Below are 57,671 nucleotides of genomic sequence, written 5' to 3'. Positions count from 1 at the left end.
CGAGCCAAGTATGTTGACGGACGCCCCCGCGATGCATGCGCGCCGCGGATCCGGAAGAGCGATCGGTCATGCGATCGTCTTTCGTCCTGTGCAGCGGATACAGCGGGGCGGCTACTCCCCAATGAGGGCCGGATTCTAGCATAGCTCGACCCTTTTGCAATGCGATTTCGGTGCGAGGAACGCCCCAAAATCGACGATGCGCTCCGCGGCATACACGGCAAAGCCGGAGCGTTCGATGAATACGGTATCCGAGCGTCGCGCGAATGCTACGTCGACGTTAACTACTGTTTTTAATGGCCAATTTTCAGTAATATTCCGCCCGAAGGATTCCGAGGCGTCTGAAATAGAATTGAAAAATAACTGAAAGGTTTCGCGTATTGCGCGGAGCCGTTCTTGTTATGCCCGGATAACGACAAAAAAGAACATTGACCAAACCGGGGTGTGGTACGCGGGGGTGCCGTAAGGGCTTTCGTCGTTCGCATCTTTGCACCGGGCAACCGGTGGTTTTGATTCGACAACGAACAACGAAATGCTCGACCTGCACTGGACCCTTCCAGTTGCCCGGTGGTCCTGTTGGCCGGCCGGTGCAACGGCCGCTCCCGATATCGGCTTCATCGACCCGCTCGTGCGGCGCCGGTTGAGTTCGTTGTCCAAGATGGCGCTGAAGGTGGCGAACGATTGCGCGGCCGGCCTCGGCCCGGTGCGTCTCGTATTCGCCTCGCGCCACGGCGAATTGCGCCGTACGACCGGCATCCTCGACGACATCGTCGCCGGGCAACTCATTTCCCCCACGGCTTTCAGTCTGTCCGTTCTCAATGCGATGACGGGCGTCTACAGCATTGCCCGGCGCGATCGATCGCCCGCCACGGCGGTTTCGGCCGGCGCGGAAACGCTCGGCTATGCATTGCTCGAAGCGCATGCGCTATATAGCGCCGATCCGCAAACCCCCGTCCTCGTGATTTACGCCGACGAACCGGTGGACGCGCGCTACGGTGCCGTCGATCACGACATGCCCGCCGGTGCGCTGGCCATCTTGCTCGAGCATGGCGCGATCGACCGGCTCGAATGCGCGGCGGGCTGCGCATCGGAGGAAGTCGAGGAAGTGGAGGGCGCGCTGCCGTCGGCGTTCCCGACGCAGGGTGAAGCGCTGATGCATGGATTGACCTCGCGCGCCGCCGTGCTTTGGCAAGGACTCGGCCGCCGCTGGCAGTGGTCGTTGCAGGCGGGCGGTGCCGTATGAGCGAGCGGGCGATGGCGCGGATCGGCAGAACATGGCGTCTCGTTGCCACCGGCGCGGCGTTTGCCGTCTTTGGTATTTGCGGGCTGCTGTTTTCCGTGCTCGTGTTTCCGTTCGCATGGCTCTGGCCGCATCGCGCGTCGAGCCAGCGCGTCGTCGCGACGGTCATTCACTTGTTCTTCCGCGCGCTCGTCGCGGCACTTCAGGCGATCGGCGTGATGCGGCTCGACGTGAGCGGGGCCGCGGCGCTGTATGCGCGCGGGCCGGCGATTATCGTCGCGAACCATCCCACCTACCTCGACGTGATGGTGCTGCTCGCACTCGTCCCGCGCGCCTGCTGCGTCGTCAAGAACGCGCACTGGGGCAATCCGTGCTTCTGGGGCATCGTGCGCGCCGCGCAATACGTCAGCAACGCCGATCCGTCCGAGCTGATCGAGTCCGGCGCGCGTCAGCTCGCCGCCGGCTACACGATGATCGTCTTTCCGGAAGGGACGCGCAGTCCCGGCGGCGATCGTCTCCATCCGTTTTCGCGCGGGTTCGCGCATATGGCGCTGCGTGCGGGCATTCCGATCCGGCCGGTCCTGATCGATTGCGATCCGCCCGCCTTCACGAAGCGCATGCGCTGGTATCACGTACCGTCACGGCCGTTCCGCATGCGCATCGCCGCGCTCGCGCCGCTCGCGCTCGACCGATTCATTGCTGTCGATACGCCGCAAGCCGCTGCTGCGCGCGCCGTCGCACAAGCCGTTCAAGCACACATTACTGAGCATTTGTTTGCGTATGGATTCTTTAAAACTCGAAATTAAGCGGTTTTTGATCGAGGCGCTCGACCTCGAAGATTTGCGCCCCGAGGATATCGACGACGATGCACCGCTCTTCGATACGGACGGCGTCGGCCTCGATTCGATCGACGCGCTCGAGGTCGGCATCATGTTGCACAAGCACTATGCATTGACGATTGCCGCCAACGACGAGCGCACGCGCGAGCACTTTCGCTCGATCAGCACGCTTGCCGCGTTCGTGCACAGCCAACGGACATCGGCGCATGCCGATCGCGATACTGCAACGGAAGGGGAGTGAACCGTGACCGATACCGAAATCCTCGAGCGCATCCGCGCCATCTTCAGCGAGAACTTCGCTATCGCGCCGGAGCGTGTCACGCCTGAAGCGCACCTGTTCGAAGAACTCGATCTCGACAGCATCGACGCCGTCGATCTGGCCATCAAGCTCCAGGAGATGACGGGGCGCCGCATCAAGCCCGAAGAGTTCAAAACGGTGCGCACGGTCGGCGACGTCATCGCCGCCGTCGAATCGCTGCTGGCGGCCTGATTCGATGCAGGCAGCCTCGACACGTGCGGCGCCGGAGGCGCGCGCGGCGTCATGCCGGCGCGCGCGTGCTTGCGCGAACGTCGCGCTCAAGATCGCGTATCCGGTAGTGATACTCGCGTTTTGGCGCTTCGGTTCGCCGCGCTTCATCGGGCTCGCGCTGCTCGTGCTGCTTTGGCTGCAACGCTGGGTCGGCGCCGGCAGCATGGCCGCGCTGCTGGCCAAATTGACCCGGCTGGAGTGGGCTGCCGCGCTGGCCATGAGCGGCCTGTCGGCGGCGATCGCCGTGACGGACAGCGAGGCCTTGCTGCGTGCCTACCCGATCGTCGTCAACATCGCGATGCTCGTCGCGTTCGGCGCGACGCTATGCAACGGCGGCCCGTCGATGATCGAGCGATTCGCGCGCATGCGCCGTCCTAATCTGGATGAGCGCACGGTGCGCTATACGCGCCGCGTCACGCAGGCGTGGTGCGCGTTCTTTTCGCTGAACGTGTGCGCGTCCACGGCGAGCATGATCTGGGGATCGCGCGCCTTCTGGGCACTTTATAACGGTGCGGTCACTTATCTATTGATCGGCGTGTTGATCGCGGCGGAAATCGCTTGGCGTCATGCGTTCGTTTTGCGGGAGAAAACGCGTTGAATGCCTCGTTCGTTGCGCTGCGCGAACTGCCGTGGGCATCGCGCGAGGATGCGACGCCGGTTTGCCTCGATGAGGATACCGTCCTCGGCTTCGATGCCTTCAAGGTTCGCGTGTCGACCTATGCGAGCTGGCTCGGGGGCAAACCGGGACTGCGCGTCGCCGTTTGTCTCGACGATCCGTTCGAGTTCGCCTGCGCGCTGTTTGCCGTCCTCGCTTGCGGCAAGGAGCCGATCGTTCCGTCGATGTCGGCGCCCGCGTATTTGGCGATGCTCGGCCCGTGCTACGACGTTTTGCTGACCGCCGCCGAGTTGCCGTTGGTCGACGCGTGCGAGATGCCCGTCATGCCTGGCGGCCGCATCGACGCGGACGCACCGCTCACGCTTTATACGTCCGGCAGCAGCGGTGTGCCTAAGGCCGTACGCAAGACGCTCGCGCAGTTCGACGCCGAGGTGCGCACGCTCGAGACGCAGTGGGGTGCGCTGCTCGGGCAGACGCCGATGCTCGCCAGCGTGCCGCATCGGCACATTTACGGTTTGCTGTTTCGCATCTTCTGGCCGCTGGCGGCGGGGCGTCCATTCGATCGCGCGAGCTGCATGGATCCACTGCAGCTGCAAGCCAGGCTCGAACGGGTCGGCCGCGCGGCTGTCGTATCGAGTCCGTCGCAATTGGATCGTTGGACCGAGCTGCCGGGCTTCGATACGCTCGCGCCCGCACCTTCCGTTTATTTTTCGTCGGGCGGGCCGCTCTCGGAGCAGACGGCCGACACTTACGCGCGCCGCTTCGGTGCCGCGCCCGTGGAAATCTACGGCAGCACCGAAACGGGCGGCATCGCTTGGCGCCGGCGCGACGTGTCGGACGCGTGGCAAGGCGTGCCCGGCGTCGAACTCAAATGCGACGAGGATGGCGCGCTCGTCGTGCGTTCGCCTCACCTCGGACACGACGATTGGTATCGGACCGACGATGCGGTCGCGTTCGACGAGGACGGCCGGTTCCGGCTCAAGGGCCGTCTCGATCGCATCGTGAAGCTCGACGGCAAGCGCGTATCGCTGCCCGAGATCGAAGCGCACCTCGCGCGCCACCCGTACGTGGCGCAGGCTGCCGCCGTCGTGCTGCCCGGCGCGGTGCGAGAGCGCCTCGGCGTGCTGATCGCGCTCACGCGCGAAGGCAGCGCGGCGTTGCTCGGCGAGGGGCGGGTCGCGCTGGCGAAGCGGCTGCGCAGGCACTTGGCCGACTATGTCGAAGCCGTCGTGCTGCCGCGCCGCTGGCGGTTTTGCGCCGCGCTGCCGTTCGACGCGCGCGGCAAATTGCCGTCCGCGGCCATCGCCGCGGCGTTCGATGTTCACCCGCAAGGGATGGAGGTGCTCGCGCAGTTCGCGCACGAAGACGCGCAGCACTACGAACTGCGGGTCCCGCCGTCGCTCGTGCACTTCGACGGGCATTTTCCGGGCTTGCCGATTTTGCCCGGGGTCGTTCAGATCGATTGGGCCGTGCAGCTCGGCGCCGAACATTGGCCCGAGGTGCGCTCGATGCTCGCGGTGGAGCGGCTCAAGTTCATGGCGCCCGTTCCGCCGGGCGCCATCCTGCACTTGACGCTGGCGCACGATGCGGTGCGCCGCAAAATGCGGTTCGCGTTCCGGTTCGGCGAGCGCGACAGCGCGTCGGGCATCGTTGCCTATCGGGGGGCGGCATGACCGTGCGAGCGGCGATCGTCATCCCGATCTACAACCACAAGGACGAAATCGGCACGACGCTCGAGCGCCTGATGCCGCACGGGTTGCCTATCTTCGTCGTCGACGACGGCAGCAACGATGCCACGAAAGCGGTGCTCGCCGAGCTGGCCGAACGCTGGTCGCCGAGCGTGTCGCTGCTCAGGCGTCCCGTCAACGGCGGCAAGGGTGCCGCCGTCATGGACGGGTTGAAGGCCGCGCACGAGGCCGGTTTCACGCACGCGCTGCAGATCGACGCGGATGGCCAGCACGATGCGGCCGACGTGCCTCGCTTTCTCGACGCGGCTCGCGCGGCACCGGATGCGCTCGTGCTCGGACGGCCCGTCTACGACGACAGCGTGCCGAAGGCGCGGTTGTACGGCCGCTATCTGACGCACATCTGGGTGTGGATCGAAACGCTGTCGTTCGCGATTCCCGATTCGATGTGCGGCTTTCGGCTCTATCCGCTCGACGCGGCGTGTGCCCTGATCGACTCTGTCGCACTGCCGACGCGGATGGACTTCGATATCGAAATCCTCGTGCGCTTGTCGTGGCGGGCCCTGCGCTTCGTGACGATCGCCACGCGCGTGACGTACGCGCCGGGCGGGCTTTCTCATTTCGACGTGGTGCGCGATAACGTGCGCATCAGCAAGAGCCACACGCGCCTCGTCGTGGGCATGCTCGCGCGTCTGCCGCTGCTCCTTGCGCGCAAAGTGCTGCCGCGCAAGGGGGAATCGAAACCGGCCCCGACACCGAAACCGAAAGGGGACGCGAAAGGGGAAGGGGATTCGCATTCGAACGAACGTCGCGGCTGGTGGCGCATTGCCGAGCGCGGCAGCCGGACCGGCATGCGCTTGCTCGCGCTCAGCTGCCGGTTGTTCGGCATGCGGGCGACTCGCCTTTGGCTCCATCCGATCGTTGCCTATTTCGTGCTCACCGGGCGCGCGGCACGGCTCGAATCGCTGCGCTATTTCGAGCGTTTGCGCGAGGCGTCGCCCGCGCAAACCACGCCGACGCCCGGCTGGCGCTCGGCCTACCGGCAGATGTTCGCTTTCGCCGACGCAGGCCTCGACAAGCTTGCCGCCTGGACGGGACGGATCGACCGTGCGCGGATCGCCTTCGACGATCCGTCCGCCTTCGAAGCGCTCGTCGCGAGTGGGAAGGGGGCGCTCGTCATCGGCGCGCACCTGGGCAATCTGGAAATGACGCGGGCGCTGGCGGTGCGCGGCTCGCGCGCCAAGGTGACGGCCGTCGTCTATACCGAGCACGCGCGGCGCTTCACCAGTGTGCTTTCAGGCGCTCATCGAGATTTCGCAAGCCGTATGGTCGAGGTCACCGATTTCGGCCCCGAGACGGCGGTGTTGATGCAGCAGCGCATCGACGCGGGCGAGATGCTCGTGATCGTCGGCGATCGCGTGCCGGCGCACGAAGCCGGGCGCGTCGTCGACGTGCCGTTTCTCGGCCGCGCCGCACCGTTCGCCCAAGGGCCGTACGTGCTCGCGCACGCGCTCGGCTGTCCTGTCTACTTGTTCTTTTGCTTGAAAGAGCGCGGCGTTCACCGGGTCTACTTCGAGCCGTTCGCCGAGCGCATCGCGCTGCCTCGGCGCGAGCGGGCCGTGCACCTTGCGGATCATGCCCGCCGCTACGCGGCGCGCCTCGAATACTACTGCCGGAAGGCACCGTACCAATGGTTCAACTTTTTCGATTTCTGGGCGCGCCAGAGTCAGAGTCAGCGTGGAGAGGGCAATGGCCGAAGATGATTTGATCGCGCGTCGCACCGCGTCCGAAATGTCCTGTGCGGGTGCAACGGTTCGGGTCGGCGGCCGCAAGCTCGCGATCGAGGACGTCGTCGCGATCGCCTGCGCGCGGGCCGGCGTCACCCTTAACGACGACACGGCTTGGCGCGACCACATCGAGCGCGGGGCGGCCTTTCTGCGCGCTCGGCTGGATGCGGGCGCGACGGTGTACGGCGTCAATACGGGCTACGGCGATGCCTGCGTGGTGAGCGTGCCGCCGGAACTCGTCGAAGCACTGCCGCTGCAATTGACCCGCTATCACGGCTGCGGCATGGGCCGCCTGCTCGATCCGGCCGAGACCCGCGCCGTCATCGCCGCGCGCCTGAACTCGCTCGCCTACGGATATTCGGGCGTGCGCGTGGTGCTGCTCGAACGGTTGGCCGATCTCATCAACTTCGATGTCTTGCCGCGCATTCCCGCCGAGGGATCGGTCGGGGCGAGCGGCGACCTGACGCCGCTATCGTATGTCGCCGCGGCACTCGTCGGTGAGCGCGAGGTCGCATTCGACGGCCGTGTGCTCGAGGCCGCCGCGGTCTGGAACGAGCTTGGCCGCGAACCGCTGCGGCTCGCGCCGAAAGAAGGCCTTGCATTGATGAACGGGACGGCCGTGATGACGGGCCTCGCCTGTCTCGCGTTCGTTCGCGCGGCGCAACTGACGCGGCTGGCCGCGCGTTTGACGGCGCTGTGCACGGTCGCGCTCGACGGCCGCGCCGCGCATTTCGATGCGACCATCTTCGAGGTCAAGCCGCATGCGGGTCAGGCGCAGGCCGCCGCCTGGATTCGCGACGATCTCGCCGGGCGCGAGGATACGGCCGGACAACGGTTGCAGGACCGCTACTCGATCCGCTGCGCGCCGCACGTCATCGGTGTCGCGCAAGATGCGCTCTCGTGGGTGCGCCGCGACATCGAGAACGAACTGAACAGCGCGAACGACAATCCGCTCGTCGACGTGGACGGCGAGCGCGTTTTGCACGGCGGCAACTTCTACGGAGGCCACATCGCTTTCGCGATGGATGCGCTGAAGACGGCGGTCGCCAATCTCGCGGATTTGATGGATCGCCAGTTCGCCCTCATCGTCGACGACAAATTCAACAACGGCCTGCCGCGCAACTTGTCGGGCGCGAGCGTGGCGCGCGCGCCGATTTGCCATGGATTCAAGGCGGTGCAGATCTCTTCGTCGGCTTGGACGGCCGAAGCGCTGAAGCTGACGATGCCGGCCAGCGTGTTTTCGCGTTCGACGGAAGCGCATAACCAAGACAAGGTCAGCATGGGCACGATCGCGGCTCGGGATTGTCTGCGCGTGCTCGAGCTGACGGAGCAGGTCGCGGCGGCGCATACGCTTGCCGCGGTGCAAGCCGCGCGGCTGCGATTGTCGGTCACGCCCGCGGCTTCGCTGACCACGCCGCTGGCGGCGTTCGTCGATCAAGTCGGCGCGCTCTCGCCGTTCGTCGGCGAAGACCGCCCGCTCGAACGGGACTTGCGCGCGCTCACGCAATGCATCGCGGACGGTGCGCTCGTCGGTGCCTGCGCGCCCGGCGCATACGACGAGACGGTGCGCTGAATGGATCGGGCACGCTTACCGCTGACGGCCAGGGCGCGCGTCGAAGTGCCGTTTCATGACGTCGACGCGATGAACGTCTGCTGGCATGGGCACTATCTGAAGTACTTCGAGATCGGCCGTGCGGCGCTGCTGCGCGCATTCGATTACGACTACCCTGCGATGCAGGCATCGGGCTACCTTTGGCCGATCGTCGAGGCGCATCTGAAGTATGTGCGGCCGGCTGTCTATGGGCAGACGCTCGATGTGCGCACCGAGCTGCTCGAATTCGAGAACCGCATCAAGATCGGGTACGAGATCGTCGATGTCGCCTCCGGCGAACGCTTGACGAAGGGCTTCACGGTGCAGGTCGCCGTTTGCGCGGCGACGCGCGAGCTGCAGTTCATCTCGCCCCCGATCGTCTCCGAAAAGCTGGAGCAGCGATGGCCGCGATGACGCAAACGCGTAGGCATGCCGCTATGCGCCTGGTGCTTGCTTCCGCGGCCGCTTGCGCGCTTTCTTGGGCGGCGGCCTGTCAGGCATCGGCATCGGCATCGGAGCCGGCATTGGCATCGGCTCCGAACGCGGTCGGTCGTGCGACTCCGGCTCGCGCAGCGGCGAGCAGCGGCGCGACGACGGGCGCCGGGCTCGTTGCACGCATCGCCGCGCAGTTGGCCGAGAAGGGCGGCGTGCGCGCGCAGTTTCGGCAGACGCAGACACTCGCGGCGCTGTCGGCGCCGCTCGTGAGCACGGGCTCGCTCGTCTTCGTGCGCGATCGCGGCGTGATTTGGCGCACCGAAACGCCGCGTCGTGTGACCTATGTCATCGGCGACGCAAGCGTCGCGACGATCGATGCGAACGGTAATCGGTCGACTCACGGCGCGCCTAGAGGCGGTATCGCGCAGGTGTCGCGCATGATGCGCGCCATGTTGGGCGGCGATTTGTCGGCGCTGTATTCGCAGTTCGACGTCGCGGCTGAGGGTACACCGGCGCGGTGGCGTCTGCTGCTCACGCCGAATCAGCCGCAGCTCGCGCAGGCCGTCAAATCGCTGAGCATGGAAGGCGGCGCGTTTCTGACCGCGCTCGAGATGACCGCCGCCAATGGCGACACGACGCGCATCGATTTCTCGGGCAGTGAACCGATCGACGCCTTGTCGCCCTCCGAACTCGCTTTGTTCGGAGCGCGCTGATGCAAGTCGTGCAGGGGACGTCGACGAGAAGACGATGGGGTGTGCTGGCCGCGTGGCTGGCCCTCGCGTGCGTGGCGCTCGTCTATTGCGCCTGGCGCTTTGCCGGGCCCGTGCTTGGCGACCCTACGTCCACGCCGCCGCTGCAAACGAATCTGCTGGCGCTGCTGCCGAAAACCGAGGCCGACCCCGTGGCCGAGCAGGCGCTCGACGCGCTCGCCGCGACGATGGGGGACCGCACGGTCTATCTCGTGACGAGCGACGATGCCGCGCATGCGAAGGCGGCGGCGCGCCGGCTCGGCCGGTCGCTGTCGCAAAGCGGCGCTTTCCGCAATGTCGTGGCGCAATTGCCGCCGTTCGACGTGACGCAGGTCGCGCGCTTTTACCTGCCGTATCGATTCGGTCTGCTAAGGGACTCCGACCGCGCCGCGCTGGCCGCGGGCTCGGCGTCCTTGCCGGATCTGGTGGCCGAACGCCTGTTCGACCCGTTGCGCGCGGGGCTCGCCGCGCCGCTCGCCGACGACCCGTTCGGGTGGTTGAGCCGATGGCTCGGCGCGCTGCCGCTCATGACGGGGAACCTGGGTGTCGAAGACGGCATGCTCGTCGCCCATCGTGGCGCGTCGACGAGTGTGCTCGTCGCGGCGACATTGCCCGGTTCGGCCTACGCGACGTCCGTTCAACATGCCGTGCGAGAGGCGACGGCAGGTGCGGAGCGCATGACGGCAGGCGCGTTTCCCGATGTCCGAATCGCTCACACGGGCGCGGTGTTCTATGCGGACGTGGCACGCCGGGCGTCGGAGGGCGACGTGCATCGCATCGGCATCTGGTCGGCGGGCGGGATCGCGCTGTTGATGCTGTGGATTTTTCGTTCGCCGAAGCTGATCGGACTGGGCTTTTTGTCGACGGCGATCGGCATCGGCTGTGCACTCGCGGCGACGATGGCCTTGTTCGGTCAACTGCATTTGCTCACGCTCGTATTCGGTGCAAGCTTGATCGGCGAGGCGGTCGACTACTCCATTCAATACTTTGTCCTTTATCTCAGCGCCGGCGGGCGGTGGGATGCGCGGCGGGGTTTGCGCGAAGTACGCCCGGCGCTGATCGTTGCGCTTGCAACGAGCTTGCTCGGCTACGCGATTCTGGCCTGGGCGCCGTTTCCGGCGCTCAAGCAGATTGCTTGCTTTGCGATGGTGGGCATCACGGTGGCGTTTCTGTCCGTGATCTCGCTGTTGCCCGCGTTGCTCGAACGTGCGCCGCGCCGGACGCCGACCTACCTGTTCGACGGCGCGGCTCGCCTTCTGCGTGCTTGGCAGTCGCTGCTCGACGGCCGCCGCGCATGGCTCTTGGCCGTGCTCGTGATTGCCGCGGCGCTGCCGGGATGGCTGCGCGTCAAGAGCGACGACGACATTCACCTGCTCATTCAACGCGATCCTTCTCTCGTGGCGCAAGAGCGTGCCGTGCGAGAGGCGATCGGCGTCGATGACGGTGCGAGTTTCTTCGTCGTGAAAGGGGCGACGCCCGAAGCCGTCCTCGAACGCTGCGAAGCGCTCGGCGAGCGACTGAACGCGCCGCTTGGCGGGCGGCGGCTGGCCGGCTGGCAGTCGGTTTCGCAGTTCGTGCCGTCGGCGCGCAAGCAGGCGGCCGACCGCGCGCTACTGGCGTCGACGGCACTGCGCTCGCCCGACTCGCTGCGTGCGACATTGGTTGCCGCCGGCTTTCGCAGCGAGGCGGCGGCTCGATACGTCGGCGCTTGGACGCAGCGCAACGCAAAGCCCTTGAGTTTGGACGCCTGGCTCGCGACGCCGTGGTCGCAGCCTTATCGCCATCTTTGGCTCGGCGCCGTGCGCGATGAAAGCGCCGTGCCCGGCTACGCGGCCATCGTGATGCCGCTCGGCGCGAGTTCGGCGCAATTGCCGGCGCTCGTCGCACTGGCGCATGCGTTGCCCGGCGTCGTCTTCGTCGACAAGGCCGCGAGCGTGTCGCGCCTGTTCGGCGCCTATCGCGTCGACAGCGCACTTTGGCTCGCGGGGGCGGCCGTCCTGGTGTCGGCGCTGCTGATCGCACGGTATGGAGCGCGAGGCGGGGTGCGTGTCGTCATGCCGGTCTTGTTGGCTGTGGCAGTCGCATTGGCCGCGTTCGGCTATGCCGGCGTGCCGCTGACGCTGTTCAACTGGCTCGCGCTGATGCTCGTACTCGGCGTCGGCGTCAATTACGCGGTGTTCCTGCGCGAAGGCTGCACGCGTCCGGATGCCGATCTCGGCGCGGTCTGGACAGGCGTCGCGCTGTCGGCCGCGACGACGCTGCTCTCGTTCGGGCTGCTCGCGATGAGCGCCATGCCCGTCTTGAAGAACTTCGGCGCCACTTTGGCCGTCGGCATCGCCGTGTCGGCGTTGCTGGCGCCGATCGGCATGCCGAAAGAAGAGGTTCGCGGATGAAACTGCCTCACGTTTATTTGCACGCCCTCGGCATGGTCAATGCGCTCGGCGCCGATACCGATGCGATTGCCGCGGCGCTCGCCGTGGGAGATTCGCCGGGGATGGGCCGCATCACGCTAGGCGGCGAGCGCGGCGCGTTCGCCGGCCGCGTGCAAGCGCCGCTCGAGTTGGCGCCGCCCGCCCACCTCGCCCATTACGACTGCCGCAACAACCGGCTCTTGCTGGCCGCGCTGGCCCAGATCGAACCCGCCGTGCGCGGCGCCTGTGCGCGTTACGGCGCGGCGCGCGTCGGCGTCGTCCTCGGCACGAGCACCTCGGGCATCGGCGCGGGAGAGCGTGCGCTCGGCGTGCCGCGCGAGCAAACCGACGGCGACGGGTCAACCGACGGCGCGGCGTTCGATTATGTCCAAATGGAGATCGGCACCAGCGCGCCGTTCGCGGCCGCGGCGCTGGGCCTGCAAGGGCCGGCGTTCACGATCTCGACGGCATGCACGTCGAGCGCGAAGGCCTTTGCCTCCGCGCGTCGTTTGTTGCAGCTCGGCCTGTGCGACGCACTGGTCGTGGGCGGCGTCGATTCGCTTTGCGATTTGACGGTGCGCGGCTTCGGCGCACTCGAATCGACGAGCCTCGAGCGTGCCAATCCAATGAGCTTGAATCGCTCGGGCATCAATATCGGCGAAGGCGCGGCGCTCTTTCTTCTGAGCCGCGAAGCGGGGCCTGCCGTCTTGGCCGGCATCGGAGAGTCGAGCGACGCCCATCATATTTCCGCCCCCGATCCGTCGGGCGAGGGCGGCGAGCAGGCGCTGCGCGCAGCGCTCGCCGACGCGGGGATGGCGGCCGAGGCGATCGGCTACGTGAACCTGCATGCCACGGCGACGCGCAAGAACGACGAAATGGAAGCGCGGCTCATGTCGCGCGTGTTCCCGCGCGGCGTCGCGGCCAGCGGCACCAAGCCGCTGACGGGGCATACGCTCGGCGCGGCCGGCGCGACCGAACTCGGCTTCGCTTGGCTCACGCTCGTGCGCGAGGGGATGACGTTGCCGCGCCACCTGTGGGACGGCGCGGCGGACCCGGCGCTGCCGGCGCTCGATCTGGTCGAGGACGAAAGGCGTCTTTCGCCCGGGCGGGCCGTCATGAGCAATTCGTTCGCCTTCGGCGGCAGCAACGTGAGCCTTGTGCTCGCGCATTGAACGACCCATGACCGTTTCGACGATGACGCCGACCTCGACCTCGACTCTCCCGGATTCCGCCGTCGCCTCTTGCGCAGGCACGTGCGGCACCGCCTTTCCACCGATCGACGAAGTGCTCCCGCATCGCGGCACGATGCGCCTCGTCGACGAAATCGCCGCCTGCTGCGACGATGCCGTTGCCGTGCTGGCCAGCGCCGATCGCCACGCCTGGTACGCCGACGCTCAGGGCGCGATGCCCGCGTGGCTCGGGATCGAGCTGATGGCGCAGGCGATCGCCGCGCATGTCGGCTTGATCGCGATGCGAGGGGGCGGCCGCGCGAAGCCGGGCGTGCTGCTCGGCGCGAGCCGCTACGAAGCGCATGTGCCTTCGTTCGAGCCCGGCGCGCGTTTGCGAATCGAGGCGAAGGAGGTGCTGAAGAGCGAGCAAGGCCACGGGGCCTACGAGTGCACGATCGCCGTCGACGATCGATGCCTCGCGCAGGCCGTCGTCAAGGTGTTCCAGCCAACCGATTTTCACGCATTCATCGAAGGGAGCTTCACGTCATGACCAGCCGGCGCGTACTCGTTACCGGCGCAAGCCGCGGCATCGGCCGCGCCATTGCGTATCGCCTCGCCGCGGACGGCTTCGCCGTCACCGTGCATTGCAGGAGCGGCGTGAACGAAGCTCAGGCCGTGGTCGATTCGATCGTCGCCCAAGGCGGGCGAGCCGGTCTCGTGCGGTTCGACGTGCGCGACCGCGCCGCTTGCCGTGCCGCACTCGAGGCTGAACTTGCGCGCGACGGTGCTTATTACGGCATCGTGCTGTGCGCGGGCCTCACGCGCGACGGCGCGTTTCCGGCACTGACGGACGAGGATTGGGACGCTGTCATCGAAACGGGCTTGGACGGGTTCTACAACGTGGTGCATCCGCTGACGATGCCGATGGTCCGAGCCAAACAAGGCGGCCGGATCGTGACGATCGCGTCGGTGTCGGGTGTGATGGGCAATCGCGGCCAAGTCAATTACAGCGCGGCCAAGGCCGGGTTGATCGGCGCGACCAAGGCGCTTGCGGTCGAACTCGCTTCGCGCCGGATCACGGTCAACTGCGTCGCGCCGGGGCTCGTCGATACGGAGATGCTCTCCGGCCTCGAGCATCTCGACCAGGCGTTGCAGACGGTGCCGATGGGCCGCGTGGGCCGTCCCGACGAAGTGGCCGCGACAGTCGGCTTTTTGATGTCGGACGGGGCGTCTTACATCACGCGTCAGGTCATCGGTGTCAACGGCGGGATGATCTGATGAAGCGCGTCGTCGTCACCGGAATGGGCGGCGTGACCGCCTTCGGCTCCCGCTGGGAAGAGATCGAAGCCGCGCTGCGGGCAGGGCGCAATGCCGTACGTTGCATGCCCGAGTGGGATTACTTCTCGTCGCTTCACACGCGCCTGGCGTGCCCGTTGCCGAGCTTCGAGGTGCCGCCCGAATACCCGCGCAAGAAGACGAGATCGATGGGGCCGGTATCGCTGTACGCCGTGCGGGCCAGCGAGTTCGCCTTGCACGATGCGGCCCTCGCGGACGATCCGTCGATCGCCGACGGGCGGATGGGCGTCGCCTATGGTTCTTCGTCGGGCTCGGTGCAGCCGATCCGCGCGTTCGGCACGATGCTCGAGACGGGCTCCATGCTGGACGTCACGTCGAACAGCTACGTCCAGATGATGCCGCACACGACCGCGGTCAACGTGGGGCTGTTCTGGGACCTCAAGGGCCGCGTCATTCCGACCTCGTGCGCGTGCGCATCGGGCAGCCAAGCGATCGGGTATGCCTACGAGGCGATCGCCACGGGCAAGCAGACCCTGATGCTCGCGGGCGGGGCCGAAGAGCTGTCGGGGCCCGCCGTCGCCGTGTTCGATACGCTCTATGCGACGAGCACGCGCAACGACACCCCGCATTTGACGCCGCGTCCGTTCGATGCGGCGCGCGACGGGCTCGTCGTGGGCGAGGGCGCGGCGACGCTCGTGCTCGAAGAGTACGAGCATGCCCGCGCGCGCGGCGCTGTGATCCACGCGGAAGTCACGGGCTTCGGCTGCAACTCCGACGGCGCGCATATGACGCAGCCGACCGCGGCGACGATGGCGCACGCGATGCAAATGGCGCTCGCCGATGCGCGGTTGCCGCCCGAGGCGATTGCCTATGTGAACGCGCACGGCACGTCGACGGATCGCGGCGACGTTGCCGAGAGCATCGCCACGGCGACGGTGTTCGGCAACGCGATGCCGATCAGCTCGCTCAAGAGCTATGTCGGCCACACGCTCGGCGCCTGCGGTGCGCTCGAGGCCTGGTGGACGATCGAGATGATGAAGCGCAACTGGTACGCGCCGACCCTGAATCTGTCGACGATCGATCCGGCCTGCGCGCCGCTCGATTACATCATGCACGAGGGGCGCTCGATCGATGCCGAGTACGTGATGAGCAACAACTTCGCGTTCGGCGGGATCAATACGTCGCTGATCTTCAAGCGCTGGCAATGAGCATGAGCCGCACGATGCGCCCCGATACCCAACGCGTGGTCGTGACCGGCATGGGCATCGTCTCGTGCCTCGGCAACACGCTCGCCGCGGTAGCCGACGCCTTGCGCACGGGCCGTTCCGGCGTCGTGCCCATCCCCGCCTGGGCCGAGCGCGGATTCGGAAGCCAGGTCGCGGGGGCCGCGTCGGTTGCGGGCGAGACGCCGTTCGACCGCAAGTTCGAGCGGTTCATGGGCGACACGGCCCGCTTTGCATGCCATGCCGCGCGCATGGCGATCGACGATGCGCGCCTCCCGCCTTCGGCATTGCGCTCGCCGGCCGCCGGCGCGGTGATCGGTTCCGGTGCCGGCGCGCTGTCGGCCTACGATGCCGCGATTGCGCTCGTGGCGGCGCGCGGTGTCGAGCGCGCGCCGCCGTTCGTCGTGCCGCAAGCTATGAGCAGCACGGTGTCGGCGAACGTCGCCCACGTCTTCGGCTTGCAAGGAGCTTGTTATACGCCGTCCTCGGCCTGTACGACGTCCGCGCTGGCGATCGGCCAGGCGATGCAATTGATTCAAAGCGAGCGGCAGCAGATCGTATTGACGGGCGGCAGCGAGGAATTGCACGAGAACACCGCGTTGATGTTCGATGCGATGGGCGTGCTCTCGCGCGGATTCAACGATACCCCGCAGCGCGCGTCGCGCCCCTACGACGCCGCGCGCGACGGCTTCGTGCTCGGCTCCGGCGCGGGCGTGCTCGTACTCGAATCGCTCGCCCACGCGCGAGCGCGCGGCGCTTCGATCTACGCGGAACTGACGGGCTTCGGCCAAGCCACCGATGCGCAGACGATGGTCGGGCCGGGCGCCGCGGGTATCGCTCGCGCCATTCGGGCCGCGGTCGACGAAGCCGGTGTGCGGCCGGCCTACGTGAACACGCATGCCCCATCGACTCCGCTCGGCGATGCGCATGAACTCGATGCGCTCTCGGCCGTGTTCGGCGAGGGCGTCCCGCCGTTCTCCTCGACCAAGGGGCTGACGGGGCATCCGCTTGCGGTGGCCGGCGTGCACGAGGCGATCTACACGCTCTTGATGATGCGCGACGGCTTCATCGCGGCCAGCGCGGGGATCGAATCGCTCGATGCCTGCGCCGCGGGCATGCCGATCGTTCGCACGACACGGCGGGCGTCGCTCGGCGCGGCGATGTCGGTGTCGTTCGGGTTCGGCGGCAGTTGCGCGAGCTTGATGTTCGGCGCCTGCGAGGAGATCTGAACAGGATGCGCGAAGCGCGCGACTAAGCGCTTCGATTGAGATGAAATCCGCCGGACCAAGGGGTCGGCCCGGCAAATCTGCAGTACCACAACTCGAAAATTGACAGGAAATAACCACTATGAAACGTCATCTCAAGCTGGCTGCCGTCATCGCTCTGTCGTTCGCCGCGACGCAGGCGTTTGCCCGCAATTCGATCGAAACTTACTCGGTTGACAGCGCCCTGAAGACGGACGATGGCAAAGTCGGTTCCGACATTGCACTGTACTTCGCCGGCCAGCCGCATCCCGCGGTGCTCAAGACGATGGGCGAAGCGGCGACCAACCTGAAGACGAACGCGTTCGGCAAGAGCGACGAAGCCGCGTGCCAGCACGTGTTCTTGTCGACCGTGATCGCGTTGCAAAAGAAGGCGCGGGAACAGGGGGGCAACGCGGTGATCAACATCAAGAGCAACTACAAGGGCCAGTTGACGGAGAGCGCGACGCAATTCACGTGCGGCGCGGGCGCGGTGATGGCCGGCGTGGCGCTCAAGGGCGACGTCGTGACGCTGCGCAAGTAAGCGCGTAGTGACCGAGAGGCCGATAGGCCGAAAGGCCGGTACGCGGCGCCAGCGTCAGCGTACCGGCCCGAGAGATCGCACTTGTTTGCCTGGGTGAAATCGAAGCAAGCGATAACAAAGGTAAAACCAACAATGAATAAAGAATTCGGCGAGATTCAGCATGCCGACGTCGCCGTGATCGGCGCGGGGCCTGCCGGGGCCGTGGCGGCCGCGCTGCTCGCGCGCGCGGGCCGGTCGGTGCTCGTGCTGGAGCGTCAGCACTTCCCGCGTTTTTCGATCGGCGAGAGCTTGTTGCCGCAAAGCATGGCTTATCTCGAGGAGGCCGGCATGTTGCAGGCCGTCGTCGAGGCCGGCTTCCAATACAAGAACGGCGCGTCGTTCGTGAATGGCGAGAAGACGGCGTCGTTCGATTTCCGCGACAAGCATTCGGAAGGCTGGGGCACGACCTATCAAGTCGAGCGCGCCGTATTCGATCAGCTGTTGATACGACGGGCCGCCGAACAGGGCGCGAAGGTGCGCTTCGGCCACACGGTGCGCTCCATGCAGACGGGCGATGCACCGGTGCTGGAAGTGGAAGACGAAGAGGGCCGTGTCTATCGCGTCGCTTCGCGCTTCGTGCTCGATGCGAGCGGCTTCGGCCGTGTTCTACCGCGGCTGCTCGGGCTCGAAAGGCCGTCCCGCATGCCTGCCCGCGCGGCACTGTTCTCGCACGTGCAAGACTCGCTGCCGGCCGGCAGTATCGATCGCGATAAGATCTGCGTGGCCGTGCATCCCGAACGCCGCGACGTCTGGTATTGGATGATTCACCTGGCGAACGGGCGCACGTCGGTCGGATGCGTGGCCGACGCCGAGTTTCTCGATGTGCCCGAAGCGCAGCGCGAAGCGAAGCTGCGCGAGTTGATGCGTGCGGAGCCCACGATCGCTCGCTTGATCGGCGATGCGCCGTTCCTGATGCCGGTCAACCGCATCGGTGGCTATTCGGCGAACGTCGAGCGCTTGCACGGCCCCGGCTATGCGTTGCTCGGCAACGCCGGCGAATTCCTCGATCCGGTGTTTTCGTCGGGTGTGACGATCGCGCTGCGTTCGGCTCATCTCGCGACGCAAACTTTACTGCGGCAACTCGACGGCGAAACCGTCGACTGGGCGGCCGACTACGACGTGCCGCTGCGCAAGGGCATCGATACGTTCCGCGTGTTCGTGGAGCGTTGGTATACGGGCGAGTTGCAGGACATCATCTTCTACGAGAATCAGACGCCGAAGATCCGGCGGATGATCAGCTCGATTCTGGCCGGCTACGCATGGGACGAAACCAATCCTTATGTTGCCGAACCCGTGCGGCGATTCAACGCGCTGCACGAAATCTGCACGATGACGTCGTCGGCCTGAGCGCCGAGCGCACCGCCGCGGCGCTCGGGCCGCGGCTCGCAGGGGTGAAAGGCCGGCGGCCGGGCCGCCGCCGGCCGAGCTTCAGGCGCGCCGATGCACGCGCTTGCCTGCCGCATACGTTTCGAGCACGGCGCGATCGTCGCCGAGCATCGCGAACGCGAACAGCCACTCCTCAGGCGACTGCGCGAGTCCCGAGCGGCGCGCGAGCAGCGGCGTCGCTTCCGGATCGAGCACGATGAAATCGGCCTCCGAGCCGGGGCGCAGCGTCCCGACCGTGTCCTCGAGCCCGAGCGCTTGCGCGGCGCCGGCCGTCGCGAGCCAGAACATCCGTTCCGCTGTCAGGTGATGTCCCGTCATACGCGCGATCTTGTGCGCTTCGTTCATCGTTTGCAGCATCGAGAACGACGTGCCGCCGCCGACGTCCGTGCCGAGCGCGACAGGCATTTTCGCGGAGCCTGCCTTGTCGAAATCGAACAGGCCGCTGCCGAGGAACAGATTGGACGTGGGGCAGTGCGAAGCCACGGCGCCCGTTTCCGCCATGCGTGCGCGATCGTTGTCGTCGAGATAGATGCAATGGCCGTAGACGGCGCGCCGGCGCAGCAGGCCGTAGTGCTCGTAGACGTCCAGATAGCTGCGATGGCCGGGGAAGAGTTCCTTCACCCACTTCACTTCGTCGGTGTTCTCCGAGACGTGGCTCTGGATGAACACGTCGGGATGCAAGCGGGCCAGGGCGCCGCACGCTTCGAGCTGCTCATGCGTCGAAGTCGGCGCGAAGCGCGGCGTGAGCGCGTAGAGCTGACGGCCGCGCTTATGCCAGCGCTCGATCAGCGCGGCGCTGTCGTCGTAGCCCGATTGCGCCGTGTCGCGCAGGAACTCGGGGCAGTTGCGGTCCATCAGCACTTTGCCCGCCACCATCCGCAGATTGCGCGCCTCGCTGGCCTCGAACAGCGCATCGGCCGAGCCTTTGTGGACCGTGCAGTAGGTGAGCGCCGTGGTCGTCCCGCACGAGACCAACTGGTCGAGAAAGAACTCGGCCACGTTCGAGGCGTGCTCGGGATCGGCGAAGCCGCGCTCCGTCGGGAACGTGTAGGTGTCGAGCCACGGCAGCAGCCCCGCCGCCGGCGACGCGATCATCTCGGTCTGCGGATAGTGCACGTGTGTATCGATGAAGCCCGGAGCGATCAGCTTGCCGGGGCGCTCGACGATCGCGGTGCCGGGCGTGATCTGCTCGCGCAGCGAAGCGTACGGCCCGGCCGCGACGACGTGTCCGCCCTCGACGACGAGCAATCCGTCTTCCTCGAAACATGCGCCGCCCGATGTCTCGGCGGGGTCGCCGACGAAGGTCAGCAATTTGGCGCGGTAGGCAGTGCGCTGTTCGTTTTGACTCATGATGGAACGTCTCTCTCTCAGTCTCAGTACAAAAAAAAGCGTGGACGACGCAGCGCACGGCCGAGCGATGCCTTCGTTGCGTGCGCAACGAAAGAGCAACGCGCGTGGGACAGCCGGCTTAGCGCGGTCCGCGTCGGGAAATCAATGCGGCGGCGGGTTCGACTGCCCCCAATAAGCGTCGAGTTTGTCGATCAGGCTCTGCCGCTCGGCGGGAGAAACGAACGAGGCCTCGAAGCCGTTGCGCAGGATCGTGTAAATCTCTTGTTCGCTCAGCTCGAGTGCCTCGGCCGTGGCGAAATAGTTGGCGTTGACGTAGCCGCCGAAGTAGGCGGGATCGTCCGAGTTCACCGTCACGGCAACGCCTTGCGCAAGCAGTTGCTTGAGCGTGTGCTGCTTCATGTCGTCGAAGACGCGCAGCTTGATGTTCGAGAGCGGGCACACCGTCAGCGCGACGCGCGAATCGGCCAGGCGGGCGACCAGTGCCGGATCTTCGATGCTGCGCACGCCGTGATCGACGCGATCGACCTTGAGCAGGTCGAGCGCTTCGTGGATATAGGCGGGCGGGCCTTCCTCGCCCGCGTGCGCAACGAGCTTCAGGCCTCGTGCTCGCGCCTTGGCGAAGACGCGCTCGAATTTCGACGGCGGATGGCCGCGCTCGGACGAATCGAGACCCACGCCGATGAGGCGATGCGCGTAGGTGTCGAATAGCGGCAGGGCGGCCTCGTAGGTCGCGAGCGCATCGGCTTCGGAGAGGTGCCGCAGGAAACAGAGAATGAGCTTGCTCGTGAGCCCGCGCTGCTCGCCTTCCGCCAGCGCGCGCTCGATGCCGGCCACGGCCGTGCTGATCGCGACGCCGCGCTCGGTGTGCGTCTGCGGGTCGAAGAAGATTTCGGCATGAGCGACGTTGTCGGCGAGGGCGCGCTCGACGTAGGCTGCCGTCATCGTGTAGAAATCTTCCTCGGTCAGCAGCACGCTGGCGCCGGCGTAATAGATATCGAGAAACGATTGCAAATCGGTGAACGCGTAGGCGCGCTTCAGGGCTTCGATCGATTCGTAGGAGAGCTTGACGCCGTTGCGCTTGGCGAGCGCGAAGATGACTTCGGGTTCGAGCGAGCCTTCTATGTGGATATGCAACTCGGCTTTGGGAGCGCCGGCTATTTTTTCAGCGAGTGTCGGTGTCATGGTCGGTCAGCGGTTGCAGCATGGAAAACGGTTGATCGGGCACGGCCGTGGGCGCGGCGCGTGCGGCTTCGACGGCTTGCAGGAGCTGCGCGGCGGCAGAGAGCGCGATGACTTCGGGCGATTTGTCGTCGATGCCGTCGATTCCGATCGGGCACACCATGCGGGCGATGCGTGCCTGATCGATGCCGCGCGCGGCCAGCTGCTGTTCGAATTGCCTGCGCTTCGTGCGCGAGCCGATCATGCCGAAAAACAGAAAATCGTCGCGCCGCAGGATGCGCTCGGCGAGCACGAAATCGCGCGCGTGATTGTGCGTCATGACGACGAATGCCGTGCCGGGCGGGGCTTCGTCGACCGCATCCTCGGGCGCATCCTTCGCCTCGAATGCCGCGTTGTCGAATTGCGTGCGCGCCGGTTGCTGCGGAAACTTCGCGGCGTCGTCGTCGACCCAGCGCAGGCGGCATGGGAGCGTCGACAGCACGCGCGCGAACGCCGTCCCGATCGCTTCCGCGCCGAACAGCACGACCGGAAAATCGCGCGAGACGATCGTCTCCGTCAGTTGCGCGTTGCCCTCGTCGAAACCGGCGCCGTCCCACAGCAGGCATTCGGGCGCTTGAATGCCGGCGTCGGCGTCCGCGAGCCGCACGGGTTCGTGCGAGGGGCCGAATGATACGTTGCGCTGCGTCGCTTTGCCGGCGAGCAGGCGTTTGGAGAGCGCGGCGACCCAATCGAGATCCCTGACGTCGACCCGCTCGAATGCGAGCACCACGGCGCCGCCACAGCACTGGCCGAGGCTGGGCCCGAGCGAAAGCCGTTCGAGCCGGCGCAGATGGGGCACGCGCATGCCGTCGCGCAGCACCTCGCGCGCGATTTCAATCGCCCGCCATTCGAGGTGGCCTCCGCCGATCGTGTAGCGAGCGCTCTCGCGCGTGACGATCATCTTCGCGCCGGCCTCGCGCGGCGTCGAACCTTCGACGCGGGCGACCGTCACGAGCACGACGGCATCGCCATGCGCGAGCAATTGCTGCAATTCGGTGAGCCAGGGTTGCATACGTTCGTCGAGCTCCGTTCAGGTCGCGCCGGGCGCGCTCGCCGGCGAGGGCGAGGGCGAGTTTGTGTCCGTGGCCGCGGTGCCGTTCGATGCCGCGCGGCTCGTGCCTTCGCCGTCGGGCGTGTTCAAGCGATCGAGCGCCATGAGAATCGCTTCGGGGGTGGCCGGGGCATTGAGCGCAGGTGCCCGCCGCGTCTCGGGCGCGGCCGCGGCGAGCGCATCGCGCAGCGCCAAGAACACCGAAAACCCGAGCAAGAGCGGCGGCTCGCCGACCGCCTTCGAGCGGAAGACGGTCGGTTCGGCGTTTTCGTTGGCGTAGAGCCTCACGTCGAATGCGGCCGGCGTATCGCTGACGGCCGGAATCTTGTAGGTCGAGGGCGCGTGCGTCATCAGGCGCCCGTCGCGATTCCACCAGAGCGTCTCGGTCGTGAGCCAGCCCATTCCCTGGATGAAGCCGCCTTCGATCTGGCCGATGTCGATGGCCGGGTTGATCGAGCGCCCGGCGTCGTGCAGCAAATCGGCCCGCACGAGCTTCGATTCGCCCGTCAGCGTATTGACCACGACCTCCGACACCGCCGCCCCGTAGGCGAAGTAGTAGAAGGGATGGCCCGTCATCGAATTGGCGTCCCAATGGATCTTCGGGGTCGCGTAAAAGCCGTCGGACCACAACTGCACGCGCGCGAGATAGGCTGCGCCCACGAGCTGCGCGAACGTCATCGCGCCGCCTTCGCCGAACACCTGCCCGTGCTCGAAGCGCACGTCGGCCGCCGCGCCGCCGAGCGTGCGGGCGGCCAAATCGGCCAGCCGCTCGCGGATCGTCGAGGCGGCGGCTTCGGCCGCTTTGCCGTTCAGGTCGCTGCCCGTCGACGCGGCCGTGGCCGATGTGTTCGCCACCTTCGACGTATCGGCGGCCGTGACGCGCACCTGGGCGAGCGGCAGCCCGAAGACGTGCGCGACGACTTGCGCGACCTTCGTATTGACGCCCTGGCCCATCTCCGTGCCGCCGTGATTGACGAGGACGGAGCCGTCCCGATAGACGTGCACGAGCGCGCCGGCCTGATTCAAGAACTCGACGTTGAACGAGATGCCGAACTTGACGGGTGAGAATGAGAGGCCGCGCTTCAGAACGGGACTCTTCGCATTGAACGCGGCGACCGCTTCACGGCGTGCGCGATAGTCGCTCGTCTCGACGAGCCGGGCCGTGAGCGGCGCGAGGATGTTGTCTTCGACGCGCTGGCCGTACGGCGTCACGTCGCGTTCCCCGATGCCGTAATAGTTGGCCAGGCGCACGTCGAGCGGATCGCGTCCGAGCGCCCGCGCGATGCCGTCGAGCACGATCTCGGTGACGAGCGCGCCTTGCGGGCCGCCGAAGCCGCGAAAGGCCGTATTCGATTGCGTGTTCGTCTTGCAGGAGAGCGCGGCGATCTCGACGTCGGGGAGGAAGTAGGCGTTGTCGACGTGGCAGACGGCGCGCGTGGCGACGGCGCCGGAGAGGTCGGCCGAATAACCGGCCCGCAACGCGATTTCGACGCGCAAGCCGAGCAGGCGTCCGTCGTCGTCGAAACCCGCTTCGTAGCGGTAGAGCGCGTCGTGACGCTTGCCGGTGATGAGGAAATCGTCGTCACGATCGACGCGCAGCTTCACCGGGCGCGCGAGGCGCGTGCTGGCCAGCGCGGCGACGCAGGCGAACAACGCCGATTGCGATTCCTTGCCGCCGAAGCCGCCGCCCATCCGCCGGCATTCGCAGACGACGTTGTGGGCCGGCCAGCCGAGCATGTGCGCGACGACGGCCTGCATTTCGCTCGGGTGCTGCGTCGAACTGTAGACGTGCACGCCTTGTTGCTCGGTCGGGATCGCGTAGGCGACTTGCCCTTCGAGGTAGAACTGTTCCTGGCCCCCGACTTCGAATTCGCCCGCCAGCCGGTGCGGCGCTTGCGCGATGCGCTCGGCGGGGGCGCCGCGAGTCAAGCGCTGCGGCGGCAGCACATAGTGGTGCCGCGCGCGTGCCTCGGCCACGGTCAGCACGGGCTCGAGCGGCTCGTAGCGGACGACGTCGTCGCTCTTGGCGAGTGCGGCGGCGCGGCGCGCGAGTTCGTACGATGTTGCGACCACGGCGAAGATCGGCTGCCCGAGGTACTGCACGAGTTCGTCGGCGAGGATCGGGTCGTCATGGATGACCGGACCGCAATTGTTTTCGCCGGGGATGTCGGCCGCGCTGAAGACGGCGACCACACCCGGCGCTTCGCGCACCGCCGCCAGATCGAGCGAGACGATGCGGGCATGGGCGTGGCGCGAGAGGCCGAGCGCGACGTATACGGTGCCCGCGAGTTCGGGCAAGTCGTCCGTGTAGCGTGCCTCGCCGCTCACATGGAGATTGGCCGACTCGTGCGGGAGCGGCACGCCGATCGCGTCGTCGGCGTCCTTCCCTTCGTTCGGCGTCACGGCCGCGGCGATGGGCGCGTCGGTGCGCAGGTTCATGGCGCCTCCTTCGCATGCGTTTGCGTGTGCGTGTGGGCATCGTCGAACGCGAACGCGTCGACTTCGGCCAGCGCAAGCGGCTCATGCTCTCGTGTTTCCAGCCAGAACCGCAGCAGCAGGTTGCGCGCGACCATCGACCGGTAGCGGCTCGACGCGCGCAGATCCGTCAGCGGTTGATAGTCGGCCGCCAGCGCGTCCATGGCCCGATGCACCGTTTCTTCGTCCCACGCGCCGCCGGCAAGCGCCGCCTCGGCGTGTGCCGCGCGCTTCGGCGTGGCCGCCATGCCGCCGAACGCGATACGTGCGCTCGTGATCGCGCCGTCGACGACGTCGATCGCCAATGCCGCGCAGACGGCGGAAATATCCTGGTCGTAGCGCTTCGATACTTTGTACGTACGAAATCGCAAGGTCGGCGCCGGGCGCGGGATGCGCAGCGCGGCGACGAATTCGCCGGTGTCGAGGGCGGTCTTCTGATAGCCGAGGTAGAACGCGTCGAGCGGCATCGAGCGCGTTTCCCGGCCGCGCCGCAGCACGATCTGCGTATCGAGCGCGATCAGGGCGGGCATCGAATCGCCGATCGGCGAGGCGTTCGCCACGTTGCCGCCCAGCGTGCCGGCATTGCGCACGGGCAGGGAAGCGAATCGCTTGCCGAGTTCGGCAAGCTCGGGGTAATCGACGACGAGCGCCGCATAGGCTTGCTCGAGGGTGACGGCCGCGCCGATCGTCAGCATCGCGGCATCGCGTTCGATCGCGTCGAGTTCGCGCACCCGGCCGGTGTAGAGCAAGTCGCCGAGATCGCGCAGTTGCTTCGTGGCCCAGAGGCCGACGTCGGTGCTGCCCGCGAGGATGAGCGCGTTCGGATGCTCGGTGCGCAATTGGGCGAATGCGTCGAGCGACGTCGGTGCCCAAAACCGGTTTTCGCCGAACGCGCCGCCGCGGACGTCGGCGCCCGCATAGCTGAACGTTTCGCCGGAGGCGGCTTGAATGCGGCGCAGGGCCTGGACGATCGGAGCGCGATCGAGCGCCACATGCTCGTAGCGCTCGCTATCGAGCATCTGCTGGGCGGCTTCGACGATCGGCCGGTAGCCCGTACAGCGGCAAAGATTGCCTGAGAGCGCCGTGGCGACTTCATCGCGCGTCGGCAGTCCGGCGCCCGCGGGATGGTTCTCGTAAAGCGCCCACATCGACATCGTGAAGCCGGGCGTGCAGAAACCGCATTGCGAGCCGTGGCAGTCCACGAGTGCTTGCTGAACCGGGTGCAGCGCGCCGCCGGCCGCGCGCAGGTCTTCCACGGTGAAGAGGGCGCATCCGTCCAGGGTGGGCAGGAAACGAATGCAGGCGTTGACGGCTTTCAGACCGAGCTCGCCGTGCGCATCGAGTTCGCCGACGACGACCGTGCACGCGCCGCAATCGCCCTCCGCGCATCCCTCCTTGGTGCCCGTGCAGCGCAAGTCCTCGCGCAGGTGCTGCAGCACCGTGCGCGTGACGGGCACGCCAGAGACCTCGCGGATGGCGCCGCGGTAGTAGAAGCGGATGGGATGCGTCTTCATAGCCGAATCCTGTAAGTGGGACCAGGCGCGCGTTACGCGATAGCCGGCCAGAGGCCTCGCGCACGTGGATCGCCATCCATGCATGACCGAAGATAGCACCGACGCGCCGCGGTGACATCGCTCGACGCTGATGGGCGCTATTAGCAGACCGTCATGACATCCATGCGATTCATGCGGAGCGCCAAAGTTGCCGCGGGTGCGGCGAATGGGGGGCGGAAGGCCGGCGGTCGCGGATCGCGGGTATACCCCGGCTCGCCGGCTCGTGGGGAGAGAGGCTTGTTACCGTCGTTCGCTTAGAGGACGTGGAGGCGCCGCCGGCCACGCCTGCGAGACAGGCTGGCCACGACCAGCACGAACGTCAGCGCGAACGCGATAAGCGCCCAGCCGGGCAGCAGGATGCCGAAGATCGGCGGGTAGACCGTTTCGCACAACCCGCCGACCTTGAAGACGCTCGGCAGCCAATGAGCGGGCGGCAGGCTGTCGACGATGGGCTGCAGCGCGTCGAAGCCGCAGCTGAAGCCGGGGTTCAACTGGATGTACAGATGGCGCGCGGCGCCCGCGATGCCGGCCGCGGCAGCGATGGCGATCAGGATCTCGAACAGTGCGATGCCGCGCCAGCCTTTGCGTGCCGCGCCCACGAACGCGAACAGCGCGATCAGCAGGAACAAGTAGCGCTGGATGATGCACAGCGGGCAAGGGTCCTCGTGCAGGGCGAATTGCAGGTAAAGTGCGCCGCCGATCAGGCCTAGGCAGACGAATCCTAGCAGCATGAGGAGGCTGCGTTCGCGGCGCAGCGAGGATGAATCGTTCATGGGGGGCGCAGGCTCCGAAATGGAAATCGGTAAATTCTATGTGCTTTCGCTTAAACGATCGTTAAATCCGACAAATTGGGGCGAGGTCCGGCGCCCGCCAAGAAGCGGGGCCGCGCGGACCGGGCCGCCGTTGCGGGCGAGGCAGGCCGGATGGGTCCTCAACGAATCGAGTCGAGCACGCGTTCCACGGCGAGGGCCGTGGCGAGCAGGGCGTCGTCGGCATGCGGCGCGGCAGCCAGCATCAGGCCGACGGGCGCCTGGCCGCGCGCGTGGCACGGCAGCGATACGGCGCAGGCATCGAGCATGTTGAACACGCTCGGGTTGCGTAGGACGAGCGCATTGATGCGCGCGTAAGCGGCATCGTCGGCATCGCAATCGGCGACGCGCGGCGGCACGATCGGCACCGTCGGGGCGACGATCGCATCGAAACGACTCCAGAGGGTGCGCTGCGCCGTATCGAGCAGGGCGGCGCGTTCGGCCAGCAAATCGACATAATCGGTGGCCCGCGCCGCCTCTCCCTTCTTGATGCGCGTCAGCACGCGCGGATCGTAGCGTTCGGCGTGCTGCTCGATGAACGGGCGGTGCCACGCATACGCCTCCATCGCCGAAAAGCCGAAGCGATTGATCCACGCGAACTGATCGAGCGGCGCGAAATGGACATCGGCGAGAATGGCGCCGGCCGCCTCCAAGTGCTTCGTTGCCGTCTCGACGGCAGCGACGACCTCCGGTTCGACGTCGTCGGTGACGTAGTGCGTGAGGACCCCGAGCCGAAGCCCTTCGAGCGGCCGCGCCTCGGGAACGTGCGGCTCGAGGCCCGCGAGGATGCGATCGACGACGGCGCAGCACGACACCGAAACCCCGATCGGACCGAACGAGTCGAGGGTGGTCGACAGCGGCACGGCACCTTGCCTCGGCACACGGCTCGCGGTTGGCTTGAAGCCCGTCAGCCCGCACATTGCCGCGGGGATGCGGATCGAACCGCCTGTGTCGGTGCCGAGCGCGATCGCGGCCATGCCGTCGGCCACCGATGCGGCCGCGCCCGAGGACGACCCGCCCGCGACGCGCGCCTCGCCGGGCTCAGCGCGCCGATAGGGCGAGAGCGGCGTGCCGTAGTGCGGATTCAGGCCGAGCCCCGAATAGGCGAATTCGGTCATGTTCGTGCGTCCGACGATCACCGCGCCGGCACGACGCAGCCGGGCCACGGCGGGCGCGTCGGCGCTCGCGGGCGAGGCGCCGTCGAGTACGCGCGAGCCGGCACGCGTCACTTGCCCCTCGACGTCGAACAGATCCTTCACCGAGATGGGGATGCCGGCGAGCGGGGACAGTACCGTGCCCGCCGCGCGTAAGCGATCGAGCGCATCGGCGCATGCGCGTGCGCGCTCGGCATCTACTTCGAGAAAGACGGTCGAGCCTTGTCCGGAGGGATCTCCGATGCGCTCGAGCGCGGTTTCGACGAGCGCGCGGCTCGTCGTGCGGCCTTGTGCCAGATCGGCGGAAAGTCGGGCGAGCGGCGGGAACGGAGCGAAGTCGGTAGCCATGGATGTCGAGTCGAAGAGTCGAGGAGTCGCAGCGTTGCGGCGTTGCGGCGTTGCGGCAACCGATGCCGCGCGGGGCCAGTACGCCATCGCTAGCGCAGCCCGAGTGCGATGAGACGGCCTAAGCGTTGCCGCGGCAGCGCGTGTTCGAACGATTGTAGCTGCTGGCCCCGTTTTGCAGACGCAACGGGCGCGGCACGGTAATTTGCGACCGATCGGCGCACTGACGGATAATGAACTCATTTCATCGCCTCGCGTACGAGACGCGCCTGCCCATCGTCATGAGCGAAAACACGCCGCCGAACGCCGGTCGCCCCGGCACCGAACCGTCTTCCCCGTCTCCGTCAGTGTCGTCGGATTCCCCAGGGGCCGCACCCACGACACCCGCTGCGCCTGTATCGACGGCACCGATGCCGGAGTCGGTCGATACGTCCCGGCCGCCGCCCGGCTATGACTCCAGCGCGGCGGTGAAGCGTTCGACCGAAGCGCCGCCTGATCCGCCGGGGGCCTCCGCCGCCGCGCTGGCATCCGACTCGACCGATCCACCCAGCGCTGCTTCGCGTGCATCGTCCGATACGCTCGAATCCGCCTCGGCCGTCGAATCGACTGTAGGGACGCCGCCCGCGACGACGCACGAGGAGGACGCCGCACACGCACAAAGCTCGGCGGCCGCCGATACAGCGGTTCAGGAGCACGCGGCGCAAAGCGCCGACGCAGCGACGGCGCAGGGGGCAACGCGTGCGCCCGGCGCGCCGCCGCCCGGCTTCGGGGCGCCACCCGATTTCGACACGCCGCGCCCGCCGCCCGCGAGTACCGTCATCCAAACCCAGCCGGCTTACTTGCGGCACAACGATTCGGCATGGTCGGTCCTGGGCCGGACGATCGCCGCGCGAGCGCGCCAACTGTTCGATCGAGCGGGACAGCGTATTACGCAGCGCACGCTGCGGATCGGCGTCTCCGCGCGGATCTTTCACCCGGAACCCGGCGCGCGCGGGCTGCGCGGCAAGACACTGCAGTACCTTGAAGAGTCGGTCGCGCACTGGGTTATGTCGCGCGACGTGATGGTCTTCATGATTCCGACCGTCGGCCATCAAGGGATGCTTCATCCGAGCAACATCCGCTTGCGCGACTACGCGAAGCATTTGGATGGACTGCTGCTGCAAGGCGGCGCCGATGTTTCGCCGCAGACCTACGCGGCAAGCGACATGCGGCCCGAGTGGCCGGGCGATCGCGTGCGCGACATGTACGAACTCGAGCTGCTTTACGAGTTCATCGAGTCGGGCAAGCCCGTGCTCGGAGTTTGCCGCGGATGTCAGCTCATCAACGTGGCGTTCGGCGGCACGCTGTATCAGGACATCGCCACCGAGGTTCCGACCGCGGGCGTTCACGTCAGCGAGTTCTACGATCAGCATCGGCATTCGGTGCGCTTTCCCGACGGCTCGACGCTTGCGAGCATGTTCCCGGGGCGGCGCGAGGCGTTGGTCAATTCGATCCACCACCAGGCCGTGAAGACGCTGGGGCGCGACCTGAACATCGAGGCCGTTTCCGCGGGCGATGGACTTATCGAGGCCATTCGCTATCGGCGTGCGCCGTTCGTGGTGGGTGTGCAATGGCACCCGGAATTCCACCGCGCGGGTGGCCCCGAACTGCTGGATTGCACGCCGATCCTGGACACGTTCTTGCGTGCCGCGCGCGAGACGCGGTTCTGAGCGGCGGTGGTTGGGCGGGCGTGCCGTCGGCTTGGCGTGCCCTCCGCGCCCTCAATGGCCCGATGCAAAAAGTGTTGACACGTTTCAGCGGTTTATACATAATCTCGCTTCTCCGGTGCACACGAGCTAGTGAGTGAGTCGGGGAAGCAAACTGCGGGAGTAGCTCAGTTGGTAGAGCGCAACCTTGCCAAGGTTGAGGTCGCGAGTTCGAGACTCGTCTCCCGCTCCAGTTTCGATACGGTGTGTCGTGCGGAGCGATCCGTCGAGGTGCCGCGAAGTAAGTAGCAGGTAGGAATACGCGGGAGTAGCTCAGTTGGTAGAGCGCAACCTTGCCAAGGTTGAGGTCGCGAGTTCGAGACTCGTCTCCCGCTCCAGGTATAGGGGAAGCTAGGCTTCCCTTTTTGTTTAGCGGCCCACGTCGGCCGGCTGAACCGATAAGCCGGAACGTTGCGCAACCGTGCGGCGTCGATATTCCGGTAAATCCGCTTTCGGCGCGATAGCAAAGCGGTTATGCAGCGGCCTGCAAAGCCGTGTAGGCCGGTTCGACTCCGGCTCGCGCCTCCAAGACAAAACCCTGACCAGCTTCGGCTCGTCAGGGTTTTTCTTTTTCGGCAATCGTTCGCAATTCGCCGATCGCCGATCGCCGTTTCCGTTTTCTCTGTAGCGCGGAGCGTCGTTAGTCGATATCCGTAGACCTTACCGCGCCCGAACGTATTTCTATTGCGACGACCAAGCGAGCAGCTTGATGCCGGTAATTCCGAACACGACGGCAAGACTCCCCTCGAGTGCACGTCGAGCGCGCGTATAAAAGCGCCGGGCCGAGTCCATGGAAAAGACGAACGCGTAGCCGCTGAACACGCAGGACCCGATCAGGGCACACCCGGGAATGACCGCTCCGTGCGTCGATCCCGCATTGTTCGACGACAGCGCGACGATCGAGACCCAGACCAGCACGGCCTTCGGATTCGTCAAATGCAGCAACGCGCCTCGCACGTAGAGTCCTTTGTGTGTCGCGGGGCGGTCCGTCTTCGACGAGGTCGTAGCGGAAGCTGAAAGCGCAGTGCGTCCCGACTTGTAGGCGAGCCAGAGGAGATAGACGCCGCCGAAAATCTTGATCGCGACGATGAAGTGCGAGTAAGCGATCAGCGCCGCGGAGATCCCCACCGTTGCGACCGTTGCCCAAAACATCGATCCCGAAATGACCCCGGCCGCAAATGCCAACGCCGCTTTTCGGCCGTGGTTGGCCGCAATCGACATGATCGCGAGATTGCTCGGCCCGGGACTCGCCGTGCCGACGAAATACGCCGCATAGGCGAGCAGCAGATTTGCGGAGAAGAAGGTGTTGCCGGACATTGGGCCCTCTAGGTGGATCTGGTTGGATCTAGGTGAAAAGCGTTGCTCGATTGTTGCTGATCGGGGGCTGTCCGCCATGATCAGTTGCGCGGTATTTGACCGGTCCAGTCGCGGTGATACGCCGTGCTACTTTTGCTTGCGGGCGGCTTCGACGAGCATTGCATCGCCGATCTGAAACTGCTCGCGCGCTCGGAGCGTCTCACCCGCGCCCTGAATGTCGCGGACTTCCTTGTTCTGACTGAGCTTGCTTTTGCCGACCAATCGCGTGATTTCGATTTCGAGGCCGACGATCGATTTGAGCAGCGTCTCGATATAGTCGCTCGGCGCGTCGCCCATCTTCCACGGCTGCGGTTCGGATGCTTCGTGCGTGCGCGTCAGCCGAGCGACCACACCGCGGACGTATTTCTCGTCGTCGCGAATCGCGATGCGCCCGTGCGCGTGCACGACGATGTAATTCCACGTCGGCACTTGCCGATGTGCCTCATGCTTGCTTGGGTACCAGTTCGGCGAGATGTAGGCATCCCCCGCGCGAAAGACGACGAGCACCTCGCCGCCGTTCGCGACGTCCTGCCATACCGGATTGGCTCGCGCGACGTGCGCGCGCAGCATCCCCAGTTCGCCTTCTTGCGGGGCCAGTTCGAAGGGGATGTGGTTGGCATCGAGTCCGCTCTTTCCGTGGGTGACGAGCGTGCCGAATGGATGTTGCTCGATACACGAGTGGAGGACTTCCTTGCTCGGTTCGTTGAAATGGGCGGGGATGTACATAGCGGTTCCACAAGGGGTCAGGGCGGTCGAATGTCGACGGCTCGTATCGGGGCCTGCATGCATTGTGGATGAAAACTGGCTTATCCTACAGGTCCAATTTCGACCAATTTTGTAGGACCGGAATCATGGCGAGAACGGCCCGGGTAGCCGACATTCCATCGCTCGGCACATTGGATTACACGGCCGGCAACCTGAGCCGCCAGGTCGCGCAGGCGTTGCGGGAGGCCGTGCGCAAAGGGGCGCTCGAAGCCGGCGATAGCTTGCCGTCTACGCGGCTACTGGCTGCATCGCTGAAAGTTTCGCGCGGGACGGTGATCGGGGCCTATGAGCAGCTGGTCGCGGAAGGCTTTCTCGAAGCGAAAGCCGGCGCCGGGACTCGCGTCGCACCGGCGTTGACAAGACCACGTGAAGTTCGGGCACGCCGGGGCGGGGCGATCGAGGCCGGTGTACGGTTGCCTGGGGCACGCCATGCTGAGCCGGATCCGGCTCAGTCGCGACAGGCAAGCGAGCCGCTCGCCGCGCGACGACGGCCGGCGGGCGCGAACTTGCCCGAGCCGGCGGCCACGTTTGCGCGGATCGCACGGGAATTCAGGCCGCTGCCTGCCGTGCCGTTCGCGATCTCGGTTCCTATGGGGGCGACGGCGCCCGCTGATATCTGGCGCAGGCTCGGCAATCGCCTGCGTGCCAAGGGACCGGGTGCGCCGGCCGGTTATGCCGATCCGCTCGGGGCGCTGCCGCTGCGCGAAGCGATCGCGAGCTATGTGCGCAGATCGCGATCGGTGCGTTGCGAACCGGAGCAGGTCATCGTAACGAGCGGGACGCAGCAGGGGCTCTTTCTTGCGAGCCAGGTGTTGTTGGCGGCGCGCGATCAAGTTTGGGTGGAAAATCCCGCTTATCGAGGCGTCACCGCCGTGCTCGAGAGCACGGGCCATCGCGATACGATGATCCGCGTACCCGTGGACGCGGAAGGCATCGACGTGGACGTCGGCATTCGAATGGCGCCCCACGCGCGAGCCGTGTTCGTTACACCGTCGCATCAGTACCCTTTGGGCATGCCGATGAGCATGGCGCGGCGTACCGCATTGCTTGCATGGGCGCGAGCCAACCACGCGTGGATCGTGGAGGACGACTACGACAGCGAATTGCGGTATCAGGGCCATCCGTTTCCTTCGCTGCAAGGGCTCGAACCGGAGCGGGTCGTTTATCTCGGCACGTTCAGCAAGATTCTGTTTCCCTCGTTGCGGCTGGGTTATGTGATCGTCCCCGATGACCTGGTAGACGCATTTTGCGGCGCCCGCGTGCTGATGGACCGTCACCCTCCAACTGCCGATCAACATGTGCTGGCGGCATTCATGGCCGAGGGGCATCTCGAGCGCCACATCCGCAAGGTTCGCAACGCATACTCGGACTACCGGGCTCGGTTGATCGAGACACTGCGCGAACTCCTTTCCGAGGACGTGGCTTGGGTGGAGCCCGGCGATCAGGGGATGCATCTCGTGCTTTGGCTCAAGCAGGGCATCGACGACCGCGCGGTGGCCGAATCGGCCGCGCGGGCCGAGGTTGCCGTGCGTGCCGTTTCGCCGATGTTTGCGCCGGGTACCGTGCGTCCCGGATTGGTCCTCGGGTTCGGTGGGTTCAGCCACGAGCAGATGACGGCGGCGGCGCAACGGCTCGCTGCAGTCATCGTCGAAGCAGGGCGCGTGCATGAAGGCCCGCCTTAGAGCGCGAATCGCAGCTTGTCAGCCCAACAACGTTGCCACACGCTGGAAACCGGCCCGATACTCGTTCGCGAGTGTGCTTGCGATGCGTCGAAGTTTTCCACGTTCGATCCGCAGTGCGTGATCGACGCTTCGTACTATCTGACTGACGTTGACCTCGCCTGGGAAGCCGGCGTCTTCCCAGGTGCGCGCGAACTCTGTTTGCTTGCTCTGTGGCGGAAGGCGCGCGGCGTGACGGATATTGATGCGCGGCAGTGCGAATGCCGCGGCGACGATTCTCCCGTGAAGACTACTTCCGCAATACGCGCGACTGCTCGCGATTAGCGCGCAGATGTCCCAGATGTTGGGGGACGTCATGAGGTACGCTGATTCCGTGCGCATGAACTGCCGCGTTCTCTCGTACACCTCCAAGTTGTCGTGCCACGGCGCGATGCCTGCGCAGAAGAAGACGACGCCGACACCGTGCCGTGCAGCGACGATGTCGAGTTGTACGGCGATTTCGTCGATGGTTCGGTCGTCGCCGAAGTCCGCGCTGAATTGCACGGCGATATAGCCGTTCGGGCATGCATCGCGTAGGGCCGAGAAAGAATCGCAGTCGGTGCGACGGTGAATGACGTCGCCGAAAAGCTCGGCGACCATGACTGCGGGATCGGGCAGGAGCCGCGTCGCGATTCCCGCGTCCGCGAGGGTGCGTTGTGTAAAGGCATCGCGGACGGTTACGTCGTCGGCGTTGCGAAGTGCTTCGGCGACTTCCGCGAGCATCGACTGATCAAGATGTTTGAGGTCGACGCCGCCGATCGCGTTGAAGATGATCCTGCGCGCCCGTGGGCAGCGCGCCTTCGACAAAACATATGGCACCCGTGCCGATACCCCTAGATGCTGCTGTGCCCATTCGGTCGGCTTTTGCGTCCACGCGGGGTACTCGTTGATCGTCGCCTCGACTTGATTCTCGGGCGCGAGCATGACCGCCGATTCCCATGCATCGCACGTAAACAGTTCGCCGCCGGCGTGAACGATGTCGAACGCTCGATCGTGGTCCGACGCGGCCAACTTCGAAATCGCCTCGACCAGGTGACCGCCGTACGGACGCAAATCGCATTCACGCAAACCCGCGAACCGAATGCGCCGTCCCCGCAGCATTTTCTCTAGTACATGCGCAAAGAGCATGTCCCCAAGGTTGTGTCGATCGAATGCGCCGAAGAGGATCGTCTCCGGCTTTGTGTCGATTGTCGCGTCTGTCATGGGCTTTTCTCTCACGGTCCTGCATGCCTCGGGTAGAGGCATGCGATGCATAGCGAAGATCATGCTACGCGCCGCGGCGAGGGCGCACGATTCGGCCGAATGGCTAATCGTCGCGTGTGGTGCGTCGATGGTCGTGTGAATGACCGGCGAGCGGTCTGCTGCGTTCGTTGCCTTCGTTCGTTGCCTTCTTTTGGTCCCAATTTTGTGGACTATTGACGAGATGTTCCCGCCCTCGCATTAGGCTCACTCGCTCGCTCAAACACGGACCGAATGAAGGAGGAGCATGACCATCGAGGCTAAACACTCAACGGAGCCTGAATCAATGCAACCACACATGAAGATCGCAGAATCCTGGTCATGTCTCAATGCATGGCTGCAGTCGATGCCCGATGCCATTCCCGGAGGATTGAACGCACCGGCCAGCGACGACGAGATTCAGATCCTGGAAGGCGCACTCGGCGTCAAGCTGCCTGAGGATTTCATCACGAGCCTGAAGACGCACGGCGGGCAAGTGGATCAAGATGGCGTTTGCTTCGAAGGAGAAAGCCTGCTGGACGTCAAGGGCATTCTCAATGAGTGGACCTGTTGGCGCGAAATCGTCGTGGATGGCTTATTCGACGGCATGACATCCGATCCTGATGACGGCGTGAAGGACGATTGGTTCAACCTCAAGTGGATACCGATTACGAAGAACGGCATGGGTGACTGCCTGTGCATCGACCTCGACCCGGCTCCGGGTGGCACCGTGGGTCAGGTCGTTCGCATGTTGCACGACGACGACCGACGCGAGCGCGTCGCGGCCAGCTTCGAGGAATGGCTGTGCCGGATGGTGATGGACATCACGGGGCTCGATGTCGAGGAACAACAGAAGTAACTGGAACAACGGGGTAACGAGGATCACGCAGCCGACAGCGCTGATTTACAGTGGTGATCGCACGCTTGCCCCGACGATAGCGGCAACTGCGCGTGCGCCGCCCCTGGCATTTACGACGACCTCGCGGGATAATCGACCGGCACCAAATTCCCGGATTTGCCCATGACCGATTCCACCCGCGACTCGCACGAATCTCTCGAATGGCGTTGGAAGCCTTTTTCCGACCTCACGCCCGTTGAAGTCTATGACGTGCTCGAGGCGCGCAACGTTGTATTCGTCGTCGAACAGGAGTGCGTCTACAACGACGTCGATGGACTAGACAAAGACGCGTGGCACTTGCTTGCTTATTCGCCCGAAGCGAATGCCGCTGCCTCCGCTTCGGGTAATTCAGAAGCAAAGAAAGTCGGCCGATCCAAAATTCCCACGCTGGCCGGTTATCTTCGTGTGCTGTTGCCCGACGCTTCGGACGCCGATATCCGCATCGGCCGCGTGCTTACCACCTCGGAATTCCGCGGCATCGGTCTGGGCAGTGAACTGCTCGAGCAGGCGCTCAAGCATATCGTGGCGCAGTGGCCCGACGCGGCCATCAAGCTGCATGCGCAGGCGCATCTGCAGATGTTTTATGGCGCTTTCGGTTTCGAGCCGATTTCCGAAGTGCACGACGAGGACGGCATTCCGCACGTCTGGATGCGGTCGGTCTGAACCGTCGCGTCTAGCCGGACGACCGGCTAGACAGGGCTCAACGACCAATGGCCACTGACCAACGACTGCCGGCCACGCACCGTCAATGCGCTTGGGCCGGCGTAGGCGCCGACGCCTGCCCGCGGGCAGGCATTTCCCGCCGCTCCTCGATCAACCGTTCGCGTGCCGACAGCCGCATCCAGTGCCGCAACGCGATCAGCGCGCCGACCACGCTCATCATCGAGCCCGGAATCCAAATCAGCAGCCCGCCGATCTGCTGATCGCGGATCGGACTGATCCAAGTAAACGCACGTCCGCAGATCGAGTAAATCGGATAAAGCTCACGCGGCGTGAAGAAAATGAGTGCTCCGAGCGCGATCTGCGGCGGAATGGCGGCGATGACGATCATGAGCCGTCGTCCCGCTGCCAGGCGTGCGGGCGGCGCCGGCCGCGGGTCGAGCACGAGCCACCAGAACAGCAGGCCGTCCACAACCATGCTCCAGTTCATGATCCGATAGAGCCGCCAGTCGAGCATCGCCTTGAAGTGAATCGGCGAGAGCAGCCAAAAGTAGATCAGGCCGACGAACAGCACGACCGCGACGATAGGTTGGAACACGATGTTGAACACGGCTTGCATCGGCTTCGTCTTCACGGCCGGCCCGATGAACCGCTGGCGCCAGCTGAACGGGATGCCGGCCCGCAGCGCGGCGCCCGGATACGACCACGCGATGAAGAACGGCCCGAGGTGGTGCAGCACGAGGTGCTGCAAGCGATGCATGAAGAACTCGTGCTCGAAGTAGTAGTCGAGCCGCGTGTGCAACGCGATATAAAGCGCGACGAGCCCGAACCAGAAGGCTATCTGGCGCGGCAGCGACACGCGGGCGTGGCGTACGCCTCGTGCATAGAGTATCGCCGCCGTGAGCACGCAGATGACGACCGTCGGCGACGGTTCCCAGGGATCGAGCCAGTAAAGCAGGTTCATCGCGACTTCCGACTTACTCGTTGATGTTGATAGACCGTATGGCCTTGTATGGCCTTATCAGTCCTGCACGCCGTCAAGCAATAAACGGCGAGGGTGTTTGCCGCCCGATGCCAGAAGCAACGAGTCGGCCGACGCATCACCTCAAGCATCGCGCTCGATCACACGCTGCAAGTCGTGTGCGATCGCATCGGGCGTATCGTCGCTCGTCGCGAGCAGCCGCGCTCGTCCGTCGCGATCGAAGATATAAACGGCCGAACTGTGCGTGACTTCATAGCTGCCGTTCGGGTCGCGCTTTTCCATCTGATAGGCGACACGATAGCGCTTCGCGAGCGATTCCACCTGAGCGTCGGTGCCGGTTAGGCCGCGAATGTGCTGAGGGTCGAACGCCGTGACGTAGGCATGCAGCGCTTGCGGCGTGTCGCGTGCCGGATCGACTGAAATGAACAGGATGCGGACTTGCTTAGCATCGGCCGCGGGCAGCTTCCCGAGCACCTGCATCAGCCGGGCCATCGTTTCGGGGCAGACATCGGGACAATGCGTGTAGCCGAAATAGACGAGCGTCGTCTTGCCGCGAAAGGCCGATGCATTGACGCTTTGACCCGTATCTTCGGTCAACTTGAAGGCCAGGTCCGGAAGGTGGCCCGTGACGTCGGTGAGTTGCCAATGGCCGTCGTCGTGCGTGCAGCCGGCGATGAGTCCGGCACAGGCAAAGCCTGTCAATGCGCGAAGTGCCCGGCGGGCCCAAGCGGGGCGCGAAGGCAAACCATGGCGCGCGGGCGATGCGGCCGGATCGGAGGCGGACGAAGCGGATACGAAGCTTGCAGGTTCGCCGGGCGGCGGCCCGACGCGGGAAACACGTTGCGGCATGCGGGACTCGTAAAGTACTCCAGCGCCGAGGCTCCGCCCTAGCGGGGCCGCGCCGGTTCGGCGGCTGCGAGGCACGGACTATAGCGCAGATAGCTTACTGTTACCGTTCGTGGCGCTGATACCCGCTGGCAAAGAGGCAATATGTCGCAGGATCGGACAAGAACCAGGCAAGATACGGGGTAGGGGCCGCGTAGCGTTGCGCGTCGGTGTGTCCGGCGGTCGAGGCACTCTTGCTCGAAAAGGCGACGCAGGCGCGGTAAGATGCGCAAACTTTTCCGGTTTCGCTAGGCTAAAAGCCAAGCAAGGCCGTTACGCGAACTAAGCTGATGCAATCCTTACCGGCTTTTCTGTCTCTTAGCGAGACGGCGTTCTTCTTCGACTTCGACGGTACGCTCGTCGAGCTTGCGTCCACTCCCGACGGAGTGGTCGTGCCGCCCGCCGTCGTCGATTCCTTGGCGCAATTGCGGCATCTGACGCGCGGCGCGGTCGCCGTCGTATCGGGTCGAGGCATCGAGAGCATCGATGCGTTCCTCGGCATGCCCGATTTGCCCGTTGCCGGCCTGCACGGCGCGGAGCGGCGCGACGCGAGCGGCGATACGGTCAGGATCGGCTTCAACGACGAGCGCCTATTGCGCATGGAACGCGTGCTGGCGGAACTCGTCAACGCTCACCCGGGCACGCTGCTCGAGATCAAGGGCGCCGCGCTCGCGCTTCATTACCGCAATGCGCCTCTGGCCGAGACGGTGGCGCGCGAAGCGACGCAGCGTCTCGTCGACGAATACCCCGATGCCTACGTGCTGCAGCCGGGCAAGATGGTGTTCGAAATCAAGCCGAAGAACGTCGATAAGGGCCGCGCGGTGGCGGCATTTCTCGACGAGCCGCCGTTCGCCGGCCGCACGCCGGTGTTCGCGGGCGACGATTTGACCGACGAGAAGGGGTTCGCGGTCGTCAACGAGCGCGGGGGTCTCTCGATCAAGGTCGGCGCGGGCGATACGTCGGCGCATTCCCGTATCGATTCGGTCGGCGCGTTCGTCGACTGGCTCGCTCACATCGTCGCCGAGGCACAGCGAACTTCATGAGTCGTCTCATCATCGTTTCGAACCGGGTCGCGCCGATCTCCGAGGGCGGCCCGGCCGCGGGCGGCTTGGCAGTCGGTGTCTACGACGCGCTCAAGGAGACAGGCGGCATGTGGTTCGGCTGGAGCGGCGAGGTCGTGTCCTCGGGGCAGCCTCAATTGCAGCTCGTCGAACAAGGCCCGGTCACCTTCGCGACGATCGGTCTCGCGCGGCGCGACTACGATCAGTACTACCGCGGCTTCTCGAACGCGACGCTGTGGCCCGCGTTTCACTACCGCGCCGACATGATCCAGTACGACGGCCACGATTTCGAAGGCTATTGGCGCGTCAACACCTGGCTTGCTCAACAACTCGTGCCGCTGCTGCGGGCCGACGACGTCATCTGGGTGCACGATTACCATTTGATCCCTTTCGCGCAAGCGCTGCGCGCGGCGGGCGTCAAGAACCGGATCGGCTTTTTCCTGCACATTCCGTTTCCGGCCGCGCAGGTGCTGCTGGCCGTGCCGCCGCATCGCGCGCTCGTCGAGGCACTGTGCTCGTTCGATTTGCTGGGCTTTCAGACGCAAGCGGACGTGCGCGCGTTTTGCGACTACGTCGTGCATGAAGCCGCGGGGGAAATCGAGGGCGCCGAGCCGTTCGTTGCGGGGGCACCCGTGCTCGTGCGCGCGTTCGGGCGCTCGCTGCGCGCGGCCGCGTATCCGATCGGCGTTTATCCCGACGAAATTGCGCAGCTCGCCAAGGCCGGGGCGCGCGGCAAGTCGGTCCGCACGATGCGCCAGACGCTGCACGATCGCAAGCTCATCATGAGCGTCGACCGGCTCGATTATTCGAAAGGGCTCGTCGAGCGCTTCCGCGCGTTCGAGCGGCTGCTCGACCAGGTGCCGGCCTGCCGCAACAATGTGTCGTTCGTGCAGATCGCGCCGCCGACGCGTTCCGACATGCATGCGTATCAAGACATCCGTTTGCGGCTCGAATCGGAACTCGGCCGGATCAACGGCCGTTTCGCCGAGCTCGACTGGACGCCGATCCGCTACATCCACCGGCAATACGAGCGGTCCGTGCTGGCCGCGCTGTTTCGTCAATCGCATGTCGGCTACGTGACGCCGCTGCGCGACGGCATGAATCTCGTCGCGAAGGAATACGTCTCCGCGCAGGATCCCGACGATCCCGGCGTGCTGGTGCTGTCGCGCTTCGCCGGCGCGGCCGACGAACTGACGGGCGCGCTGATCGTCAATCCGATCGACATCGATGGGATGGCCCAGGCGCTCGCGCAGGCGCTGTCGATGCCGCTCGCCGAACGGCGCGCGCGCTACCGCGACATGATCGCGCAATTGCGCAGCAACAACGTCTCGGTCTGGCGTGATACGTTCTTGCGCGATCTCGCGCAAGGCAATGGGCAGCGGCCCGCGGCGAACGCGGCGAGCGAGAAGGCCACCGCGGCGCGCGGCAAGACGGCACGCAAGCGCGTTGCCGCCTGAGGTCCGAGCTTTAGAAGGTTCAACGGTCCCGCCGTCTAACGAAAAACGCTAGGGCGCCTTCGGTCGATCCGGAAGCAGAACCAGAACCAGAAGCAAAAAGGCCCGACACGCTGAGTGCCGGGCCTTTGTCTTCATGCGTCTCCGATCGAGTTACGCGACGTGCTCGTCGACCTTTCTCCCGCCGGGATGCAGTTGCGTCGCCTTGCCGTGCTGCTTGGCCAGCAGATCGCGATAGATGCCGGGGCGGTTGCGCAGTGCCTCGGGCGTGCCGTCGTCGATGACCTTGCCCGAACTCATGACGATGATGCGATCGAAGTTCTGCAGCGTCGACAGACGGTGCGCGATCGCGATGACGGTCCGACCCACCATGAGCCGGTCGAGCGCCTGCTGGATGGCTTCCTCCGACGCGCTGTCGAGCGCGGAAGTCGCTTCGTCGAGCAGGAGGATCGGCGCGTTCTTCAAAATGGCCCGCGCGATGGCGATCCGCTGACGCTGACCGCCCGAGAGCTTCACGCCGCGGTCGCCGACGATCGTGTCGAAGCCGTCGGGCATCGCTTCGATGAAATCGGTGCAGCGCGCTTCGCGAGCCGCCGCGTGTACTTCCTCGCGGCTCGCTTCGGGCCGGCCGTAGGCGATGTTCTCGTAGACCGTACGGTGAAACAGCGCGATGTCCTGCGGGACGAGCGCGATGGCGTGGCGCAGGCTGTCCTGCGTGATCGCGCCGATATTTTGGCCGTCGACCTTGATCGAGCCGCCTTGCGTTTCGTAGAAGCGCTGCAGCAGCGCCAGGACGGTCGATTTGCCGGCGCCCGACTTGCCGACGAGCCCCACGCGCTGCCCCGCCTCGATGCGCAGATCGAATTGATCGAGGATCGCTTTGCGGCGCGGGTAGGCGAACGTCACGCCTTCGAAGTCGACGCGTCCGCCCTGCGTCGCGAGCGGTACGGCCTCCTCTCGATCGGGCATGCCGTGCGGCTCGAGCAGTGTTTTGACCGCCTCGGCCAGCCGCGCGATGTGCTGAGTAACGTCGACGAGCGCGACGGCCAGATCCCGCGTGCCGTGCAGGATCGTGAAGCCGAGCGAGCTCGTGAGCACGATGTCGCCCGAGGTGGCGCGTCCTTGCGTCCACAACCACAGGGCCCACCCGAGCAAGCCCGCCGACAGCAGCGCGGTGATGAAGGCGTGCAAGAGCCGCAGCCGTTCGAGGTACAGCAAGCTTTGCTGGCGCGCGTCCATTTCGGCTTTGACGGTCTCGCCGAAGCGCCGCTGCTCGCGAAAGGTCATGCCGAAGGCACGGACGAGCGCCATGTTGCCGATGACGTCGACGAGCTCGCCGTCGACGGCGGCCGCCTTCGTGGCGAACTTGTGATGGCGCGACGAGCCTCGCCCTGCAAGCTTGAACAGCACGATCGCAAGCACGGCGGAGCAGGTCAGCAGGCACGCGGCCATGACCGGGTTCACCGAGATGATCATGACGATCGCGCCGACCACGGCTATGCACGGCGGCAAGACGTTCCAGGCCATCGTGTTCTCGGACGTGTAGACCGCGTTCGACGTCGCTGTGATGCGGCTGGCGAGGGTGCCCGGCTGGCGTTCCGAGAAATAGGTCGGCGAGTGGCCGGTCAGATACTGGAACAGGTCGCGCCGCAGATCGCCCGTCACGTTGACGAACGCATGTGCCGCAACCCATCCGCCGATCCGCCAGAGCATGTTGTCGGCCGCGATGAGGCCGACGAGGATCGCGAACGCCGCCCACAGCGGGCCCGGGTGGCCGCGGCCAATGCCGAGCACGTCGATCAAGTGCTTGATCGCGTACTGCGAGGCGAGCGCGCAGCCAACTGCGGCGAAGACGCTTGCCAGCACGATCGCATGCGAGACGGGGTGGCGCCGGATGTAACTGAGCAAGAACGCGAGCGGCCGGTCGGCATAGCCGGAAAGCCTGGCGTTGCGAGCGTTACGTTCGGCGACGGTCAAATGTTCCAATTGTGGTTCGTGCGAGGCACGCGAAGCGAGTGTCATCAAAAGCATAGTCTGCGTGGGGCGGACCGGCAGCCATTCTCGAGCAATAACGAGATGGCGCGGCACGCCGCCATTGTAAACATCCGCGGAAGATCCCCGGGGCTTCACGACGAGCGTTGGGTCTGCACAACGCACTGGCCGGTTGCGGCAGCGCATCGTCCAACCTCGACTAGCAAGTTCGGTGCGCGTTGCGAACGAAAGGTTGGCCGAAGCTAACCGTAATTTTCCGATACAATAGCGGGTTATGTCCAAATGCCTCGGGGAATATTGCGGAATATGGCATTTGGGGGGCGGATCGACCGTCCGGCGGGCACGTTGGCTGCGCCTTGGGTGCTGCTTGCAGGCCTGGCCGTGCCGTCTACTCGGTGCTTCGGCCTACTTTAGGTGGGCTGCGCGGCGCCGTGGCGGGCGAAATGTATCCGTCTTGTAACAACGTAAAGAGTTTGAAATGTCCCGCGGCGCAGCATGAAACCGGTCGGATAATCGATCCGGGTTTGCCCTAAGAGAATTTGACGGACGCCGTCAACGGTTGGGCGAGCCGTGCGTTTAACGACATGTGGCGCGTAGCCCCAAGATCGATCGAGCGGTGTCGTCGACGACCAAGGGCGAATCGCACCGTCCCCTGTGGGCGGGCGGTGCCGCCTGATGCTGGAGCGGGCGATTCGCTTCCAACAACGTCAACACATTTGCTTGAATTTTTACTAGGAGTTCATCACTATGCGGATCGCTCAAATCGCTCCCTTACATGAAGCGGTTCCCCCGAAGCTCTACGGTGGAACGGAGCGCGTGGTGTCGTACCTGACGGAAGCACTCGTCGAGCTCGGCCACGACGTTACGCTTTTTGCGAGCGGCGATTCCAAGACGTCGGCCAAGCTCGAAGCGTTCTGGCCGCAGGCCCTGCGCCTGGATCCGTCGATCCGCGATACGATGGCTCCCCATATGCTGCTGCTCGAGGAAGTGCGCCGCCGCGCCGATGAATTCGACGTGCTGCATTTCCATATCGACTACTACCCGTTCTCGCTGTTCTCGCGCCAGCCGGTTCCGCATCTGACGACGCTGCACGGCCGTCTCGATCTGCCCGAACTGCAGCCGATCTTCAATACGTTCAACGAAGTGCCGGTCGTTTCGATCTCGGACAACCAGCGCATGCCGCTGCAGCAGGCAAGCTGGCTCTCGACGGTCTACCACGGCCTGCCCGAGAACCTGCTCACGCCGCGCAAGGACGTCGAGCCGAGCTACCTCGCGTTCCTCGGCCGTATTTCGCCGGAAAAGCGCGTGGACACGGCCATCCGCATCGCCGAAAAGGCTGGCATGAAGATCAAGATCGCGGCGAAGCTCGACAAGGCCGACCGCGCGTACTACGAAGAGCAGATCAAGCCGCTGTTCGCGCTGCCGCACGTCGAATACATCGGTGAAATCAGCGAATCCGAGAAGGCCGAATTCCTAGGTGGCGCCCATGCCTTGCTGTTCCCGATCGATTGGCCGGAGCCGTTCGGCCTCGTCATGATCGAAGCGATGGCTTGCGGCACGCCCGTCATCGCATTCAAGCGCGGCTCGGTGCCTGAAGTCATCGAGAACGGCGTGTCGGGCTTCGTCGTCGAAGACGAACTGTCGGCCGTTGCCGCGGTCAAGCGCCTGTCGTCGCTGCCGCGCGCAACGGTGCGCAAGGCGTTCGAAGAGCGTTTCACCTCGAAGGTGATGGCGCAGAATTACATCGCATCGTACGAAAACCTGCTGCGCCAGAAGCATCGCACCGTGCTGCGCGAAGTCGCCGCCGGCTAAACTGCAGGAAAACAAACGCGGTCCTCCGCGTTTTCGCATGGCCTTCCGACACGCCCCGCCTGCCTAACGGTACGCGGGGCGTGTCGTTTGGGGCCGCGGCAGGCCGCTCTCCTGGGGTTTCGAGCGCGACCCGGTTTGTTTCGACGCATCGAAGGCAAGAAAGGCGGCGCCCGAATCCCTATAATGCTGCTGCCGCGAAACGGGCGGCGACAACGACTGACCTAGGAGAGCGTCTTGGCGAGAGCGAACCCCACGCGAGCGGAACCGGCACCCGGTGCCGGTACGATGTTCACGCTGCGCGCCATCGGTCTCGTTCTGCTGGCACGCTGGCTCTATTCGATGGCGCAAATGGGCTACGGCGAGTCGCTCTCGGCGATGGCGTCCTCGCCATGGGCGTCGATCAACGGGGTCTTCCTCTTTTTGCTGATCGCCTTGCCGGGGGCGCGTGCGCGCGCTGAGCGGCCGTTTCACCCGCTGCCGCAATGGCTGCGGCAGGCGCTGAGGTTGTTCGCGTTCTTATGTCTGCTGTTTGCCGTCTGGTCGATCGGCGTCTTCGTCTGGGCCGCGGGCGGCCGACGCACCGTCAATGCAATCGCGGAGACGAACGGCTGGCTCGTCGCCGCGCCGATTCTCTATGCCGCTGTCTTGTGGATTTGCCGTCCGCGCGCGCTCTGGCGTACGAACGCCGCCGCGCGGCGTTTCGCGGTCGGCCGCTATGCCGTGTCGCTAGACACCGCGACGCGAACCGTCGTCGTCTGGGTGGAAAGCCGCAAGCTCGGCCAATACGACGCGCGCGAGCTGTCCGTCAAATGGCCGGCCGCGTCGGCGATCGAACGCGGGCGGCCGACGGCTCAGGCCCCCGCCTCGGCTTCGGCTTCGGCGACGCCCGGAGGCGCGGCCGCGGCCGCGGGACATCAGGGCGGGGCCGCACTGCGCGCGCATGGGTGGGCGCGGCGTTCGCAGGTGGAATTGCTGTGGGACTCGCCGGCCGCGATCGGCCACAACCGGCAGACGATTTTTCGGGCGACGCTCGCAACGGATGGCGATCGCACCTCCGCGCATGCGCTCGACGCGACGCTGCGGCAGGTCTGATCCGATCGGATCCGGCCGAGGGCGCGCTGTCCCAAGCCCATCGGCTGCCGGGTCGCGGCTGGGTTAGTCTCTTGCAAGACCGCGCCGATCTTGGCGCCGAGCATGGCCGGCGCGAGGAGGAACATCATGAAGCACGCTCGAATCGACATCGCCCGCGCTTACGACACGCTCGGCCAGGACGGGCCCGCGCGTTATCTTGTGGATCGCATGTGGCCTCGCGGTGTCACCAAAGAGTCGCTCGGGATCGAGGCCTGGCTGCGCGACGTCGCGCCGAGCACCGAGTTGCGCCGCTGGTTCGGGCACGACCCCGAGCGCTGGGAAGAATTTCGTCAGCGCTATTGCGACGAACTCGACGCCAACCCTACGTCCTGGCAGCCGCTGGCCGAAGCGGCCAAGCATGGACCGATCATGCTGCTGTTCGGCGCGCGCGATCGCGACCACAATCAGGCGGTCGTGCTGCGCGACTACCTCGTACGCAAACTCGCGCATCATTGATGCTTGAGCTTGAGCGCCGGAGCTCGTTCTTCTTTACGTCTATACAACGCATTGCCGATGTCGTCCTCATCCTCATCTTCGTCCGTTCGCCGGCTGCAGTCGCTGCTTGCCGAAATTCGTGCCTGCCGTGCATGCGAGGCGCATTTGCCCCATGGGCCAAGGCCCGTTTTGCAGGTGGGGCGCGCGGCGCGCGTGCTCGTCGTCGGCCAGGCGCCCGGGGCGCGGGTGCATGCGTCGGGGGTACCGTGGGACGACAAGAGCGGCGAGCGCTTGCGTGACTGGATGGGGATCGGCCCCGAGCGCTTCTACGATCCCGACAGCATCGCCCTCGTGCCGATGGGCTATTGCTATCCCGGCCGCGGCACGTCGGGCGATCTGCCGCCCCGGCGCGAATGCGCCGAGCTCTGGCTCGAGCGCGTCCTCGATGAAATGCCGCACATCGAACTGACTTTACTGGTCGGCGCCTATGCGCAGCAGCGGTTCTTGGGCGCCGAGCGCCGGGCGACCTTGACCGAGACGGTCGTCGCATGGCGCGGCTACGGGCCGTCGCGAATGCCGCTGCCGCATCCGTCGCCGCGCAATCAGGGCTGGTTCAAGCACCATCCGTGGTTCGAGCGCGAACTGCTGCCGGTGTTGAAGACTCGCGTGGCGAAGGCGCTGTCGGGCACTCGGATCGAGGCAGCGTTCTAGATATCGAAAGTATCGACAGCATCGACAGCCGAGAGTGGGCGACCAAACTGCGCAATGCCGGCCGCCGGGCCGTATTTTCGTCAGTGGTTGTCACTAATTTACCTGCCTCGCGCCGACCAATCGGGGTCGATCCACACGCGAGCAGGCGCTTCGTCGAACAAAGCGAAAACGTCCAAGCGCGGGCCGGCCAAGTCGGCCGCGCAGGACTATCATTGCACCCCTGGCTCGCTTTCTTATCTCAAAACGAAGGCGCGCATCGTTCGATATAGCGCGTAGAAAGGACACGTCTCATGACTTCCGGCGTCATCCGCATTCGCGGAGCTCGTCAACACAATCTCAAAAATATCGATCTCGACCTGCGTACAGGAGAGATGGCGGTCGTTACGGGGCCGTCGGGTTCGGGTAAATCGAGCCTCGTTTTCGACACGCTCTATGCCGAAGGGCAGCGCCGCTACGTCGAGACGTTCAGCGCCTATGCGCGGCAGTTTCTCGATCGAATGGATCGTCCACAGGTCGACCGCGTCGACGGTGTGCCGCCCGCCATCGCGATCGACCAGACGAACCCTGTGCGCAGCTCGCGCTCGACCGTCGGCACGATGACGGAGCTGAACGATCACCTGAAGCTGCTCTACGCGCGTGCCGCCCAGCTGTTCGACAAAGCGACGGCCGAGCCCGTGCGGCACGACACGCCCGAAACCATATACGCCGAACTCGTCGCGCGCACGGCCGAGCGCGACGAGCGGCTCGCCGTCACGTTCCCCGTCGAGCTGCCTGAACAGACGAGCGCCGATGAAGTGGGGCAGTGGCTGTCGGCGAGTGGCTACACGCGCGTGCAAGCCGAGCGCGAAGTCACGACGCCGGCCGGCGCGCGCAAGGTGCTCGATGTCGTTGCCGACCGCTTCCGCCTGAGCAAAACCGACAAGGCGCGCGCGGTCGAGGCGATCGAGGCCTCGCTCAAGCGCGGGGCGGGGCGTGTCAATGTCTATGTGCTGCCCGAAGGCGACGCCGATGCCGAAGGCCAGGCGCCGCGCATCTGGCGCTTCTCGACGGGCCTGCATTGCCCGGAGAGCGATCTGCGCTACGCGGATCCGCAGCCGGGATTGTTTTCGTTCAACTCGGCCTACGGCGCGTGCGACGTATGCCGCGGGTTCGGCCGCGTGATCGGCGTCGACCTCGGGCTCGTGATCCCCGATGTGCGCAAGACGCTAGCCGGCGGCGCGATCAAGCCGATGCAAACGCCGGCTTGGAAAGAATGCCAGGACGACCTCATGCGCTATGCGGCGCGTGCTCGGATCCGGACGACGACGCCTTGGGCCGAATTGACCGACGACGAGCGCGACTGGGTCATCGACGGCTCGCCCGATTGGAAGGGCGAGTGGCAGCGCGAGTGGTACGGCGTGCGCCGCTTCTTCAACTACCTCGAATCGAAAGCGTACAAGATGCACATCCGTGTGCTCTTGTCGAAGTACCGCAGCTACACGCCTTGCGAGACCTGCGGCGGCGCTCGGCTCAAGACCGAATCGCTGCTTTGGCGTCTCGGCACCCAGGCCAATGCCGACGCGGTGCTCGAGCCTGGCGCGCGCTTCATGCCGCACGGCGCGACATGGACACGGGCGCAGCTCGAAGCGCTGCCCGGCCTAACCGTGCATGACCTGATGCTGATGCCGATCGGTCGCATCCGCCGCTTCTTCGACGAAATGACGCTGCCGAGCGCCTTGCTCGACGATGCGCTGAAGCTGCTCGTCGCCGAAGTACGGACGCGGCTGCGATACCTGTGCGACGTCGGCCTCGGCTATCTGACGCTGGATCGCCAAAGCCGCACGCTCTCGGGCGGCGAAGTGCAGCGGATCAATCTGACGACGGCGCTCGGCACCTCGCTCACGAAGACGCTGTTCGTGCTCGACGAACCGAGCATCGGCCTGCATCCGCGCGATCTCGATCGAATCGTCGAAGCGATGCGGCGGCTGCGCGATGCGGGCAACACGCTCGTCGTGGTCGAGCACGATCCGTCGGTGATGCTCGCGGCCGATCGTCTCATCGACATGGGCCCCGGGCCCGGCGAGCGCGGCGGCTCGATCGTCTTCGACGGGACGCCGGCCGACATTCGCTCGGCGCCGACGCTCACGGGCGAATATCTCGGCGCCCGCCGGCGCGTGGCCGACGCGGCGCATTGGGCGCCGCGGCCCGTCGATGGGAACACGCCGCGGCTCGTGCTCGAGGGCGCGAGCGAACACAACCTGCGCGACGTGACGATCGAGCTTCCGCTTGCGCGGCTCGTTTGCGTGACGGGCGTCTCGGGCTCGGGCAAGTCGACGCTCATCCAGGACGTGCTCAATCCCGCACTCGCGCGCTACCTGGGCCGCGCGACCGAAGCGCCGGGCGCGCACCGAGGGCTGGCCGGCGCGGAGCTGATCGCCGATGCCGTGTTCGTCGATCAATCGCCGATCGGCAAGACCGCGCGCTCGAATCCCGCGAGCTACGTCGGCGCCTTCGACGAGATCCGCAAACTGTTCGCCAAAGCGCCGCTCGCCCTGCAGCGCGGCTACGCGGCCGGCACGTTCAGCTTCAACTCGGGCGACGGACGTTGTCCCACGTGCGGCGGCTCCGGCTTCGAGCACGTCGAAATGCAGTTCCTCTCCGACGTCTATCTGCGCTGTCCCGATTGCGATGGCCGCCGCTATCGCGCGGAGGTGCTCGATGTCACGATCGAACGAGGCACGCCGCCTCGCGCATTGTCGGTCGCCGACGTGCTCGAGTTGACCGTCAGCGAAGCGGTGAGCCTGTTTGCCCACGACGCCGATGTGCTGCGCGTGCTGCAGCCGATCGTCGACGTCGGGCTCGAATACGTGAAACTGGGCCAGCCGGTGCCGACGCTCTCGGGCGGCGAGGCACAGCGGCTCAAGCTGGCGGGCTTTCTCGCGGAGACGAGCGGCAAGATCGGCGCGGAAGCGACGCCGGGCGGGCGCCTGTTCATGTTCGACGAGCCGACGACCGGCCTGCACTTCGACGACATCGCCAAGCTCATGCGCGCTTTCGGCAAGCTGCTGGCGCGCGGCCATTCGCTGATCGTCATCGAGCACAACCTCGACGTCATTCGTGCGGCCGACTGGATCGTCGATCTGGGCCCCGAGGGCGGCGACGAAGGGGGCCTGGTCGTTGCAGTGGGGACGCCCGAGGACATCAAGGCGTGCAACGCGTCGCACACGGGGCGTGCGCTGAAGCAGTACGACGAAACGCTCGGGGCCGGCAAGGTGCACGAGGCCGCCGCCGGCATGCCGCTGCAATCGGCGCTCGCCGCGGCGCGTGCACGCCGCGCGGTCGAGGGCGACGACGTCGTGCGCATCGTCAATGCGCGCGAGCACAACCTCAAGAGCTTGAACGTCGACATCCCGCACGGGAAGTTCAACGTCGTCACGGGCGTATCGGGCTCGGGCAAATCGACGCTTGCATTCGACATCCTGTTTCACGAGGGCCAACGGCGCTACCTCGAATCGCTCAACGCCTATGCGCGCTCGATCGTGCAGCCGGCGGGGCGGCCTGAAGTCGACGCCGTCTACGGCATTCCGCCGACCGTCGCGATCGAGCAGCGCCTTTCGCGCGGCGGCCGCAAGAGCACCGTGGCGACGACGTCCGAAGTCTGGCATTTCCTGCGGCTGCTGTACGTCAAGCTCGGGATTCAGCACTGCGTGCACGACGGCACGCCCGTCAAGCCGCAAAGTGCCGAGTCGATCGCAGCGCAATTGCTGCGCGACTACGCGGGCGAACACGTGGGCTTTTTCGCGCCGCTCGTCGTTAACCGCAAGGGCGTTTATACCGATCTGGCGAAGTGGGCGAAAGCGCGCGGCCATACCCATCTGCGCGTCGACGGCGAATTTTTGCCCGTCGACCCATGGCCGAAGCTCGAGCGTTTCCGCGAGCACACGATCGAGCTGCCCGTCGCCGATCTCGTGATTTCGGCGGACAACGAAGCCGAACTGCGCCGTTCGCTCGATGCGGCGCTCGAACTCGGCAAAGGCATCGTGCATCTGTTGGCGCCGCTCGACGGCTTGGCCGATGCCTTGGCGGCGAAGCGCTCGACGATCGGCATCGGCGAAATGCAAGTGCTGTCGGTCAAGCGCGCATGCCCGGTTTGCGGAACGAGCTATCCGGAACTCGATCCGCGCATGTTTTCCTACAACAGCAAGCACGGCTGGTGCACGAGCTGCGTCGGTACCGGGCTTGCGCTCACGCGCGAACAGCGCGCGGCGTACGACGACACGGTGTTGGGCGCCGACGACGGCCGCGGCCGCGAGCAGACGCTGCCGTCCGAGGAGCAGGAAATCGAAGGCGTCGGCGACGCGCCTTGCCCCGATTGCGGCGGCACACGGCTGAACGAGGCCGCCCGCGCCGTGCAGTTCGACGGCCGTTCGATCGTCGACGTCGGGCGCTGGACTGTCTCCGATACGCGCGGATGGATCGACACGATTTCGCTTTCCGGGCGCGACGCGCAGATTGCGCGCGACGTCGTCAGCGAGATCGCGAGCCGCTTGCGCTTCCTCGAAGAAGTGGGCCTCGGCTATCTGAGCCTCGATCGCGCGGCGCCGAGCCTGTCGGGCGGCGAGGCGCAGCGGATCCGGTTGGCCGCGCAGCTCGGCAGCAACTTGCAGGGCGTGTGCTACGTGCTCGACGAACCGACGATCGGCTTGCATCCGCGCGACAACCGGATCTTGCTCGACGCGCTGCATCAACTCGGCGAGAAGGGCAACACGCTTGTCGTCGTCGAACACGACGAAGACACGATCCGCCGCGCCGACCACATCATCGACGTCGGACCCGGCGCGGGCAAACGCGGCGGCCGGCTCGTCGCCGAGGGCAGCGTGAAAGATCTCGCGGCGCATGCCGATTCGCAGACGGGGCAATTCCTCGCGCGGCCGATCGCTCACCCGCTGCAGCCGCGGCGTGAAGTGCGCGCCGAAGCCAAGGGCAACGCAGCCGTCCCGGAGCAGTGGCTGACGGTGCATGGTGCGTCGCTGCACAACCTGCGCGACGTGACGGCGCCGATTCCGCTCGCGCGGCTCGTGGCCGTGACGGGCGTGTCGGGCTCGGGCAAATCGACGCTCGCTCGCGATGTGTTGATGACGAACCTGCTCGATGCGGTCGGACGTTCGGTGCTGTCGTCGCCGGCGACACGCCGCGCGCGCAAGGCATCGCAGGCGGACGAAGGGGCGCGCGCGAAACCGCGGGCTCAGCCGAGCCGCCACGCGACGTCGAGCACGACGCGTGTGCCATTGCAGGTCACGCATCGCTGGCAGGGATGCACGTCGGTTACCGGTTTCGAACCGATCGACCGCGTACTCGAAGTCGACCAGACGCCGATCGGCAAGACGCCGCGTTCGTGTCCGGCGACGTATATCGGCGTTTGGGACACGATCCGCAAGCTCTTTGCCGAGACGCTCGAAGCGAGGGCGCGCGGCTATGCCGCTTCGCGCTTCTCGTTCAATACGGGCGACGGACGATGCCCGGCCTGCGAAGGGCAGGGGGTCCGCACGATCGGCATGAGCTTCTTGCCCGACGTCAAGGTGCCGTGCGACGTCTGTCACGGACAGCGGTTCAACCCGGAAACGCTGGCGGTGACGTGGCGTGGCAAGAACATCGGCGACGTCCTGACGATGGAGATCGACGAGGCCGTCGAATTCTTCGCGCCGATGCCGAGCATCGCGCATCCGCTGCAGTTGATGAAGGACGTGGGCCTCGGCTACCTGACGCTGGGGCAGCCGTCGCCGACGCTCTCGGGCGGCGAGGCGCAGCGGATCAAGCTTGTGACCGAGCTGGCGAAGGTGCGGGACGACATCACGCGGCGCGGACAGAAGGCGCCGCATACGCTCTACGTGCTCGACGAACCGACGGTAGGCCTGCACATGGCCGATGTCGCGCGCTTGATTCGCGTGCTGCACCGTCTAGTGGACGGCGGGCATAGCGTCGTCGTCATCGAACACGATCTCGACGTGATCGCCGAAGCCGATTGGATCATCGATCTGGGCCCGGAAGGGGGCGCGGGAGGGGGGACGATCGTCGCGGCGGCCGATCCCGAAACGCTGTCGCGCGTGCGCGAGAGCCATACGGGGCAGGCGTTGGTGCCCGTGCTCGCGCGTGGGACCGGTGAAGGGGAGAAGGAGAACGCAGGCGAAGGACGGCGTAGCGCTTGAGCGGCTCGACCGTGTAAGCGGCTCGAGCGTGCGTATTCGCCGATACCTTCGATGAGTGTTCGATAGGTTAGGCGCATTCGTCGACAAGGCCCGGGCCGATAGGAGATATCGGCCCGGGCCTTTTGACTTTTAACTTTTAGTTTTAAGCTTCGCCCGCGAGTTCGGGCATAGGCGCCGGCGTGCTGGGCGCGGCTTTCGCGGCGCCGGGGCCCGAGGCGCCGTGCACGTGTCCCACCCAAATGAGCGCGAGCGACGCGAATGCCACCGACACCCATCCGTTGAGGCCATACCCGACGAGATGCCCTCCCGTATCGGTGGACAGCATCAACCCGCCGACCCACGCGCCGCACCCGGTTCCCAGCGACTGCAGGGCGCCGTTGGCGCTGAGGAATGCGCCGCGGTGCTGCGGATCGGGCACGGTCGTGAGGATCGCTTGCATCGGCACGATGCGGCCCGACGAAATGATCATGAAGAGCGCGAACCCGGGCACCATGATCCAGAACGGCAGAGCGGGCAGATGCGTGACGACGAGCACGGGGACGAGCGCCAGCGCGCCGAAGAGGCGGAACACGGCTCGATGTCCGATGCGATCGGCCAGCCTGCCGATGGCCCGCGACGTGAAGAATGTCGCGGCGCCGCCCGCCATGTAAAGCCAGGAGATGCGGCCGGGCGCGACGCCGTGGTTCGCGACGAGCATCGGCGAGATGAACGGAATCACGAGCATGTGCGCGAACATGATCAGAAACGTCAGCGCGAAGGCCCGCATGTGGCGCGGATAGGTCAGCAGCCGCCCGAGCGTGGGAAGCGCTTCGGCCAGTGAGGGGCGTTGACGCGACAGATGCTCGGTGAGCGAGGGCACGATGCGCGAAGTGACGATGGCGATCGTCACCGTGAGTACGGCCTGCAGCCAGAACGGGGCCGACCAGTGGAAGTACGCGCCGAGCACCACGCCGGCCGGTACGCCCGCGATCGCGGCCATCGAGAAGCCCGTCATGATGATGCCGGTGGCGGCGCCGCGGCGCTCGATCGGCACGACGTCGGCGATGATGGCCATGACGCTGGCGCCGAGCACGCCGCCCGTGATGCCGGCGAACGCGCGGCTGGCGAGCAGCAGCGGATAGCTCGTTGCGCAGGCGCAAGCGACATTCGACACCGCGAACAGCAGATACGCCGCGATGAGCAGCTTACGGCGATCGAAGCGATCGATATAGGTGGCGGCCAGCAGGGCGGAAAGCCCAGAGCACCATGAGTAGGCCGATACGGCCGCCGCGAACTTCGACGGCGAGATATCGAAGGCGGTCATGATCTGCGGACCGAGCGGCATCATCACCATGAAATCCATGATGAGCGTGAATTGCACGAGCGCGAGCAGCCATATCAGACGCCGCTCGCGAGCTTGGGGGAGTGCATACATAGTTATTCAAATCCTTGTTGTCATGCCGTTGGCCGGACGGCGGCGCGAATCGGCGGCCCGAGTGGGCCGCCGTTTTTCTGTTTGACGGATGAGCCCTCTCGGGCGTTACACCTTCGCGCCTTCGGGGGCAGGGCCCGCGGCCGGCTTGCCTTCGATTTCCGCGGCGGCGCGCAGCAGGATTTCGGCGACGCGCTGCTGTTCGTTTTCATCGGCATCGATTCGGCGCAGAAGCGCCAGCTTCAGTGCGTACTTCGCTTGATGCAGCTTCGGGTGCCAACCGGCGTCGCGACCGGCCTCGTCATTGTCGTTGTCCTCGGTTTCGGCCGCGTAGGCGCGCCGCATCGCTTCCATCTTGTGTGCGACGAAGCTGAGCTTGGCGAGAATCATGTCGACCTGATCCCGGTTTGCGGCCAAGTGCTCGCGGCCGGCGTCCGAAATCTCGTAGCGCTTGCGGTTGCCTTCTTGCTGAACCGTGACGAAACCGAGTTCCTCGAGATAGGTCAACGCAGGGTAGACCATGCCGGGGCTCGGCGCATAGAAGCCGTTCGAACGCGTTTCCAGCGCCTTGATCAATTCGTAGCCGTGGCGCGGCGCCTCGGCGATCAGCGAGAGCAGCATCAGCTGCAAATCGTCGCCGCTGAATTTGCGGCCGCGCGTGAAGTTGTCGTCGTCGCCGAAACCGTGATCGCCGCGGCCGCCGCCGCCCCAGAACGGACCGCCGCCGCCGTGGCGATGGCGATGCCGGCCGATCGCATGCCAGAGATCGTGAAGGAACGAGGGTTCGCCGCGCCGCTCGGGGTGGCCGCGGAAATGATCGTGGCCGTGGTGATGACCCTGGCTGTGGCTCTGCCGTGCGTCGTCGGTTCTGTCGCGACGACGGCCGTACCAATGCCCGTAGTCGGGGCCCGATTCGGTTGCCTGCGCTTGTGGGTAAGCCTGCCCGTGCCCGCGGTGACGCTCGAGCAGCCAGGATTCGCGTTGAAAGTCGTGAAAGCGGTGTCGCATGGGGGACCCCCAGAAGAGTGAATGTGTATCTAAAGATATATATCTAAAGATACAAAGTCAAGTGACTCAATCATCTGATTAATTACGCGGGCATGGCGTCATAGGAATGCTCGTTGCGGACATAGGAGGGCGACGCATCGTTCACCCACGACCAAAAAGGGGCCGTGTTCATGCACAACAAGCGGCTTCAGTACACGGTTGGCGGGTTGGCGGAGATGGATCGGCAGCGGAGCAGTTGAGCGAGCAGAAGAGGGCGACGCTCGATGAGATGAAGCGGAGGTTGCGGTCGGATCGGACGCATGATCCGGAGACCGGGGCTGAGCTTGGAGAAGGGGAGCCGGGGGCGGATGAGGCGGTGGAGTAGATGAGCTACAGACGGCGGTATGCCAGTTCTATTTCTCCAGTTCGGCGAAGAGCCAATCCTGAAAGCTGCGCAGCTTCGGCAAATCGGCGCGCGATTTAAGCAAGTTCAGCGTATAGCCGTGCACCTTCAATCCTTCCACACCTAGAGGCGCCACCAGCCGCCCCGACTCGAGTTCGCGCCGCGCGAGCAACAGACTCTCCAGACACACCCCCAAACCGTCCACGGCGGCGCCGATCGACATGAACGAGCGATCGAATCGAGGGCCGCGCGTGATATCGAGCGGTATTTTGCGATGAAGCCTCATCCAGTCCCGCCATCCCACCAGGCAGCCTTCGCTGTGAATGAGCGTGTGCTCGCGCAAGTCGGCGACACGGCCGATCGGATGCGGACCGTGGGCCAACTCGGGCGCGCACAGCGGCACCACGGTTTCCGGCGGCAGTTCGAGCACCATCGTGCCGGGCGGCTGCAGCTTGCGCGCGCCGTAGCGAATGTCGACGTCAACGCTCTCGGAGACGAGATCGACGGCGCCGGACGATGCGTTGAGCCGCACGTCTATATCGGGATGCTGCGAACTGAACCGTGCGATACGCGGCATCAACCATTGCGTCGCGAAACTCGGCGTGCAGTGGATCGTGAGGATATCGCTTTTCGCCACGCGCCCGATTTCGCGGGTCGCCTGTTCGATGCGCGTAAAGGCCGCCGTGATTTCCTCAGCATAGTGCCGGCCCGAATCGGTCAAGATCGCCGCGCGATGCACGCGATGGAACAACTTGATGTTCAGTTGATCCTCGAGAAGCTTGATCTGATGACTGATTGCGGACGGCGTCACGAAAAGTTCCTCGGCTGCAAGCGCAAAAGACGACAGCCGGGCGGCGGCCTCGAAAGCCTGAATCGACTTGAGCGTGATGCGATTGTGCATTGCAGCGTCTACATGAATTGAATTCACCGATAGGCCCATCGTAATTCGTTTGAGCGCAGCAGTTCAAGGCATTACGCTTTGTTTCACTGACGACGGCAAAAACGGAGGACATGGTGACAAGCAGCGACAGCGGGCGTCACGCCCATCTTGCGCAGTGCGCGAAGCGCATCCGGCGCAATGCGTTGCGGATGGGAGAAGTGCAAGGGCAGGGCTATATCGCGCAAGCGCT

The 57,671-nt window shown here is 65.6% G+C and carries 46 protein-coding genes, 3 tRNA genes and 1 riboswitch (2 of these 50 cut by a window edge); of the genes, 33 read left to right on the top strand and 16 right to left on the bottom strand.

Annotated elements, in window-relative coordinates; genetic code table 11:
• Positions 1 to 132, bottom strand: a riboswitch (yybP-ykoY riboswitch); it reaches 122 nt to the left of the window's first position.
• 397 nt (positions 133 to 529) lie between these two features.
• The 18 genes from DWV00_RS27535 (at position 530) to DWV00_RS27450 (ending at position 18,738) form a co-directional block, all read left to right on the top strand.
• Positions 530 to 1,240, top strand: a complete 711-nt coding sequence (locus DWV00_RS27535) for a beta-ketoacyl synthase chain length factor (RefSeq protein WP_115536790.1) — start codon at positions 530 to 532, stop codon at positions 1,238 to 1,240.
• On the top strand, positions 1,237 to 2,043 hold the full coding sequence (locus DWV00_RS27530) for a lysophospholipid acyltransferase family protein (RefSeq protein ID WP_245965061.1): 807 nt from the start codon (positions 1,237 to 1,239) through the stop codon (positions 2,041 to 2,043). Before DWV00_RS27535 ends, DWV00_RS27530 begins: the two co-directional genes overlap by 4 nt.
• A complete protein-coding gene (locus DWV00_RS27525; protein WP_115536788.1) occupies positions 2,018 to 2,317 on the top strand; it encodes a phosphopantetheine-binding protein in 300 nt (99 codons plus the stop codon). The genes DWV00_RS27530 and DWV00_RS27525 overlap by 26 nt, the downstream gene beginning before the upstream one ends.
• Positions 2,318 to 2,320: 3 nt before the next feature.
• Complete coding sequence (locus DWV00_RS27520) at positions 2,321 to 2,566, top strand: acyl carrier protein (RefSeq protein WP_115536787.1); 246 nt, start codon at positions 2,321 to 2,323, stop codon at positions 2,564 to 2,566.
• Positions 2,567 to 2,570: 4 nt separating this feature from the next.
• Entirely contained in the window at positions 2,571 to 3,203 is a 633-nt protein-coding gene (locus DWV00_RS27515) for a COG4648 family protein (protein ID WP_115536786.1), read from the top strand.
• Positions 3,200 to 4,894, top strand: coding sequence for an ApeI family dehydratase (locus DWV00_RS27510; RefSeq protein WP_115536785.1), 1,695 nt, complete (start codon positions 3,200 to 3,202; stop codon positions 4,892 to 4,894). Before DWV00_RS27515 ends, DWV00_RS27510 begins: the two co-directional genes overlap by 4 nt.
• The gene (locus DWV00_RS27505; RefSeq protein ID WP_115536784.1) at positions 4,891 to 6,669 is read left to right on the top strand and encodes a glycosyltransferase family 2 protein; all 1,779 of its coding nucleotides are present in this window, start codon (positions 4,891 to 4,893) and stop codon (positions 6,667 to 6,669) included. Before DWV00_RS27510 ends, DWV00_RS27505 begins: the two co-directional genes overlap by 4 nt.
• Positions 6,656 to 8,266 (top strand): HAL/PAL/TAL family ammonia-lyase, encoded by a 1,611-nt coding sequence (locus DWV00_RS27500; RefSeq protein ID WP_115536783.1) that lies wholly within the window; start codon positions 6,656 to 6,658, stop codon positions 8,264 to 8,266. Before DWV00_RS27505 ends, DWV00_RS27500 begins: the two co-directional genes overlap by 14 nt.
• Positions 8,267 to 8,698 carry an acyl-CoA thioesterase gene (locus DWV00_RS27495; RefSeq protein WP_115536782.1) on the top strand — a complete coding sequence of 144 codons (432 nt, stop codon included), beginning with the start codon at positions 8,267 to 8,269 and terminating at the stop codon, positions 8,696 to 8,698. It begins immediately after the preceding gene.
• Positions 8,699 to 8,721: 23 nt separating this feature from the next.
• A complete protein-coding gene (locus tag DWV00_RS27490) occupies positions 8,722 to 9,432 on the top strand; it encodes a LolA family protein (RefSeq protein WP_115536862.1) in 711 nt (236 codons plus the stop codon).
• On the top strand, positions 9,432 to 11,861 hold the full coding sequence (locus DWV00_RS27485; RefSeq protein ID WP_115536781.1) for an MMPL family transporter: 2,430 nt from the start codon (positions 9,432 to 9,434) through the stop codon (positions 11,859 to 11,861). The genes DWV00_RS27490 and DWV00_RS27485 overlap by 1 nt, the downstream gene beginning before the upstream one ends.
• Positions 11,858 to 13,051, top strand: a complete 1,194-nt coding sequence (locus DWV00_RS27480) for a beta-ketoacyl-[acyl-carrier-protein] synthase family protein (RefSeq protein ID WP_115536780.1) — start codon at positions 11,858 to 11,860, stop codon at positions 13,049 to 13,051. The genes DWV00_RS27485 and DWV00_RS27480 overlap by 4 nt, the downstream gene beginning before the upstream one ends.
• 7 nt (positions 13,052 to 13,058) lie before the next feature.
• Entirely contained in the window at positions 13,059 to 13,598 is a 540-nt protein-coding gene (locus tag DWV00_RS27475; protein ID WP_425452846.1) for a hotdog family protein, read from the top strand.
• Positions 13,595 to 14,326 carry a 3-ketoacyl-ACP reductase FabG2 gene (locus DWV00_RS27470; RefSeq protein WP_115536779.1) on the top strand — a complete coding sequence of 244 codons (732 nt, stop codon included), beginning with the start codon at positions 13,595 to 13,597 and terminating at the stop codon, positions 14,324 to 14,326. The genes DWV00_RS27475 and DWV00_RS27470 overlap by 4 nt, the downstream gene beginning before the upstream one ends.
• Entirely contained in the window at positions 14,326 to 15,552 is a 1,227-nt protein-coding gene (locus DWV00_RS27465) for a beta-ketoacyl-ACP synthase (RefSeq protein ID WP_115536778.1), read from the top strand. The genes DWV00_RS27470 and DWV00_RS27465 overlap by 1 nt, the downstream gene beginning before the upstream one ends.
• A gap of 2 nt (positions 15,553 to 15,554) precedes the next feature.
• Positions 15,555 to 16,796 (top strand): beta-ketoacyl-[acyl-carrier-protein] synthase family protein, encoded by a 1,242-nt coding sequence (locus DWV00_RS27460; RefSeq protein ID WP_115536777.1) that lies wholly within the window; start codon positions 15,555 to 15,557, stop codon positions 16,794 to 16,796.
• A 118-nt stretch (positions 16,797 to 16,914) separates the two neighbouring features.
• Entirely contained in the window at positions 16,915 to 17,352 is a 438-nt protein-coding gene (locus DWV00_RS27455) for an excinuclease ABC subunit A (RefSeq protein ID WP_115536776.1), read from the top strand.
• A gap of 132 nt (positions 17,353 to 17,484) precedes the next feature.
• Positions 17,485 to 18,738, top strand: a complete 1,254-nt coding sequence (locus tag DWV00_RS27450) for an NAD(P)/FAD-dependent oxidoreductase (protein ID WP_115536775.1) — start codon at positions 17,485 to 17,487, stop codon at positions 18,736 to 18,738.
• 81 nt (positions 18,739 to 18,819) lie between these two features.
• Here DWV00_RS27450 and guaD read toward each other — a convergent pair whose 3' ends face one another.
• From guaD to DWV00_RS27415, 7 genes are all read right to left on the bottom strand, one after another.
• Positions 18,820 to 20,127 (bottom strand): guanine deaminase, encoded by a 1,308-nt coding sequence (gene guaD, locus DWV00_RS27445; RefSeq protein WP_115536774.1) that lies wholly within the window; start codon positions 20,125 to 20,127, stop codon positions 18,820 to 18,822.
• 141 nt (positions 20,128 to 20,268) lie between these two features.
• A complete protein-coding gene (locus tag DWV00_RS27440; RefSeq protein WP_115536773.1) occupies positions 20,269 to 21,309 on the bottom strand; it encodes an adenosine deaminase in 1,041 nt (346 codons plus the stop codon).
• Positions 21,290 to 22,357 (bottom strand): xanthine dehydrogenase accessory protein XdhC, encoded by a 1,068-nt coding sequence (gene xdhC / locus DWV00_RS27435; RefSeq protein ID WP_115536772.1) that lies wholly within the window; start codon positions 22,355 to 22,357, stop codon positions 21,290 to 21,292. Before xdhC ends, DWV00_RS27440 begins: the two co-directional genes overlap by 20 nt.
• A gap of 18 nt (positions 22,358 to 22,375) precedes the next feature.
• Positions 22,376 to 24,835, bottom strand: coding sequence for a xanthine dehydrogenase molybdopterin binding subunit (xdhB, locus tag DWV00_RS27430; protein ID WP_115536771.1), 2,460 nt, complete (start codon positions 24,833 to 24,835; stop codon positions 22,376 to 22,378).
• Positions 24,832 to 26,385 (bottom strand): xanthine dehydrogenase small subunit, encoded by a 1,554-nt coding sequence (gene xdhA, locus DWV00_RS27425; protein WP_115536770.1) that lies wholly within the window; start codon positions 26,383 to 26,385, stop codon positions 24,832 to 24,834. The genes xdhB and xdhA overlap by 4 nt, the downstream gene beginning before the upstream one ends.
• A gap of 293 nt (positions 26,386 to 26,678) precedes the next feature.
• Positions 26,679 to 27,197 carry a disulfide bond formation protein B gene (locus DWV00_RS27420; RefSeq protein ID WP_115536769.1) on the bottom strand — a complete coding sequence of 173 codons (519 nt, stop codon included), beginning with the start codon at positions 27,195 to 27,197 and terminating at the stop codon, positions 26,679 to 26,681.
• A 158-nt stretch (positions 27,198 to 27,355) separates the two neighbouring features.
• Positions 27,356 to 28,735, bottom strand: a complete 1,380-nt coding sequence (locus DWV00_RS27415; RefSeq protein ID WP_115536860.1) for an amidase — start codon at positions 28,733 to 28,735, stop codon at positions 27,356 to 27,358.
• Positions 28,736 to 29,013: 278 nt separating this feature from the next.
• On the opposite strand from DWV00_RS27415, the gene DWV00_RS27410 reads away from it, so the two are divergent.
• From DWV00_RS27410 to DWV00_RS27395, 4 genes are all read left to right on the top strand, one after another.
• On the top strand, positions 29,014 to 30,441 hold the full coding sequence (locus DWV00_RS27410; protein WP_115536859.1) for a type 1 glutamine amidotransferase: 1,428 nt from the start codon (positions 29,014 to 29,016) through the stop codon (positions 30,439 to 30,441).
• Positions 30,442 to 30,594: 153 nt separating this feature from the next.
• Positions 30,595 to 30,670 (top strand) — tRNA-Gly (locus DWV00_RS27405).
• A gap of 69 nt (positions 30,671 to 30,739) precedes the next feature.
• Positions 30,740 to 30,815: transfer RNA gene (locus DWV00_RS27400), tRNA-Gly, on the top strand.
• 116 nt (positions 30,816 to 30,931) lie between these two features.
• A tRNA-Cys gene (locus tag DWV00_RS27395) sits at positions 30,932 to 31,005 on the top strand.
• Between the two features lie 153 nt (positions 31,006 to 31,158).
• Here the strand turns inward: DWV00_RS27395 and DWV00_RS27390 are convergent.
• The gene (locus tag DWV00_RS27390; protein WP_115536768.1) at positions 31,159 to 31,794 is read right to left on the bottom strand and encodes a LysE family translocator; all 636 of its coding nucleotides are present in this window, start codon (positions 31,792 to 31,794) and stop codon (positions 31,159 to 31,161) included.
• Between the two features lie 126 nt (positions 31,795 to 31,920).
• Entirely contained in the window at positions 31,921 to 32,559 is a 639-nt protein-coding gene (locus DWV00_RS27385; RefSeq protein ID WP_115536767.1) for an FMN-binding negative transcriptional regulator, read from the bottom strand.
• 125 nt (positions 32,560 to 32,684) lie between these two features.
• Between DWV00_RS27385 and pdxR the strand changes: the two genes are divergently transcribed.
• Positions 32,685 to 34,280, top strand: a complete 1,596-nt coding sequence (gene pdxR, locus DWV00_RS27380; protein ID WP_115536766.1) for a MocR-like pyridoxine biosynthesis transcription factor PdxR — start codon at positions 32,685 to 32,687, stop codon at positions 34,278 to 34,280.
• A gap of 18 nt (positions 34,281 to 34,298) precedes the next feature.
• Here the strand turns inward: pdxR and DWV00_RS27375 are convergent, their stop codons facing one another.
• A complete protein-coding gene (locus DWV00_RS27375) occupies positions 34,299 to 35,519 on the bottom strand; it encodes a polysaccharide pyruvyl transferase family protein (RefSeq protein ID WP_115536765.1) in 1,221 nt (406 codons plus the stop codon).
• A 283-nt stretch (positions 35,520 to 35,802) separates the two neighbouring features.
• Between DWV00_RS27375 and DWV00_RS27370 the strand changes: the two genes are divergently transcribed.
• Together DWV00_RS27370 and DWV00_RS27365 are read left to right on the top strand one after the other, a co-directional pair.
• Positions 35,803 to 36,393 carry an SMI1/KNR4 family protein gene (locus DWV00_RS27370; protein WP_115536764.1) on the top strand — a complete coding sequence of 197 codons (591 nt, stop codon included), beginning with the start codon at positions 35,803 to 35,805 and terminating at the stop codon, positions 36,391 to 36,393.
• Between the two features lie 162 nt (positions 36,394 to 36,555).
• Positions 36,556 to 37,095 (top strand): GNAT family N-acetyltransferase, encoded by a 540-nt coding sequence (locus tag DWV00_RS27365; protein WP_115536763.1) that lies wholly within the window; start codon positions 36,556 to 36,558, stop codon positions 37,093 to 37,095.
• Between the two features lie 82 nt (positions 37,096 to 37,177).
• Here DWV00_RS27365 and DWV00_RS27360 read toward each other — a convergent pair whose 3' ends face one another.
• The gene (locus tag DWV00_RS27360) at positions 37,178 to 38,056 is read right to left on the bottom strand and encodes a cytochrome c oxidase assembly protein (protein WP_115536762.1); all 879 of its coding nucleotides are present in this window, start codon (positions 38,054 to 38,056) and stop codon (positions 37,178 to 37,180) included.
• Between the two features lie 141 nt (positions 38,057 to 38,197).
• Positions 38,198 to 38,923: an SCO family protein gene (locus DWV00_RS27355; protein WP_115536761.1), complete on the bottom strand. Its 726-nt coding sequence runs from the start codon at positions 38,921 to 38,923 to the stop codon at positions 38,198 to 38,200.
• A 326-nt stretch (positions 38,924 to 39,249) separates the two neighbouring features.
• Here DWV00_RS27355 and otsB point away from each other — a divergent pair, with 326 nt between their 5' ends.
• Both otsB and otsA read left to right on the top strand, forming a co-directional pair.
• Entirely contained in the window at positions 39,250 to 40,002 is a 753-nt protein-coding gene (otsB, locus tag DWV00_RS27350) for a trehalose-phosphatase (RefSeq protein WP_115536760.1), read from the top strand.
• Complete coding sequence (otsA, locus tag DWV00_RS27345; protein ID WP_115536759.1) at positions 39,999 to 41,477, top strand: alpha,alpha-trehalose-phosphate synthase (UDP-forming); 1,479 nt, start codon at positions 39,999 to 40,001, stop codon at positions 41,475 to 41,477. Before otsB ends, otsA begins: the two co-directional genes overlap by 4 nt.
• Before the next feature lie 150 nt (positions 41,478 to 41,627).
• Here the strand turns inward: otsA and DWV00_RS27340 are convergent, their stop codons facing one another.
• Positions 41,628 to 43,496: an ABC transporter ATP-binding protein gene (locus tag DWV00_RS27340; protein WP_245965060.1), complete on the bottom strand. Its 1,869-nt coding sequence runs from the start codon at positions 43,494 to 43,496 to the stop codon at positions 41,628 to 41,630.
• Between the two features lie 717 nt (positions 43,497 to 44,213).
• Here DWV00_RS27340 and DWV00_RS27335 point away from each other — a divergent pair.
• The 5 genes from DWV00_RS27335 to uvrA all read left to right on the top strand — a co-directional run bounded on the left by DWV00_RS27335 (position 44,214) and on the right by uvrA (position 53,740).
• Positions 44,214 to 45,278 (top strand): glycosyltransferase family 4 protein, encoded by a 1,065-nt coding sequence (locus DWV00_RS27335; protein ID WP_115536758.1) that lies wholly within the window; start codon positions 44,214 to 44,216, stop codon positions 45,276 to 45,278.
• Positions 45,279 to 45,512: 234 nt separating this feature from the next.
• Entirely contained in the window at positions 45,513 to 46,370 is an 858-nt protein-coding gene (locus tag DWV00_RS27330; RefSeq protein ID WP_115536757.1) for a hypothetical protein, read from the top strand.
• Between the two features lie 126 nt (positions 46,371 to 46,496).
• Positions 46,497 to 46,865, top strand: coding sequence for a DUF488 domain-containing protein (locus DWV00_RS27325; protein WP_115536756.1), 369 nt, complete (start codon positions 46,497 to 46,499; stop codon positions 46,863 to 46,865).
• A 57-nt stretch (positions 46,866 to 46,922) separates the two neighbouring features.
• Positions 46,923 to 47,555 carry a uracil-DNA glycosylase family protein gene (locus DWV00_RS27320; RefSeq protein ID WP_115536755.1) on the top strand — a complete coding sequence of 211 codons (633 nt, stop codon included), beginning with the start codon at positions 46,923 to 46,925 and terminating at the stop codon, positions 47,553 to 47,555.
• A 290-nt stretch (positions 47,556 to 47,845) separates the two neighbouring features.
• Positions 47,846 to 53,740: an excinuclease ABC subunit UvrA gene (gene uvrA / locus DWV00_RS27310; protein ID WP_115536753.1), complete on the top strand. Its 5,895-nt coding sequence runs from the start codon at positions 47,846 to 47,848 to the stop codon at positions 53,738 to 53,740.
• Positions 53,741 to 53,882: 142 nt separating this feature from the next.
• On the opposite strand, the gene DWV00_RS27305 is transcribed toward uvrA, so the two are convergent.
• The 3 genes from DWV00_RS27305 to gcvA form a co-directional block, all read right to left on the bottom strand.
• Positions 53,883 to 55,154: an MFS transporter gene (locus DWV00_RS27305; protein ID WP_115536752.1), complete on the bottom strand. Its 1,272-nt coding sequence runs from the start codon at positions 55,152 to 55,154 to the stop codon at positions 53,883 to 53,885.
• A gap of 105 nt (positions 55,155 to 55,259) precedes the next feature.
• On the bottom strand, positions 55,260 to 56,159 hold the full coding sequence (locus DWV00_RS27300; protein WP_115536751.1) for a PadR family transcriptional regulator: 900 nt from the start codon (positions 56,157 to 56,159) through the stop codon (positions 55,260 to 55,262).
• 392 nt (positions 56,160 to 56,551) lie between these two features.
• Positions 56,552 to 57,442 carry a transcriptional regulator GcvA gene (gene gcvA / locus DWV00_RS27295; protein WP_115536750.1) on the bottom strand — a complete coding sequence of 297 codons (891 nt, stop codon included), beginning with the start codon at positions 57,440 to 57,442 and terminating at the stop codon, positions 56,552 to 56,554.
• 110 nt (positions 57,443 to 57,552) lie between these two features.
• Here gcvA and DWV00_RS27290 point away from each other — a divergent pair, with 110 nt between their 5' ends.
• Positions 57,553 to 57,671 carry the beginning of a transketolase gene (locus tag DWV00_RS27290; RefSeq protein WP_115536749.1) on the top strand. Its footprint extends 748 nt past the window's final position, so 119 of the gene's 867 nt are visible here — the first part of the coding sequence; it begins with the start codon at positions 57,553 to 57,555; its stop codon lies off the right edge, out of view.

The sequence above is a fragment of the Trinickia dinghuensis genome (genome assembly GCF_003367175.1).
Taxonomy (GTDB): domain Bacteria; phylum Pseudomonadota; class Gammaproteobacteria; order Burkholderiales; family Burkholderiaceae; genus Trinickia; species Trinickia dinghuensis.
The sequence above is the reverse complement of the archived record's forward strand: the minus strand, read 5'-3'. Positions and strand labels throughout refer to the sequence as shown.

Excerpts from the sequence above, each read along its gene's own strand:
- DWV00_RS27360 (WP_115536762.1), bottom strand. The coding sequence starts at position 38,056 with ATGAACCTGCTTTACTGGCTCGATCCCTGGGAACCGTCGCCGACGGTC.
- DWV00_RS27300 (WP_115536751.1), bottom strand. The coding sequence starts at position 56,159 with ATGCGACACCGCTTTCACGACTTTCAACGCGAATCCTGGCTGCTCGAG.
- uvrA (WP_115536753.1), top strand. The coding sequence starts at position 47,846 with ATGACTTCCGGCGTCATCCGCATTCGCGGAGCTCGTCAACACAATCTC.
- DWV00_RS27480 (WP_115536780.1), top strand. The coding sequence starts at position 11,858 with ATGAAACTGCCTCACGTTTATTTGCACGCCCTCGGCATGGTCAATGCG.
- DWV00_RS27500 (WP_115536783.1), top strand. The coding sequence starts at position 6,656 with ATGGCCGAAGATGATTTGATCGCGCGTCGCACCGCGTCCGAAATGTCC.
- DWV00_RS27525 (WP_115536788.1), top strand. The coding sequence starts at position 2,018 with ATGGATTCTTTAAAACTCGAAATTAAGCGGTTTTTGATCGAGGCGCTC.
- DWV00_RS27410 (WP_115536859.1), top strand. The coding sequence starts at position 29,014 with ATGAGCGAAAACACGCCGCCGAACGCCGGTCGCCCCGGCACCGAACCG.
- DWV00_RS27370 (WP_115536764.1), top strand. The coding sequence starts at position 35,803 with ATGACCATCGAGGCTAAACACTCAACGGAGCCTGAATCAATGCAACCA.
- otsA (WP_115536759.1), top strand. The coding sequence starts at position 39,999 with ATGAGTCGTCTCATCATCGTTTCGAACCGGGTCGCGCCGATCTCCGAG.
- guaD (WP_115536774.1), bottom strand. The coding sequence starts at position 20,127 with ATGAGTCAAAACGAACAGCGCACTGCCTACCGCGCCAAATTGCTGACC.
- DWV00_RS27495 (WP_115536782.1), top strand. The coding sequence starts at position 8,267 with ATGGATCGGGCACGCTTACCGCTGACGGCCAGGGCGCGCGTCGAAGTG.
- DWV00_RS27460 (WP_115536777.1), top strand. The coding sequence starts at position 15,555 with ATGAGCCGCACGATGCGCCCCGATACCCAACGCGTGGTCGTGACCGGC.
- gcvA (WP_115536750.1), bottom strand. The coding sequence starts at position 57,442 with ATGCACAATCGCATCACGCTCAAGTCGATTCAGGCTTTCGAGGCCGCC.
- DWV00_RS27305 (WP_115536752.1), bottom strand. The coding sequence starts at position 55,154 with ATGTATGCACTCCCCCAAGCTCGCGAGCGGCGTCTGATATGGCTGCTC.
- DWV00_RS27375 (WP_115536765.1), bottom strand. The coding sequence starts at position 35,519 with ATGACAGACGCGACAATCGACACAAAGCCGGAGACGATCCTCTTCGGC.
- DWV00_RS27320 (WP_115536755.1), top strand. The coding sequence starts at position 46,923 with ATGTCGTCCTCATCCTCATCTTCGTCCGTTCGCCGGCTGCAGTCGCTG.
- pdxR (WP_115536766.1), top strand. The coding sequence starts at position 32,685 with ATGGCGAGAACGGCCCGGGTAGCCGACATTCCATCGCTCGGCACATTG.
- DWV00_RS27465 (WP_115536778.1), top strand. The coding sequence starts at position 14,326 with ATGAAGCGCGTCGTCGTCACCGGAATGGGCGGCGTGACCGCCTTCGGC.
- DWV00_RS27455 (WP_115536776.1), top strand. The coding sequence starts at position 16,915 with ATGAAACGTCATCTCAAGCTGGCTGCCGTCATCGCTCTGTCGTTCGCC.
- DWV00_RS27535 (WP_115536790.1), top strand. The coding sequence starts at position 530 with ATGCTCGACCTGCACTGGACCCTTCCAGTTGCCCGGTGGTCCTGTTGG.
- xdhB (WP_115536771.1), bottom strand. The coding sequence starts at position 24,835 with ATGAACCTGCGCACCGACGCGCCCATCGCCGCGGCCGTGACGCCGAAC.
- DWV00_RS27490 (WP_115536862.1), top strand. The coding sequence starts at position 8,722 with ATGCGCCTGGTGCTTGCTTCCGCGGCCGCTTGCGCGCTTTCTTGGGCG.
- DWV00_RS27385 (WP_115536767.1), bottom strand. The coding sequence starts at position 32,559 with ATGTACATCCCCGCCCATTTCAACGAACCGAGCAAGGAAGTCCTCCAC.
- DWV00_RS27390 (WP_115536768.1), bottom strand. The coding sequence starts at position 31,794 with ATGTCCGGCAACACCTTCTTCTCCGCAAATCTGCTGCTCGCCTATGCG.
- otsB (WP_115536760.1), top strand. The coding sequence starts at position 39,250 with ATGCAATCCTTACCGGCTTTTCTGTCTCTTAGCGAGACGGCGTTCTTC.
- DWV00_RS27470 (WP_115536779.1), top strand. The coding sequence starts at position 13,595 with ATGACCAGCCGGCGCGTACTCGTTACCGGCGCAAGCCGCGGCATCGGC.
- DWV00_RS27530 (WP_245965061.1), top strand. The coding sequence starts at position 1,237 with ATGAGCGAGCGGGCGATGGCGCGGATCGGCAGAACATGGCGTCTCGTT.
- DWV00_RS27355 (WP_115536761.1), bottom strand. The coding sequence starts at position 38,923 with ATGCCGCAACGTGTTTCCCGCGTCGGGCCGCCGCCCGGCGAACCTGCA.
- DWV00_RS27415 (WP_115536860.1), bottom strand. The coding sequence starts at position 28,735 with ATGGCTACCGACTTCGCTCCGTTCCCGCCGCTCGCCCGACTTTCCGCC.
- DWV00_RS27450 (WP_115536775.1), top strand. The coding sequence starts at position 17,485 with ATGAATAAAGAATTCGGCGAGATTCAGCATGCCGACGTCGCCGTGATC.
- DWV00_RS27515 (WP_115536786.1), top strand. The coding sequence starts at position 2,571 with ATGCAGGCAGCCTCGACACGTGCGGCGCCGGAGGCGCGCGCGGCGTCA.
- DWV00_RS27335 (WP_115536758.1), top strand. The coding sequence starts at position 44,214 with ATGCGGATCGCTCAAATCGCTCCCTTACATGAAGCGGTTCCCCCGAAG.
- DWV00_RS27365 (WP_115536763.1), top strand. The coding sequence starts at position 36,556 with ATGACCGATTCCACCCGCGACTCGCACGAATCTCTCGAATGGCGTTGG.
- DWV00_RS27420 (WP_115536769.1), bottom strand. The coding sequence starts at position 27,197 with ATGAACGATTCATCCTCGCTGCGCCGCGAACGCAGCCTCCTCATGCTG.
- xdhA (WP_115536770.1), bottom strand. The coding sequence starts at position 26,385 with ATGAAGACGCATCCCATCCGCTTCTACTACCGCGGCGCCATCCGCGAG.
- DWV00_RS27505 (WP_115536784.1), top strand. The coding sequence starts at position 4,891 with ATGACCGTGCGAGCGGCGATCGTCATCCCGATCTACAACCACAAGGAC.
- xdhC (WP_115536772.1), bottom strand. The coding sequence starts at position 22,357 with ATGCAACCCTGGCTCACCGAATTGCAGCAATTGCTCGCGCATGGCGAT.
- DWV00_RS27485 (WP_115536781.1), top strand. The coding sequence starts at position 9,432 with ATGCAAGTCGTGCAGGGGACGTCGACGAGAAGACGATGGGGTGTGCTG.
- DWV00_RS27440 (WP_115536773.1), bottom strand. The coding sequence starts at position 21,309 with ATGACACCGACACTCGCTGAAAAAATAGCCGGCGCTCCCAAAGCCGAG.
- DWV00_RS27340 (WP_245965060.1), bottom strand. The coding sequence starts at position 43,496 with ATGACACTCGCTTCGCGTGCCTCGCACGAACCACAATTGGAACATTTG.
- DWV00_RS27325 (WP_115536756.1), top strand. The coding sequence starts at position 46,497 with ATGAAGCACGCTCGAATCGACATCGCCCGCGCTTACGACACGCTCGGC.
- DWV00_RS27475 (WP_425452846.1), top strand. The coding sequence starts at position 13,059 with ATGACCGTTTCGACGATGACGCCGACCTCGACCTCGACTCTCCCGGAT.